The 57,671-nt window shown below is 69.6% G+C and carries 44 protein-coding genes and 1 tRNA gene (1 of these 45 running past the window's edge); 32 read left to right on the top strand and 13 right to left on the bottom strand.

Features of this window, described 5'->3' with window-relative positions; translation table 11 throughout:
* The 5 genes from HUW62_RS05025 to HUW62_RS05005 form a co-directional block, all read left to right on the top strand.
* On the top strand, positions 1-1,007 hold the end of the coding sequence (locus HUW62_RS05025) for a hypothetical protein (RefSeq protein WP_176433720.1). Its footprint begins 1,132 nt before the window's first position; only the last 1,007 of its 2,139 coding nucleotides appear in the window; its start codon lies beyond the left edge, outside the window; its stop codon occupies positions 1,005-1,007.
* A gap of 58 nt (positions 1,008-1,065) precedes the next feature.
* The gene (locus HUW62_RS05020) at positions 1,066-1,452 is read left to right on the top strand and encodes a hypothetical protein (protein WP_176433719.1); all 387 of its coding nucleotides are present in this window, start codon (positions 1,066-1,068) and stop codon (positions 1,450-1,452) included.
* 218 nt (positions 1,453-1,670) lie between these two features.
* Entirely contained in the window at positions 1,671-2,315 is a 645-nt protein-coding gene (locus HUW62_RS05015; RefSeq protein WP_176433718.1) for a hypothetical protein, read from the top strand.
* A 232-nt stretch (positions 2,316-2,547) separates the two neighbouring features.
* Positions 2,548-2,754, top strand: coding sequence for a hypothetical protein (locus HUW62_RS05010; protein WP_163865066.1), 207 nt, complete (start codon positions 2,548-2,550; stop codon positions 2,752-2,754).
* A 107-nt stretch (positions 2,755-2,861) separates the two neighbouring features.
* A complete protein-coding gene (locus HUW62_RS05005) occupies positions 2,862-4,223 on the top strand; it encodes a hypothetical protein (protein WP_176433717.1) in 1,362 nt (453 codons plus the stop codon).
* 380 nt (positions 4,224-4,603) lie between these two features.
* Here HUW62_RS05005 and HUW62_RS05000 read toward each other — a convergent pair.
* Both HUW62_RS05000 and HUW62_RS04995 read right to left on the bottom strand, forming a co-directional pair.
* Positions 4,604-4,702: transfer RNA gene (locus tag HUW62_RS05000), tRNA-Sec, on the bottom strand.
* 40 nt (positions 4,703-4,742) lie between these two features.
* Positions 4,743-5,363 (bottom strand): TetR/AcrR family transcriptional regulator, encoded by a 621-nt coding sequence (locus HUW62_RS04995; RefSeq protein WP_176433716.1) that lies wholly within the window; start codon positions 5,361-5,363, stop codon positions 4,743-4,745.
* Between the two features lie 103 nt (positions 5,364-5,466).
* Here HUW62_RS04995 and HUW62_RS04990 point away from each other — a divergent pair, with 103 nt between their 5' ends.
* Positions 5,467-6,474: an NAD-dependent epimerase/dehydratase family protein gene (locus HUW62_RS04990; protein WP_176433715.1), complete on the top strand. Its 1,008-nt coding sequence runs from the start codon at positions 5,467-5,469 to the stop codon at positions 6,472-6,474.
* Here the strand turns inward: HUW62_RS04990 and HUW62_RS04985 are convergent.
* Positions 6,428-7,501 (bottom strand): metallopeptidase family protein, encoded by a 1,074-nt coding sequence (locus HUW62_RS04985; protein WP_163865075.1) that lies wholly within the window; start codon positions 7,499-7,501, stop codon positions 6,428-6,430. The genes HUW62_RS04990 and HUW62_RS04985 overlap by 47 nt on opposite strands.
* A gap of 91 nt (positions 7,502-7,592) precedes the next feature.
* Here HUW62_RS04985 and HUW62_RS04980 point away from each other — a divergent pair, with 91 nt between their 5' ends.
* Together HUW62_RS04980 and groL are read left to right on the top strand one after the other, a co-directional pair.
* Positions 7,593-7,949, top strand: coding sequence for a response regulator (locus HUW62_RS04980; protein WP_176433714.1), 357 nt, complete (start codon positions 7,593-7,595; stop codon positions 7,947-7,949).
* Positions 7,950-8,117: 168 nt separating this feature from the next.
* The gene (groL, locus tag HUW62_RS04975) at positions 8,118-9,770 is read left to right on the top strand and encodes a chaperonin GroEL (RefSeq protein ID WP_163865076.1); all 1,653 of its coding nucleotides are present in this window, start codon (positions 8,118-8,120) and stop codon (positions 9,768-9,770) included.
* Positions 9,771-9,899: 129 nt separating this feature from the next.
* Here groL and sinM read toward each other — a convergent pair whose 3' ends face one another.
* Together sinM and sinK are read right to left on the bottom strand one after the other, a co-directional pair.
* On the bottom strand, positions 9,900-11,000 hold the full coding sequence (gene sinM, locus HUW62_RS04970; protein WP_163865077.1) for a signal integration modulator SinM: 1,101 nt from the start codon (positions 10,998-11,000) through the stop codon (positions 9,900-9,902).
* Complete coding sequence (sinK, locus tag HUW62_RS04965) at positions 10,997-12,508, bottom strand: hybrid histidine protein kinase/response regulator SinK (RefSeq protein WP_163865154.1); 1,512 nt, start codon at positions 12,506-12,508, stop codon at positions 10,997-10,999. Before sinK ends, sinM begins: the two co-directional genes overlap by 4 nt.
* A gap of 149 nt (positions 12,509-12,657) precedes the next feature.
* On the opposite strand from sinK, the gene HUW62_RS04960 reads away from it, so the two are divergent.
* Positions 12,658-13,050, top strand: a complete 393-nt coding sequence (locus tag HUW62_RS04960; RefSeq protein ID WP_163865078.1) for a demethoxyubiquinone hydroxylase family protein — start codon at positions 12,658-12,660, stop codon at positions 13,048-13,050.
* 5 nt (positions 13,051-13,055) lie between these two features.
* On the opposite strand, the gene HUW62_RS04955 is transcribed toward HUW62_RS04960, so the two are convergent.
* Positions 13,056-14,435: a diguanylate cyclase gene (locus HUW62_RS04955; RefSeq protein ID WP_176433732.1), complete on the bottom strand. Its 1,380-nt coding sequence runs from the start codon at positions 14,433-14,435 to the stop codon at positions 13,056-13,058.
* Between the two features lie 50 nt (positions 14,436-14,485).
* On the opposite strand from HUW62_RS04955, the gene HUW62_RS04950 reads away from it, so the two are divergent.
* The 4 genes from HUW62_RS04950 to nadC all read left to right on the top strand — a co-directional run bounded on the left by HUW62_RS04950 (position 14,486) and on the right by nadC (position 21,387).
* Positions 14,486-15,301 carry a chemotaxis protein CheW gene (locus HUW62_RS04950; RefSeq protein ID WP_163865079.1) on the top strand — a complete coding sequence of 272 codons (816 nt, stop codon included), beginning with the start codon at positions 14,486-14,488 and terminating at the stop codon, positions 15,299-15,301.
* Positions 15,302-15,418: 117 nt separating this feature from the next.
* Entirely contained in the window at positions 15,419-16,720 is a 1,302-nt protein-coding gene (locus HUW62_RS04945) for a PleD family two-component system response regulator (RefSeq protein ID WP_176433713.1), read from the top strand.
* Between the two features lie 69 nt (positions 16,721-16,789).
* Positions 16,790-20,491: a valine--tRNA ligase gene (locus HUW62_RS04940; protein WP_176433712.1), complete on the top strand. Its 3,702-nt coding sequence runs from the start codon at positions 16,790-16,792 to the stop codon at positions 20,489-20,491.
* An 11-nt stretch (positions 20,492-20,502) separates the two neighbouring features.
* Positions 20,503-21,387 (top strand): carboxylating nicotinate-nucleotide diphosphorylase, encoded by an 885-nt coding sequence (gene nadC / locus HUW62_RS04935; RefSeq protein ID WP_176433711.1) that lies wholly within the window; start codon positions 20,503-20,505, stop codon positions 21,385-21,387.
* 7 nt (positions 21,388-21,394) lie between these two features.
* On the opposite strand, the gene HUW62_RS04930 is transcribed toward nadC, so the two are convergent.
* Positions 21,395-22,096, bottom strand: coding sequence for a YafY family protein (locus HUW62_RS04930; RefSeq protein ID WP_240356304.1), 702 nt, complete (start codon positions 22,094-22,096; stop codon positions 21,395-21,397).
* Positions 22,097-22,200: 104 nt separating this feature from the next.
* Here HUW62_RS04930 and HUW62_RS04925 point away from each other — a divergent pair, with 104 nt between their 5' ends.
* Positions 22,201-22,962: an alpha/beta fold hydrolase gene (locus HUW62_RS04925; RefSeq protein ID WP_176433710.1), complete on the top strand. Its 762-nt coding sequence runs from the start codon at positions 22,201-22,203 to the stop codon at positions 22,960-22,962.
* Between the two features lie 57 nt (positions 22,963-23,019).
* On the opposite strand, the gene HUW62_RS04920 is transcribed toward HUW62_RS04925, so the two are convergent.
* Positions 23,020-24,636 carry an alkaline phosphatase family protein gene (locus HUW62_RS04920; RefSeq protein ID WP_163865084.1) on the bottom strand — a complete coding sequence of 539 codons (1,617 nt, stop codon included), beginning with the start codon at positions 24,634-24,636 and terminating at the stop codon, positions 23,020-23,022.
* Between the two features lie 100 nt (positions 24,637-24,736).
* Between HUW62_RS04920 and HUW62_RS04915 the strand changes: the two genes are divergently transcribed.
* The 4 genes from HUW62_RS04915 (at position 24,737) to HUW62_RS04900 (ending at position 27,150) form a co-directional block, all read left to right on the top strand.
* Complete coding sequence (locus tag HUW62_RS04915; RefSeq protein WP_163865085.1) at positions 24,737-25,147, top strand: thioesterase family protein; 411 nt, start codon at positions 24,737-24,739, stop codon at positions 25,145-25,147.
* 13 nt (positions 25,148-25,160) lie between these two features.
* Positions 25,161-26,129: a class II fructose-bisphosphatase gene (gene glpX, locus HUW62_RS04910; protein WP_163865086.1), complete on the top strand. Its 969-nt coding sequence runs from the start codon at positions 25,161-25,163 to the stop codon at positions 26,127-26,129.
* A gap of 33 nt (positions 26,130-26,162) precedes the next feature.
* Positions 26,163-26,588, top strand: a complete 426-nt coding sequence (locus HUW62_RS04905) for a type II toxin-antitoxin system RatA family toxin (protein WP_176433709.1) — start codon at positions 26,163-26,165, stop codon at positions 26,586-26,588.
* 385 nt (positions 26,589-26,973) lie between these two features.
* The gene (locus HUW62_RS04900; RefSeq protein WP_176433708.1) at positions 26,974-27,150 is read left to right on the top strand and encodes a hypothetical protein; all 177 of its coding nucleotides are present in this window, start codon (positions 26,974-26,976) and stop codon (positions 27,148-27,150) included.
* 126 nt (positions 27,151-27,276) lie between these two features.
* Here HUW62_RS04900 and HUW62_RS04895 read toward each other — a convergent pair whose 3' ends face one another.
* Positions 27,277-28,350 (bottom strand): ADP-ribosylglycohydrolase family protein, encoded by a 1,074-nt coding sequence (locus HUW62_RS04895; RefSeq protein ID WP_176433731.1) that lies wholly within the window; start codon positions 28,348-28,350, stop codon positions 27,277-27,279.
* Between the two features lie 79 nt (positions 28,351-28,429).
* On the opposite strand from HUW62_RS04895, the gene surE reads away from it, so the two are divergent.
* The 4 genes from surE to HUW62_RS04875 all read left to right on the top strand — a co-directional run bounded on the left by surE (position 28,430) and on the right by HUW62_RS04875 (position 32,561).
* Positions 28,430-29,212 (top strand): 5'/3'-nucleotidase SurE, encoded by a 783-nt coding sequence (gene surE / locus HUW62_RS04890; protein WP_163865158.1) that lies wholly within the window; start codon positions 28,430-28,432, stop codon positions 29,210-29,212.
* Between the two features lie 2 nt (positions 29,213-29,214).
* Entirely contained in the window at positions 29,215-30,177 is a 963-nt protein-coding gene (locus tag HUW62_RS04885) for a peptidoglycan DD-metalloendopeptidase family protein (RefSeq protein WP_163865088.1), read from the top strand.
* A 145-nt stretch (positions 30,178-30,322) separates the two neighbouring features.
* The gene (locus HUW62_RS04880; RefSeq protein WP_176433707.1) at positions 30,323-31,408 is read left to right on the top strand and encodes a hypothetical protein; all 1,086 of its coding nucleotides are present in this window, start codon (positions 30,323-30,325) and stop codon (positions 31,406-31,408) included.
* Between the two features lie 16 nt (positions 31,409-31,424).
* Positions 31,425-32,561 (top strand): lipopolysaccharide assembly protein LapB, encoded by a 1,137-nt coding sequence (locus tag HUW62_RS04875; protein WP_163865090.1) that lies wholly within the window; start codon positions 31,425-31,427, stop codon positions 32,559-32,561.
* 34 nt (positions 32,562-32,595) lie between these two features.
* On the opposite strand, the gene lexA is transcribed toward HUW62_RS04875, so the two are convergent.
* Positions 32,596-33,261, bottom strand: a complete 666-nt coding sequence (gene lexA, locus HUW62_RS04870) for a transcriptional repressor LexA (RefSeq protein ID WP_141648756.1) — start codon at positions 33,259-33,261, stop codon at positions 32,596-32,598.
* Positions 33,262-33,459: 198 nt separating this feature from the next.
* On the opposite strand from lexA, the gene HUW62_RS04865 reads away from it, so the two are divergent.
* The 7 genes from HUW62_RS04865 (at position 33,460) to HUW62_RS04835 (ending at position 50,246) form a co-directional block, all read left to right on the top strand.
* The gene (locus tag HUW62_RS04865; RefSeq protein ID WP_176433706.1) at positions 33,460-36,786 is read left to right on the top strand and encodes a response regulator; all 3,327 of its coding nucleotides are present in this window, start codon (positions 33,460-33,462) and stop codon (positions 36,784-36,786) included.
* Complete coding sequence (locus HUW62_RS04860; RefSeq protein ID WP_176433705.1) at positions 36,783-38,630, top strand: sensor histidine kinase; 1,848 nt, start codon at positions 36,783-36,785, stop codon at positions 38,628-38,630. The genes HUW62_RS04865 and HUW62_RS04860 overlap by 4 nt, the downstream gene beginning before the upstream one ends.
* Before the next feature lie 36 nt (positions 38,631-38,666).
* On the top strand, positions 38,667-39,635 hold the full coding sequence (locus HUW62_RS04855) for a FecR domain-containing protein (RefSeq protein WP_176433704.1): 969 nt from the start codon (positions 38,667-38,669) through the stop codon (positions 39,633-39,635).
* 249 nt (positions 39,636-39,884) lie between these two features.
* On the top strand, positions 39,885-41,546 hold the full coding sequence (locus HUW62_RS04850) for an MYXO-CTERM sorting domain-containing protein (RefSeq protein WP_163865094.1): 1,662 nt from the start codon (positions 39,885-39,887) through the stop codon (positions 41,544-41,546).
* A 43-nt stretch (positions 41,547-41,589) separates the two neighbouring features.
* Positions 41,590-43,494, top strand: coding sequence for a hypothetical protein (locus HUW62_RS04845; protein WP_176433703.1), 1,905 nt, complete (start codon positions 41,590-41,592; stop codon positions 43,492-43,494).
* A gap of 65 nt (positions 43,495-43,559) precedes the next feature.
* The gene (locus tag HUW62_RS04840; protein ID WP_176433702.1) at positions 43,560-47,165 is read left to right on the top strand and encodes a flagellar motor protein; all 3,606 of its coding nucleotides are present in this window, start codon (positions 43,560-43,562) and stop codon (positions 47,163-47,165) included.
* Positions 47,166-47,174: 9 nt separating this feature from the next.
* Positions 47,175-50,246: a hypothetical protein gene (locus HUW62_RS04835; RefSeq protein ID WP_176433701.1), complete on the top strand. Its 3,072-nt coding sequence runs from the start codon at positions 47,175-47,177 to the stop codon at positions 50,244-50,246.
* Between the two features lie 63 nt (positions 50,247-50,309).
* Here the strand turns inward: HUW62_RS04835 and HUW62_RS04830 are convergent, their stop codons facing one another.
* Positions 50,310-51,701 carry a response regulator gene (locus HUW62_RS04830; RefSeq protein WP_176433700.1) on the bottom strand — a complete coding sequence of 464 codons (1,392 nt, stop codon included), beginning with the start codon at positions 51,699-51,701 and terminating at the stop codon, positions 50,310-50,312.
* Between the two features lie 13 nt (positions 51,702-51,714).
* Here HUW62_RS04830 and HUW62_RS04825 point away from each other — a divergent pair, with 13 nt between their 5' ends.
* From HUW62_RS04825 to HUW62_RS49850, 3 genes are all read left to right on the top strand, one after another.
* Positions 51,715-52,101, top strand: a complete 387-nt coding sequence (locus HUW62_RS04825; RefSeq protein WP_176433699.1) for a VOC family protein — start codon at positions 51,715-51,717, stop codon at positions 52,099-52,101.
* 55 nt (positions 52,102-52,156) lie between these two features.
* Positions 52,157-53,500 (top strand): general secretion pathway protein GspE, encoded by a 1,344-nt coding sequence (locus tag HUW62_RS04820; protein ID WP_176433730.1) that lies wholly within the window; start codon positions 52,157-52,159, stop codon positions 53,498-53,500.
* 118 nt (positions 53,501-53,618) lie between these two features.
* Positions 53,619-55,169, top strand: a complete 1,551-nt coding sequence (locus HUW62_RS49850; RefSeq protein WP_176433698.1) for an ATP-binding protein — start codon at positions 53,619-53,621, stop codon at positions 55,167-55,169.
* A gap of 92 nt (positions 55,170-55,261) precedes the next feature.
* On the opposite strand, the gene HUW62_RS04810 is transcribed toward HUW62_RS49850, so the two are convergent.
* Entirely contained in the window at positions 55,262-57,406 is a 2,145-nt protein-coding gene (locus HUW62_RS04810) for a protein kinase (protein WP_163865101.1), read from the bottom strand.
* Between the two features lie 78 nt (positions 57,407-57,484).
* Positions 57,485-57,671: PDZ domain-containing protein (locus HUW62_RS04805; RefSeq protein ID WP_176433697.1), on the bottom strand; the 187-nt coding region annotated here is incomplete at its 5' end.

The raw sequence follows: 57,671 nt of genomic DNA, 5'->3' as shown, positions 1-57,671 counted from the left end.
AGGCCGCAGGGAGCCGAGGGGACACAAGGACGCGGCGAAGGCGCTGGTCCTGGCGCAGTTCATGGCGACAGGGGGGCATCATCGCGCTGGGCATCAAGGGCTCGCTGCCGAAGCCAGGACAGGGCCAGCGCCTCTACCTGCACTTCCCGGCGGAAGGTCCCCCTGTCGCCACGCTGTTGCAGCACCTGGACGAGACGACGACGGGACTGCGAGGCGTGCGTCCCCACCTGACGGACACCGATTTCACGTCGCGGGCCGCGCGCGGCAACAACCAGCAGGTGAGCCTGACCAACAGCAAGAAGGTTCCGGCGACGCAGGTGGTCTTCCTGGAGCCGATGCCGGGCTCCAGCGCGGTGCAGTTGGTCGAGGTGCTCGACGACACGGGCGCGGTGTTGGGCAAGCTCAAGCCCACGGTGGATGGGTTCCAGATTCCGCTCCAGCCCACGGCGCGGGTGCGCGTCACGCTGGCGAGTGGCACCCAGTTCGAGTGGACCGGCGCGCAGGCCCCGCCCACCGGCTATCGGCTGTCCATCAAGCCATCGAAGCCCTTCCAGGAAGCGGGCTTCGCGGGAGGGCATACGCGGGATGCCTGGGATGAGACCCTGCGGATGTATGGGGACAAGATTCAAGTCACGAACCAGCAGAAGCTGGGCTTCCGACTGCCGGGTGACACCGTCGATACCGAGCTGCGCGTCATCCGCTACACCTACGACAGCAAGGCCGTCAATGTGCCGAAGACCATATTCGAGGGGCGCGGCACCGGCTCGCTCAGCAACTTCGAGAAGCACCTGTATGCCCATGCGTCGTACGCGCTGGAGAGCGCCGCGCCCACGGACCGGTTGGTCGCGGTGAAGGTGCCGGTGGTGGATGGGGCGGGCAAGCCCGCGGTGGTGAAGGTGATTGTCGCGAGGGACTCGCCGGCCGCGGGAGAGCGCATCGGCACGATTCGAAGCTGGTGGATCTCCGAGGAGAACCTCACCAACGCGCAGCTCGTTCGTCCGCCGTGAAAGTCCGTGGACTCAATCCGTCGTGAAGCGGGGGAAGCCCTGCTAGCCTGGCGGAGACATGCGCACTGTTCGCCTGGAAGGCCCGAGCCTCGATGTCTCCGACGACCCGAACGGCGTCATCGGCGAGTTCCTGGCCTATGCGCTCTCGCTGAAGAACCTCTCCGGGCGTGAGCCCGCGGAGGAGTTCGCCGAGCGTTTCTCCCCGGAGGGGCAGGGGATGAGCCTGCCCGACGTCTTCATGGCCTACCGCGCCGAGGGACAGGACGACCTCCCCCCGGAGCTGGGTGAAGCGGCCTGGGCGGAGCTGGGCGAGAAGGAGCCCTGGGTGCTCTCGCGGCTCCAATACGGTTGGGCTCCGGAATCGGCTGTCCTCGAAGGGGCGGAGCTGCGGCACCTGCTTCAAGAGTCATTGTTGCTGCGCGGTGGCGTACCGCTGCGGGGGTGACGCGTGACTCGCGTGGAGCCCCGCCTCTGGCGCCGTGCCAAGGCCTGACGCTGGACAAATGATTACGCGCACGTTGGGAGGACTTGTGCAGAGAGCTGCACACGAGCTCCACCTCCACGTGGCCGCGTGCAGCGCATCCTCTGGAAACTCCTTGGAGCAGGGGACAGGTCTCTTGGTTGCACTGTCGCGTGCACATGAAAAACTCCACGACTCGCAACTTGCTGACTCAGCCTCTGGTGCTCGCGTTGCTGTTCCTCTCCCCGGGCCTCGCGCTCGCGGCCACGGATGACCCGCTGCCAGGGGAAACGGCCCTTCCGGCCACGGAGCCGAGCAAGTTGCTCCCGGTGAAGGACCCGCGGTCCGAGTCACCGGTACGAGAGGTCCTGCATACGAGTGCGCGCATCGCGGCGGAAGTCGGAGCCATGTCGGTGACGGGCCTCGCCATGGGACTCCCCGGGGCTTTCATCGGCGACGCGCTATGTAGGAACTCCCCGGGAAGCGGGGACTGCCTCGGCGGGGCGGGCATTGGCTATGTCCTGGGCGCTTCGGTGGGCGTGCCCATTGGCATCATGTGGGGCGCGAGCCTCCTGGGCGGAAAGGGGACGTGGACTGGAACGCTCATTGGAGCGGGGTCGGCAGCTGGGGCTGGCGCCCTGACGGGGCTGCTTGTGGCGAATGACGGAGATCGTTTCGCAGCCGCCTCCATCTCCGCCCTGGCGGGCTCCATCCTGGGCTCCTTCATTGGGTATGAGCTGTCTCATGCCGCCAATAGCGCGCCACCAGCCCCGACGGAGGTCAGCGTGCTTCCGTCGGTGGCGGTGTCTCAGGGTGGAATGATGTTGGGGCTGGGCGGGAGCTTTTGAGCGCATGACGTGACGACTCGCCGCGCGTGATTCAACACGGCACCGAGTTCTCTTCGGGGCTCGGGCCGTGGTGCGGTGCGTTGGTCTGGTGTGTGTGGATGTCGCCATGAGCGGGATGAGGGAGACCTCACCCGAGAGGTGGCGTGGAAGATTCGGACGACCTGCTATCCTTTGAGTCGTTGTCGCCGTGAGCGAGTTGGAAGTCCCTGTCACACCCACCTGGGAGGGTACGATGCTCGGTTCCGCGAAGAAGGTCGTTCAGGTGTTGCTTGCCGTTGTCACGGGGGCGGCTGTGTCGTTCGGTGCCACGCTGGCGGTCGCCGCGCCCGCGGAGCCGCTTTCCTATTGCGCCGGCAACTGCGTCAATGAGTGCATCGAGGCGGGTTTCGCCTATGGCCGATGCTCTGGCGATGTCTGTGTGTGCTTCCCGTTCTCCTGAACCGCAGTAGCGGGCTCTGCTGGCGCAGGTGACTGACCTGCGCCGCAGTGGTGGAGATGTCAACAGTCAGTCCTGGACCCGGCCTTGAAATGGACTACAAGGTCGCCATGAAAAGTCTTTCGACGCGTTTCCCCCGCCGCTCGTTCGACGTTCCTCCCGTGCCCCGGTCCTTCCGGGTGCTCGCCTTTGGCCTCTCCTTCGTGGCCATGAGCTGCAGTCCCGAAGTCGTGGCCCCCGAGGCCTCGAATCCCGACACGGTGAAGGAGGCCCCCTCCACGACTGCGACCACCGAGCAGCCCCTGGAGCTGGGCTTGACGGTCAACATCCTCGCCGGACCGGACGCGCAGTCGTCGCGCGTCACCGCCTCGGGCACGCTCATGCACCTCGTCACCGACCTGGAGCGGCAGACGTTTGGCGTCACTGACGCGCCGCTCAAGAACGCCATCGGTTCCTTCATGGGGCGCAACCCGGAGGATGCGTATGTGCGTGGCCCCACGCCGTGGGATGACCTGTACACCGTCTATGGGCTGGAGCAGACGAAGGCGGTCCTCACCGTCAAGAGTGCGCAGATTCTGGAGATCACCTCACAGCCCACCGTGCTGAACCGGGTCGAGTTCATCAACGAGAGCACCCGGTTTCCGGCCACCTATCACGCCGATGTCACGCAGGATGTCTCCAACACGGTGGAGACCAACTGGAACTCCACGCACGGCGTCGAGTTCACCCAGACGGTCAGCTACAAGGTGGAGTTCCTGGGGTCCGGAGGCGGCGGAGAGACCTCGTTTGGCTATTCCTACCAGTGGGGCCAGGGGGGCTCCGAGAGCAAGACCTACACCGTTGGCTCGTCCCAGGGTGTTTCCCTGGAGCTGCCGCCGCTGGCCGCAGTGGAGGCCGTGCTTAGCGCGAGCCGGGGGACCATGCGCGTCCGCATCAAGTACAACGTCTCTCTTCAGGGCATGACGGCCGTCAATTACAATCCAAGGCATCGGGATCACCACTTCTGGTGGTTCAACCTCGCGGAGGTCATGGCCTACACCGGGAAGAGCAACGCCCGCGAGTACACCGAGGACCTCGAGATTGGCTACTTCGCCAATGCCAAGGTGGTCATCCGGGACATCGAGGACGTCGACGCCATCTACTTTTCGTATGGGCAGAGCGTTCCAGGAGGGCATTGCATCTCGTTGAACGAGCCGGCGGACCCTTACACCTGGTGGGACAACTCCCTGTGCACGCCCACGGACTACGGTTTCCGCTTCAGCTACGCGGGGCCCATCGCCGGGATGCGCTGCACGCTGATGAACGAGCCGACGGACCCGCATGGCTGGGGTGACAACTACTTCTGCGTGCCGCAGGAGAGTCGGATCATGCCTGTGTGGTCTCACACGGGGCCTGTCGCCAACAAGCGCTGTGTCTCCGTCGATGAGGGCTCGGACCCGCATGGCTGGGGCGACAACTACCTGTGTTTTTGACCTGGAGCTGAACCCGGGGCGAGACTTTCCCTCCGTCTCCGCCCGCTTCGCCCGGGTGGAGACGGCGCGCCGCACGAAGGGGGCCTCATCGGCGAACCAAGCTCGCCCCTCGGACTCTCGACGCGCTGGACTGGGCAGTGCGGCGGCTGCGAGCAGCCACCCCGCTCGCAAAGCTCGCCGCCTGGTTTCGCCACTGCCTATCCTTGCCTCAACTCAACTCAACTGAGCTCGGCGTTAGCATCAGGAAAGCGACGCCCACGCTATCAGTGGCTGGTTTGGCGCATTTGATTACGATCAATTCGCCATCAAGTTGGGCCTCGTTCGAGTTGCTACCGAGCGGAGTGGCCCCCAGCTTTTCGGCGAGCTTGCGGCCAATGAAGTGGCGGTAGGGCACGGGAATCGAACTCGCCAGAGACGTCTCTCAACGCCTCTCACTGGTTTTGAAGACCAGGCCGGCCACCAGGTCCGGAGGCCCTACCACCGCTGATTAGTGCCGGCCCCTCCCAGCCCCGTCAACGCTCACCGTGCCGGCTTCAACCCCGGCAGCCCGTGCACCAGCGTCTGCGTCAACGTCTCCCGCAGCTCCTCCGCGGATGTCTGGAACGCCGCGCACGTCAGCTTCAAGCTCACGATGCCGTGCAACCCGGCCCACACGGTCTCCGCCAATCGTCCCGGGTCCGCCGTGTCCGCAATCCTGCCCGCTGACCTCAGGTCCTCGAACACACGGGCCAACAGGCCGAAAGAACGCGGCCCCGCTCCATCCGAGCCGCCCTGGAAGAGCTCGGTCGACAGCCTGGGGTCTTCCATGAAGATGAGTCGGTAGGTTTCCGGGTGCTCCAGCCCGAACTTCACATAGGCCGCGCCCATCACCGACAGCCGCTCCAACGGCTCTGTCACCTTCGCCCCCGGCTCCAGCGCCGCCAACAGCTCCCCGAAGCCCCGCACGCACAGCTCCCGGGCAATCGCCTCCCGGTTCTCGAAGTGCAGGTACAGCGTCGCGGGCGCGTACTCCACCGCCTCCGCCAGCTTGCGCATCGACAGCGCGCTGAATCCCTCCTTCACCACCATGTCCCGAGCCACCCGGAGGATCTGCTCCCGCAGCTCCGCCCGCTGCCGCTCCTTGCGCTCCGAAATCCCCATGCCCTCAACCCTAGGACTTGACGATTCGAACGGCCACCAGTAAATGAACGGTGTTCACAGAACGGCGTTCATAAATATCTCGATGTTCGCAAAGGAGCGCATCATGGCCGGCAAGGTGGCGTTGTTCGGAGCGTCGGGAGTCATCGGCCAGAGCGTGGCCAACGCGTTGAAGGCCGAGGGACGGGCCTACCGGGTGGTGGGCCGCTCGAAGGCTTCCCTGCAGTCCGAGTTCGGCTCGGACCCGCTCGCGGAAGTCGTGACGTGGAACCCGGATGACCCGGCGTCGGTCCGCGCGGCCGCCCACGGCGTCGACACCCTGGTCTACATGGTCGGCGTCAACTACGCGCAGTTCCACCTGCACCCGCAGTTGATGCGCAAGACGCTCGACGGCGCCATCGCCGAGGGCGTCAAGCAGGTGGTCCTCATCGGCACCGTGTACCCCTACGGCCTGCCGCGCACGACGCCCGTCAAAGACGACCATCCGCGCGAGCCCCATACCTTCAAGGGCCGCATGCGCAAGGAGCAGGAGGACCTCCTCCTGGCCGAGCACGCCGCCGGGAGGATTCAGGGCACCATCCTCCGCCTCCCCGACTTCTACGGCCCGGGCGTCGAGCTCAGCTTCCTGTACCGCGCCTTCGTCGCCGCCGTGGATGGCAAGCGCGCGCAGCTCATCGGCCCCATCGACTCGCCGCACGAGTTCGTCTTCGTGCCCGACGTGGGCCCCGTGGTGACGAAGCTGATGGACGAGCCTCGCGCCTACGGCCGCTCCTGGAACCTCGCCGGCGCCGGCGTAACGAGCCAGCGCAAGCTCGTCGAGGAGGTCTACCGACAGGTCGGCCGCCCCGCGAAGCTCATGTCGATGGGGAAGGGGATGATCCGCCTCGTCGGCCTCTTCGACCCGTTCATGCGCGAGCTGGCGGAGATGCACTACCTGCACACGCAGCCCGTGCTGATGGATGACTCGGGGCTGCGCCACCTGCTCGGTGACGTGCCCAAGACGCCCTACGCGGAGGGCATCCGCCAGACGCTCGCCGCCCTGAAGCAGCAGCGCTCGGCCGCCGCCGTCAGTCGAGCCCCCGCAGCCACAAGTCGTCCTCGTCCAGCCCCATGAGGTGACCGACCTCGTGCATCACGGTGATTCCAATCTGCTCGATGAGCTCCTCGCGCGTCTTCGCGAAGCGCTCCAGGTTCTTCTGGTACAGCACGATGGACGCGGGGAAGTGGTCATACGCGTTCGTCACGCTGCGCTCGCCCACGGGCGTGCCCCGGAAGACACCGAGGATGCTCGGTGACAGGGGAGGGGACTGCCCCAAGAGGTCCTCCTCCGACGGCAGGTCCTCCACCGCGATGGTGACGTTGTCCAGGTACTGCTTGGCGTGCTGGGGCAGCGCCTTCACCGCGTCCTCCACCGCGCGGTCGAACTCCGCCTCGGCCAGCTCCACCGGCGGTGGGAACTCCTCGGCCGCCAGTGACTGCGCCTTCGCGAAGCGCTTCTTCGCCTCCCGCTCGTCCCCCCGCCGCTCCGCCATCAGCCCCAGGTAGTGGTGCGCCCACGCCTCGTCGGACGTGTCCTTCAGCACCGCCTCGAACGAGGCGCGCGCATCCTCGAAGCGGCACAGCTCGAACAGGGCGATGCCCCGCTCCAGCCGCGCATCCACCGAGCGAGGCACGTGCCCGAGCGCCGCATCCAGGCTCACCAGCGCCTGCTCGGACTCACCCATCTGGTTGAGCCCCATGCCCTCCAGGAGGAGGAACTCGTAGAGCATCTCCACGTCGTCCTCGCGCTGGGCCAGGCGCTTGCCTCGGGCGCAAAGGCCCAGGCCTTCCTCCACCGCCTCCCGGTCCTCTCCGGCCCGGCAGACCAGGCAGTCCGCGGCGCCCAGGAGGATTTCCAGGTCCTCCGGGGCGACCTTGAGGGCCTGTCCATAGGCCCGTCCGGCCTCCTCCAGCCGCCCCAGCTCCGCGAGCGCCGCCGCCCGGTAGTGCAGGGCCTCCGGTAGCTCTGGCGCGTCCGAAAGCAGACCTTCCACCTGAGCCAGCGCCGCTTCGATGTCGCCCGCCTCGAAGGCGTCCGACACCGCCTCCAGCCGCGCCTTCGGGTCCCCCGACCCCGATCGCTTCCCACTCCGCTTCTCCATGGCCCGGCTCATAAGAAGCCCCGCTGTGCGTTGTCAACGACAGGGGCGGCTGTTACGTTCCGCCGCCCGTGCTGGTGCGGCGTTCCGTCCCGTGAACATCCTTGTCGTCGACGATGACCTCGAGTTGTGTACCTTGCTCTCTCGCTTCCTGGAGATGCATGGGTACACGGTGTACTCGGCGTCGGACGCGCTCCAGGCGCTCGACATCCTCGAGCGCAACCAGGTGGGCATGGTCATCACCGACTACATCATGCCCCACATGGACGGCATCGCCTTCACCGAGCAGCTGAAGGGCGACCCGCGCTTCCAGGCCATTCCCGTGCTCCTGATGACGGCCAGCGCGGACGGAAGCGTCACCGAGCGCGGCCTGCGCAAGGGCGTGGCCCTCACGCTGAACAAGCCCCTGGACATGGGCCAGCTGCTCACCTTGATGCGCTTCGCCGAGTAGCCCTCGAAAGGCTCCTCCCCGGCACGCGTCGGGCCGTCCGCTCGGCCACACGTCCGCCCTTCCTGGTTGACATCGTTGGGCTGACCCTTATGTTGGCGCTCGCCAGGGTCGAGTGCTAACGACCTGCGTAGTATCCACGAAAATTCCAAGTAACATCAGGAGGTTGCGATGGCAGCGAAGGAGATTTTCTTCCACCAGTCCGCGCGTGAGGCCATCCTGCGAGGCGTCCGGACGTTGTCGGACGCGGTCGCGGTGACGCTTGGCCCCAAGGGCCGCAACGTGGTCATCGAGAAGAGCTTTGGTTCGCCCACGGTCACCAAGGACGGCGTCACCGTCGCCAAGGAGATCGACCTCGAGAACCGGTTCGAGAACATGGGCGCGCAGATGGTGAAGGAGGTCGCGTCCAAGACCTCCGACAAGGCGGGCGACGGCACCACGACGGCGACCGTGCTGGCTCGGGCCATCTACGAGGAGGGCCTGAAGCTGGTGGCCGCGGGCCACAGCCCGATGGACCTCAAGCGCGGCATCGACAAGGCGGTCGAGGTGGTGGTGGCGGAGCTGAAGAAGATCTCCAAGCCCACCTCCGACAAGAAGGAGATTGCCCAGGTCGGTACCATCTCCGCCAACGGGGATGAGACCATCGGCACCATCATCGCGGACGCGATGGAGAAGGTGGGCAAGGAGGGCGTCATCACCGTCGAGGAGGCCAAGGGCCTGGAGACGACGCTCGAAGTCGTGGAGGGCATGCAGTTCGACCGCGGCTACATCTCTCCGTACTTCGTGACGAACCGCGACCGGATGGAAGTCGTCGCGGAGGACCCGTACATCCTCATCAGCGAGAAGAAGATCGCCTCGATGCAGGACATGGTCCCCATCCTGGAGCAGGTGGCTCGCTCGGGTAAGCCGCTGCTGCTCATCGCGGAGGACATCGAGGGCGAGGCGCTGGCCACGCTCGTGGTGAACAAGATTCGCGGCGTGCTGAACGTCTCCGCGGTGAAGGCGCCGGGCTTCGGCGACCGTCGCAAGGAGATGCTCAAGGACATCGCCACGCTGACCGGCGGCATGGTGGTCAGCGAGGAGCTGGGTCACAAGTACGAGAACCTGACCCTGAGCGATCTGGGCCGCGCCAAGCGCATCACGGTGGACAAGGACAACACCACCATCGTCGACGGCGCCGGCAAGAAGGAAGAGATTGAAGGCCGCATCAAGCTCATCCGCGGCCAGATTGAAACCGTCACCAGCGACTACGACCGCGAGAAGCTCCAGGAGCGTCTGGCGAAGCTGGTGGGCGGCGTGGCCGTCATCAACGTCGGCGCGGCCACCGAGACGGAGATGAAGGAGAAGAAGGCCCGCGTGGAGGACGCGCTGCACGCGACTCGCGCGGCCGTCGAGGAGGGCATCGTCCCGGGCGGTGGCGTGGCGTACCTGCGCACGCTGCCGGCGCTCGAGCAGCTCAAGCCGGGTGGCGAGCAGAACTTCGGCGTGGACATCATCCGCCGCGCGCTCCAGGAGCCGCTGCGGAAGATCGCCAGCAACGCCGGTGTCGAGGGCGCCGTGGTCATCAACAAGGTTCGCGAGGGCAAGGGCGCGTTCGGCTACAACGCGCGCACGGATGTCTACGAGGACCTGGAGAAGGCCGGCGTCATCGACCCGACCAAGGTGGAGCGCACCGCGCTGCAGAACGCGGCCTCCGTCGCCTCGCTGCTCTTGACGACCGAGGCCATGGTCGCCGAGCGCCAGAAGGGCAAGTCCAAGGGCGGCAGCGGCGGTGGTGGCGGCGGCAGCATGCCGGACTACGGCGGCGACGACATGGAGTACTGAGCCACGCTCCGCGTCCCGGGCCTCGCGGCTCGGGACATGGTGGGTGAGCTGGCCTCGGCCCCGGATGCCTCTTTTCGAGGCGCCGGGGCCGTTGTCTTTCTGGGCGCTGGGAGAAGAGGGCAGGGGACTTCAGGGCACCCGGCCGACGGCGCCCCCGGTGCCGCTCTCCTGGGACGTGAAGAGCAGCGTGTTGCCGTCCACGAGGAGACCGCCGGGGCCGGTGCCCTCGGGGCCCACCGCGTCGGAGGTGCCGGGCGGGCAGCCTCGGGTGCGGCGCAGGAAGGCCGACGACCTGGCCACCGCGTCCTTGAAGTAGACGGCGCCGTTGAGCTCCACCGGGAACAGCGGGCCCTGCAGGCCCTCGGCGAGCACGCGGGCTTCGCCTCCGGTGCGCGGCAGCTTGAGCAGCCGGCCCGTGCCTCCGCCTCCCTCGGTGATGAGGAAGTGCGTGGGCGTGAGCTCCAATGAGGTGCCCGTGGTGATGCTCGCGTCCACGCGCTGCGCGGGCGTTTCGAGGTCCAGGGGGACGCGGTAGAGACCCGGCTCGGTGCCTCCCGTGACGAGGAACCACACGTCGGTGCCGTCGATGCGCGCGCCGCGGACCTGGGTGTCGACGGTGCCTTCGAAGAGGACCAGGGACGAAGGCGAGGCTCCTGTCGTGTCGACGCGGACGAGCCTCCGCGCTCCGGTCGCCACGACGAGGACGTCCTTGCCGGACAGGCGCCCCATGCGCACGTCGGTGCCTCCCGTGATGACGCCGTTCAGCGAGGCCTCGATGGGCACCGTGCCGCGCTCACCCGTGGCCTTGTCCACGCGCCACAGCCCGCCCTGGTCCAGCACGTAGACGTTCCTGGCGTCCACCGCGATGGCGTCCGGCGAGCGGAAGCCCTTTGCGAGCGAGCTCACCGTTCCATCCGCGCGAGACAGCCGCAGCACCTGGCCATCGCCGTCATCGGCCTGGGGCCGCAGCGAGTGCGACTCGGAGATGTAGATGTCCGTCGCGTCCACGGCGAGGCGGCGGGGGTTGTTCAGCCCGGGCACGAGCACGGACTCGCGCACGGACGGAGGTGGCTCGCAGCTCCCCGCGTCCTCCTCCTCGGGGCCCGCGTCCGTCCCCGCGTCCGAGCCCGAGTCCACCGGGCCGCTCGCGTCCGGTTCGCCCTGCACCGGGGGCTTGTCCGAGGAACACGCCACACCCAGCAGCAGGACGGACAGGAGCGCGAGCCTCATGGGACGCCTTTCTTGAATGCGCGGCTCAGCTCACGGCTCAGCGCCGTGGTGTCGGACAGCAACTTGGGCAGGCAGGCCGTGGCCCCCGCGCGCAGCGACTCCAGCGCGGTCTCCATGGTGAGGTGCTCGGCCAGCACCACGAAGGGCGCGCCCTGGGCCAGGGCCTTGCCCAGCTCCAGCGCCTTTCTCCCGTAGGCCGGCGCGAAGTCCCAGCTCACGACGACGCCCGCGGGCGGCTCCAGCGCGATGAGCTCCGAGGTGGGCAGCACCCGGGCCTCCAGGCCAATCAGCTCCAACGCCTCGGCGATCTGCGCGGCCGTGGCGGGGTTGTCCTCCAGCACGTCGACGCGCGTCACCTGGGCCACCGCGCCGGGCTGCGTGGGCGGCGCCGCCAGCGTGGAGCGCAGCAGGGTGCGCACCTCGCGGATGTCGTCGAAGGGCTTGAGCAGGTAGTCCACCACGCCCAGCTCCAGCGCCTGCTGCGTCGTCACCAGTGAGGGGTAGCCCGTCATCAGGATGACCCGCGACGTGGCGGACAGCCGGCGCGCCTGCTGCGCCAGCTCCAGCCCGGACAGGCCCGGCAGGTTCTTGTCCGTGACGATGAGGTCCACGGGCGACTCACGCAGCAGGTCCAGGGCCTCCTCGCCGCTGGCCGCCTCGATGACCTCGCACTCCTTGCCCATGAGGTCCCGGAACACCATCCGGATGATGGTCTCGTCGTCCACCACCAGCAGTCGCTTGCGCCGTCCGGGCGCCGAGTCCGAGGCGGGGAAGCGCACCCGGAACACCGTGGCGGGCGGCGGCACGTCCCGCAGCGCGCCCAGCGGAGCGAGGTCGATGCGCGCGTGGTGCTCCTGGGCGATGCGCCGACACACGGCGAGCCCCAGGCCCGTGCCGCGTTTGCTGGCGGTGACGTACGGCTCGAAGATGCGCTCGCGCAGCTCCTCGGGGATGCCGGGCCCCCAGTCCGCCACGTACAGCACGGGCTCCGAGCCCTCGCGCGTGAGCACCACCTTCACCCGGCCGCGTCCCGACATGGCGTCGCGCGCGTTGTTGAGCAGGTTCAGGGTGAGCTGCTCGATGAGGCGCGCGTTGCCCTGCACGGAGATGTCCTCCGGGGCCTCCACCTCCAGGGAGATGCGCGCGGAGTCCGGGTTGACGCTGAAGAGCTTCGCCGCGGCCCAGATGGGCGCCGCCAGGGACAGGCGCTGCTGGGGCGCGTGGCGCTCGCTGGCGAGCCGGATGAAGTCGGAGACGATCTGCTCCATCCGCTCCACCTGGGACATCAGCAGGCGCAAGGGGCCGGTGGGGCCGCCATCCTCGGCGAGAATCTGGGCGTAGGCCTTCACCCCGAGCAGGGGTTGGCGCAGCTCGTGGAGCACCTCCGCCGCGAGCTGGGTGGCGTGGAGGCCGGAGCGTTGGAGCGCCGCCGCGGCCGTGCGCGCGGCTGGCAGGTCCCCCGCGTCCAGGGCCTGGAGCAGTTGGGCGAGCGGCGCGGGAATCTCCATGTCGGGAAGCATGACGGACGGGGCCCATCCCACGCAACGCGCCTGGAGGGAATCCGTTGACCGGCCCGCCGGGGACGCGGATGCTCCACGCGTTCTTCCCGCGCCGCCCCATCCCCTGGACGTCGCCTCCCGGCCTCGGAGGGCCTCACATGCCGCAGACCGACCCGTTCCACTCGCTGGTGCCTCGGAAGATGACCGACTCGGAGCTTGCCCGCTCCATCCGGCTCAACATCGAGGCGGAGCTGGACGCCATCAACCTCTACGCCGCCCACATCGACGCCACGGACAACGAGGAGGCCAAGGCCGTCCTCCGCCACGTCATGGACGAGGAGCGTGAGCACGCCGCCCTCTTCTGGCAGCTCATCGCCCGCTTGGACCCCGAGCAGGCCCAGCACGCGCAAGAGGCCGTGGAGAAGTTCAAGCTCATCATCTCCGGCGCTCCGCACGAGTCGGTGGAGGCCGTGGGCAAGGAGGGCGCCAGCAGCGAGGCGACGGAGCCAAGCATCATCAAGCGCCTCACTGTCGGAAGCATGAGGCGCTGAGCGGGCTAGGAGCCGGTACTCCCCTGGCGGCGCTCCGCTGGGGGGGCCTCCAGGTCCTGCGCCGCCATGTAGACGACGTTCCGGGTGCCGCGCTTGCCGCGGTACATGGCCCGGTCCGACAAATCCAGGAGCGTCGCCTTGTCCCTCGCGTGCTCCGGGAAGCTCGCCACGCCGATGCAGGTGGAGAGCTTGAGTGACAGCCCCTCGCGCGCCAGGAACTGGTGGGTCTCCATGGTGCGACGGATTCGCTCGGCGACCTTGAGCGCGCCGCCCGAGTCGGTGTTGCGCAGCATCACCACGTACTCGTCGCCGCCGTAGCGCGCCACGACGTCGTGGTCTCTCACGCAGCCCTTCACCACGCGCGCCGTCTCCACCAGCAGCTTGGAGCCGACGAGGTGGCCGTGGTTGTCGTTGATGGACTTGAAGTGGTCCAGGTCCAGGAACAGCAGGCTGAAGGGCCGCTGCGTCTGGGGCGCGTCCTGGAACTCCCGGTCCAGCATCAAGTGCAGATAGCGGGTGTTGAACAGGCGCGTGAGGTCGTCGATGTACGCCAGGTCCTCCACCGCCGCGAACCGGCCCAGGTTGCGCAGTGCGAGCGCCCAGTTGCGTACCAGGTAGCTGGCGGCCTCGGAGGCGCTGGCCTCGGTGCCCCGCTCGTCCGTGTAGAAGAGCACCGCGTGCCCCAGCACCGCGTCGCCCTCGACGGCGGGGAAGGAGAGGACGCGCACGAAGGGGACGTCCGGCACCTCCAACTCGCGAGGCGCCCGTGCCTCCCGCAACTGCCCTCGCAACCAGGCGACGAGCGTCTCCTCGGTGCCGGTGGGAAGGCCTCGCGTTCCCTGGGCGCGCAGGCCCAGCGAGGAGTCGCGCTCCAGGAGGACGATGGCGCTGGCGGAGGCCATGGACTCGAGCGCGCTGGTGGTGGTGGCAGCCAGCTTCTCCCGGTCCAGTGTCGTGGCCAGGCGCTGGCCAGCCTCCAACAGCGCCACATGTCGGCGCAGGGAGGCGTTCTCCTGCATCAAGTCCCGCGTGGTGAGCGCGCGGCGCACGGCGTGCTGGAGCGCTTCGGGCGCCACCGGTTTGACGAGGTACTCCGCGGCGCCGCTCTTGATGGCGCGCACGGCGGGGTCCACCTTGTCGAGGCCGGTGATGACGACGACTTCCACGCCCGGGTGGTATTCCCGCACGTGCCGGAGGACCTCCATGCCGTCGCCACCGGGGAGGATGAGGTCCGTCACCACCGCGTCGAAGCGGTCCACGGCGAGCGCCTGCCGGGCCTCGTGGAGCGTGGCCACCGCCGTGACGGTGTGCCCCACGGCCGTGAGGTAGTCGCCGTAGAGGGTGCGGGCGATCTTTTCGTCGTCGACGAGGAGGATGCGCGCCATCTCCCGCATGGCTTAGCACCATCCATCGGAACGCTGCTAGGGTCGCTCCCGTGTCGCCCTTCGAAAGCGGTCGCCGACTCTGCTTGCTCGTCGAAGCCGGGGAGACCCGTTATGCCGTGGAAGCCACCTCCGTCATGGAAGTGGCGATGCCGGGCTCTCATGGAAGCAACCTGCGGGGCGTGCTCGAGGTGAAGGACCTGGCGGCGCTGCTCGGCGGCGCGCCGGAGCCGGAAGTGGGCATGGTGGTGGTGCTCGACGTGAGCCCCACGCTCGCGGTGAGGGTCCGCTCGGTGGTGGAGGTCGCGGATGTCGCGCGCGCCCCGTTCTTCCTGTTGCCCCCGGGCCTGGCGGACTCGCTGGCCCCGCTGAGCCGGGGGGCGGTGCTGCATAAGGACAAGCTCTACCTGGAGCTCATCGCGGAGGCGCTGCCGCACCGGGTGGGGCCCCGGGCCGCGCCTGCTCCCCCGCGCCCCGTGCACTGGGCCGAGTCCGTGCCCGAACGGGCGCTCGTCTTCGAGTCACAGGGGCGCTTGTTCGGCGTCCCCCTGGCCTTCGTGTCCCAGGTGGTGGAGCGGGGCGAGGCCTTCAGCGTCCTGCCCGTGCAGAGCGGGCCGGTGGCCGGTATCTTTCCGCATGCCCAGGTCCTATGGCCCATCTGTTCGGTTCCAGCGCTGCTGGGGGCACTTCCCGCGCCGGAGCCATTCTTCCTGCTGGCGGAGCTGGCCGGACGTAACGTAGGGCTGACGGCCACGCGGGTGCTTGGAGTCCTGCAGCGCTTCGAGCCGGACGACACCGCGGGCACCTTCCGTGTCCCTGGATTGCCGGAGCCAGTGCTGTTCCTTGACCTGCAGCGCATGTTTTCTTGATCGTCCCGGAGCGCGAACCGTAAGCTGCCGGGCTTGATACCGTGCCGTGAAGCAGGTTTTCTCGGCCGGATTTCTCAACGAATTCAGGGGGGTCGACGCCCCCGAGGCCCGATACCGATGCCCAAGAATCTGCTGGTCGCCGATGACTCGCTCACCATCCGCAAGGTGATCGGCATGATTTTCGCGACCGAGGACTTTCAGGTGACCGTGGTCGACAACGGGATGGATGCCATCGCGCGCGCGCGCGAAACGCGTCCGGACGTCGTCCTCGTCGACGTGGTGATGCCGGGCAAGAGTGGCTACGAAGTCTGCGAGGCGCTGAAGAACGACCCCGCCACGCAGGCCATCCCGGTGATGCTGCTGGCAGGCACCTTCGAGGCCTTCGACGAGAACCGCGCCCGCGCCGCCCGCGCGGACGACCACATCACCAAGCCCTTCGAGAGCCAGATTCTGCTCGACAAGGTGAAGGCGCTGGTCGGCCAGAAGTCCAACACCCTGCCGGCCTCCATCGCCACGCAGGTGATTCGTTCTTCCCCTACGCCCGCCGCTCCGGTGGCGCCGCATCCCGCGCCCGTCGCCGCGCCCGTGGGTGCCCGTCCTGGCATGCCGCCGGGGCCGGGTGCGCGTCCTCCTGGGCCGGGAATGCCTCCGGGTCCTGGCATGGCGCCGCGTCCTCCGGGACCGGGGATGCCTCCGGGTCCTGGCATGGCGCCGCGTCCTCCGGGACCGGGGATGCCTCCGGGGCCCGCGGGCGCGCGTCCTCCGGGTCCTGGCATGCCGCCGGGGCCGGGTGCGCGTCCTCCTGGGCCGGGCATGCCTCCGGGCCCTGGCGCTCCGCGTCCTCCGGGGCCGGGGATGCCGCCGGGCGCCGTCGCGCGTCCGGGTGTACCGCCTCCGCCGGGAGCTCCCGCGCCGGGCATGCCGCCGCGTCAGGGCATGCCACCGGGCCCTGGGGCTCCGGGCATGGTGGCCCGTCCGGGCGTCCCTCCGGGGCCGGGGATGCCGCTGCCGCGTCCGCCGGGTGCCACGCCGCTTCCTCCCATCCAGGGTGGTGGCGCGCCTCAGCCGGCGGCCCGCGCGAGGGACCCGTTCGGGCTGGGGGCTCCTGCCGCGCAGCCCGCGCCGGTGGCCGCGCAGCCCGCCATCAGCATCGAGGACTCGCTGCCCGACACGAGCGGCGCCGAGGAAATCTCGCTCGACATCGGTGGACCCGTGGCGCCTCCCGCGCCCGCGCAGAGGGGTGCTCCGGTCGCGCGTCCCGCGGCGGATGGGGGCGAGGCCCTGCTGCGCGAGGCGCTGTCCAAGGCGTCCCGCGAGGTCATCGAGAAGATTGCCTGGGAGGTCGTACCGCAGCTCGCGGAGACGATCATCCGCGAGGAGCTCGAGCGGCTGATCAAGGACCGAGAGACGCAGCACTGAGGCGAACTTTCTCGCCCCAAACCTCCTGACCTCCCCGCCGGCCCCCCTCAGGGGGGCTGGCCGTCTTCAATGACCGATACGACCGAACTGTCCAAGGCCTACGAGCCCACCGAGGTCGAGGCTCGCCTCTATGCCCTCTGGCTCGAGCGCGGCTACTTCCGCGCCGCGGCGACTTCCGACAAGCCCGCCTTCTCCATCGTCCTGCCGCCGCCCAACGTCACGGGCAGCCTGCACATCGGTCACGCGCTGACCGCGACCATCCAGGACATCCTCACGCGTTGGAAGCGGATGAGCGGCTTCAACGCGCTCTGGCTCCCCGGCACGGACCACGCGGGCATCGCCACGCAGATGGTGGTGGAGAAGGAGCTGAAGAAGACCGAGGGCAAGAGCCGTCACGACCTCGGCCGCGAGGCGTTCCTCAAGCGCGTCTGGGAGTGGAAGGGCAAGTACGGCGCCCGCATCGGCGAGCAGCACCGCTTCCTGGGCGCGTCGCTCGACTGGAGCCGCGAGCGCTTCACCATGGACGACCAGTCGTCCGCCGCGGTCCGCGAGGTGTTCGTCCGGCTGTACGAAGAGGGCCTGATGTACCGGGCCCAGAAGCTCATCAACTGGTGTCCCTCGTGCCGCACGGCGCTGAGCGACCTGGAGGTCGAGCACGAGGAGAAGAACGGCTCCATCTGGCACATCCGCTATCCCATCAAGGACAGCGAGCGCACGCTCACCGTGGCCACGACGCGCCCGGAGACGATGCTGGGCGACACGGCGGTGGCCATCCACCCCGAGGACGAGCGCTACCTGGGGCTGGCGGGCCAGCTCGTCGTCCTCCCCCTGACGGGCCGCGAGATTCCCATCATCGCGGACGCGGAGCTGGTGGACCCGAAGTTCGGCACCGGCGTGGTGAAGGTGACGCCCGCGCACGACTTCAACGACTACCAGACGGGCCTGCGTCACAAGCTGCCGATGGTGTCCATCCTGGACGAAGCGGCGCGGATGACGAAGGACACCGGCAAGTACGCCGGGATGGATCGCTTCGAGGCGCGCAAGGCGGTGCTGGCGGACCTGCAGGAGCAGGGGCTGCTCGAGAAGGAAGAGCCGCACAAGCTGTCCATCGGCACCTGTCAGCGCTGCACCACGGTGGTGGAGCCGCGCCTGTCGCCGCAGTGGTTCATCAAGATTGAACCGCTGGCGCGTCCCGCGATTGAGGCGGTGGAGCAGGGCCGCACGAAGTTCGTCCCCGAGACCTGGACGAACACGTACTTCCACTGGATGCGCAACATCCACGACTGGTGCGTCAGCCGCCAGTTGTGGTGGGGCCACCAGATTCCCGCGTACTACTGCACGTCGTGCAGCCCCCGGCAGGGTGACGACACGGACCTGCCGCTGGATGCCCCGACGGTGAAGGTGGGCGGCGTGGACTTCGCTCGCGCGGAGCCCATCGTCTCGCGCACGACGCCGGAGTCCTGCCCCAAGTGCGGCGGCAAGAGCTTCATCCAGGACTCGGACGTGCTGGACACCTGGTTCTCGTCCGCGCTCTGGCCGTTCTCCACGCTGGGCTGGCCTCGCGACACCGCGGAGCTGAAGACGTTCTACCCGACGTCCGTCATGGAGACGGGCCACGACATCATCTTCTTCTGGGTCGCCCGGATGATGATGATGGGCCTGCACTTCATGGGCGACGTGCCCTTCCGCACCGTCTACCTGCACGCGATGGTGCGCGACGAGAAGGGCGAGAAGATGTCGAAGGTCAAGGGGAACGTCATCGACCCCTTGGACATCATCCTCGGCGCGAAGCCCGAGCAGCTCAACGCGACGCTGAAGAACAAGTTCCCGCAGGGCATGCCCGCGTTCGGCGCGGATGCGCTGCGCTTCACGCTCGCCTCGCTCACCCAGCAGGGCCGCGACATCAAGCTGTCGATGGACCGGCTCGCCGGCTACAAGGCGTTCTGCAACAAGCTGTGGAATGCCAGCCGCTTCGCCCTGATGAACATGGGCGAGTACCAGTACGACGGGCGCTCGCCGAAGGAGCTGCCACTCACGCTGGCGGACCGCTGGATTCTCTCGCGGCTGCAGCGCGCGACGACGGAGGCCAGCGCGTCGCTGGAGGTCTACGGCTTCGCGGAGGCAGCCTCCACGCTGTACCAGTTCCTCTGGGCGGAGCTCTGCGACTGGTACATCGAGCTGGCCAAGGGCTCGCTCTACGGTGAGGACCCGGCGGCGAAGGACACCACGCGCGCGGTGCTCGTCTACGCACTGGACCGCGTGCTGCGGTTGATCCACCCGTTCATGCCCTTCATCACCGAGGAGATCTGGCAGAAGCTGCCGATGACCCGGCCGACGGAGAGCATCATGATTGCCCCGTACCCGACGCCGGACACGGCGCTGGTGGACGAGGCGGCCGAGTCGGAGATGGCGCCGGTCATCGCGGCCATCGAAGGGCTGCGCACCATCCGTGGTGAGAGCAACCTGTCTCCGGCCACCAAGGTGAAGGCGGTGGTGCAGAGCCCGGACGCTCGGACGCGCGAGCTGCTGGAGCGCTGGCGCGGCTACCTGCTGCCCCTGGCGGGCCTGTCCGATGTGCAGGTGGGTCCTCCGGGTCCGAAGCCTCCCCAGGCGGCGGCCTTCATGGCGACGAATCTGGAGATCTACGTGCCGCTGGCGGGGCTCGTCGACCTGGACGCGGAGCGGGACAGGCTGCGCAAGGAGATGGCGCGCTCGGAGCAGGAGGCGGCCAGCATCCTGCGCAAGCTGGAGAATCCCAACTTCGTGGCCAAGGCGCCGCCCGACGTCGTGGAGAAGGACCGCGCTCGCGTGTTGGAGTTGAAGGAGCGCAAGGCCAAGCTCGAAGATCACCTGCAGCGGATCGCCCCGGAGCCGTCCATGCCCGAGATTCTGCCGACCGAGAGCAGCAGCACGTCCACCGAGGAGAGCGAGAGTGCCTCCCCCTCCGAGCCAGCCCAGGTGAAGGTCGCCCCGAAGGAAGACAAGGGCGGCGTGGACCTGGGCCGGGAGCTGAAGGGTGAGATGGGGGACGAGGGCCGCGTGCCCGAGGAGGACCCCCAGGTGCAGGACGCGCTGGCGAAGCTGCGTGAGGGGACGAAGGAAGGCCTGTCCCCCACGGACCACCACGACCTGGGCGTCGCGTACATGAGCATGGGCCTCGTGGACGACGCGATGCGTGAGTTCGGCAAGGCCAAGGAGGGCGGCGACGCCCGCGAGGCCCCGGCCGACGGCGCCGCGTCCAAGCCCGCGCGCACGGTTGCCAAGAAGGCGAAGGCTCAGGCCTCCGAGGCTCCCGCGAATCCGGCGGCTCCGAAAGCGCCCAAGGCCCCGAAGGCTTCCACCGAGAAGCCGACCGTGGCGACGGCTGCCCCGGTGAAGGCTCCCGCGAAGCCGGCGGCGAAGAAGGCTCCCTCAGCCAAGTCCGCGAGCACCCAGGCTCCCGCGAAGAAGGGGGCGGCCGCGAAGAAGGGCGCTCCCGCGAAGGCGGCGGGTGCTAAGTCTTCCGCGAAGAAGGGCGCCGCCGTGAAGAAGGCCGCTTCGGTGAAGAAGGCGGCGGGCGGCAAGGCTTCGGCGAAGAAGGGCGCGGCGAAGAAGTCCGCTGGCAAGGCTTCGGCGAAGAAGGGCGTGGCGAAGAAGGCTCCCGTGAAGAAGGCGGCGGCCAAGAAGGCGGGCGGAAGAGCTCCCGCGAAGAAGAAGGCCTCCGCGAAGAAGGCGGCGGCCAAGAAGGTCACCCGGGCGAAGCCCTCGGCACGGGCGAAGGCCCGGCGGTAGCAGGAGGAGACGTGCAGCAGGATTACCTCGATCGGCTCATCGACCTCGCCCTTGACGAAGACCTGGGGGCGGCGGGAGACGTCACCTCGCAGGCCCTCATTCCGCCTGACGCGGAGGGCAGTGCCGAGCTGGTCGCCAAGGAGCAGTTGGTGCTCGCGGGCCTCGAGGCCTTCACGCGCGTCTTCCACAAGGTCGACCCGGACGTCGAGGTGGAGTTGCTCCGCCAGGACAGCCAGGAGATCAAGCCCAAGGTCGTGGCCGCCCGGTGTCACGGGCGGCTGCGCTCCCTGCTCGCCGCCGAGCGCACCGCGCTCAACCTGGTTCAGCGCGCCGCCGGCATCGCCACCCTGGCTCAGCAGGCGATGACGTCGGTGCGCGGCTCGAAGATGCAGGTGCTGGACACGCGCAAGACGCCGCCCGGCATGCGCGTGCTGGCCAAGGATGCCGTCCGCATGGGCGGCGCCACCAACCACCGCTTCGGCCTCTTCGATGGCGTGCTCATCAAGGACAACCACATCGCGGCGGTGGGTGGGTCCATCTCGGAGGCGCTCCGGCTCGCCAAGGCGAACGGGCCTCGCCTCTGCAAGATCGAGATTGAGGTCACCAACCTCAAGCAGCTCGCCGAAGCGCTCGAACACGGCGCTGACGTGGTGATGCTCGACAACATGGACGACGCGCAGATTCGCGAGGCCGTGAAGCTGGCGGGTGGTCGCGTTCCGCTCGAGGTGTCCGGTGGCGTCACCCTGGACCGCCTGCCTCGCCTGGCGAAGATGGGCGTGGACTTCGTCTCCATGGGGGCGCTGACGCACTCGGCGCGGGCCATGGACCTGTCGCTGGAAATCGTCGCGGCGAAGAAGCCGCGGCGTCCGCGCGCGGCCGCCCCTTCCCAGGGCTGAGTCTCGCTCACTCCGGGCCCTTGCTCCGCTGAGCGAGGGCCTGGGCCTTGAGTCCCTCCATGTCGGGGATGAAGCGGCGCTCGGGCACCAGCCGGGGCCGGTGGACGCGGTCCATCCGGAACATGCGCGCCGCGGACTTCTCCACGTCGCGCGCCAGCACGTACCAGACAGGCGACTCGACGAGCAGTCCGTGCGGCTCCACGCAGCGACGGCTCTTCTTCCCGTGGCGGTCCTCGTAGTCGAAGGCGAGGCACACCTGCTCGCGGAAGGCCTGCTCGAAGATGGCGAGCAGCTCCTCGGGCGGCGCTCCCAGTGTCGAGAGCACGCGGGCCGTCGCGGGGCGCCCCACCACCACGCGCTGACACAGCTCGCGCATGCTGCGTGAGCGCTCCCTCGGCACGCTGGCGAAGAGCTTGTCGAGCCCCGAGCGTGCCGCGCTCCCCCAAGGCAACGCGCTTCCCGTCGAGGACAGGCTCGCGGCCAGCCACAGCGCGACGACCTCCTCGACGGAGAGGTGGACGGCGGTGACGCCCCTGTCGCGCTCCAGGCGGACGCCGCCTCCCGGGCCGGTGTCGCTGGCGATGGGCAGGCCCTGCTCCCGCAGGGTGGCGAGGTCTCTGTGGATGGTGCGCGGGCTCACCCCCAGCGCGGCGGAAATCTCCGCGACGGTGGTGGCCTCGCGGCCCCGGAGAAAGTCGACCAGACGCATGACTCGGCTGACGCGTGCCATTTGCTGACAGATTCTGACAGGGATGGGCCGTACTCAAGGATTCATGGCGCGGCTGGACGCGCCCCTGAATCGAGGAGGTCGTCATGAAGGGCCCTGCGGGCGCGCTGTACGTGAATGACGGTGGCGAGGGTGGGCTTCCGGTGGTGTTCGTCCACTCCAGCGCCGGGAGTACGAAGCACTGGGCGTCGCAGCTCTCACACCTGCGCCAGACGCATCGGGCGCTCGCGCTGGACTTGCGAGGACACGGCCAGTCCGAGGTCCCCACCGAGGGCGCGATTTCCGTCGAGGACTTCGCGGCGGACATCGCGGCGGTGGTGGACGGCTTGAAGCTGGAGCGGTTCGTGCTCGTGGGCCACAGCCTGGGCGGAGCGGTCTGCGCGGCGTACGCGGCGGCACATCCGTCGCGAGTGGCGGGGTTGCTGCTGCTCGACCCTGCTTCCGATGGACGGATGATTCCAGAGGAGCAGGCGCAGGGGTTGATGGCGGTGCTGGGCACCGAGGCGTGGCTTCAGGTCGTCGAGGAGTACTGGGCGCCGATGCTCGCGCCCTCTCGGCCCGAGGTTCGGGAGCAGGTGCTCGGGGGCTTGAGGGCCACCGCCCAGGTGGCGGTCCGGTCGGGACTGGGTTCGCTCCTGACGTTCGATCCGGTCTCCGCGCTGCGCCGCTACCCGGGGCCGAAGCTGTCCGTGGTGACGGCCTACAACGAGGGCCCGGATGCGTACCAGGTGCGGGTGCCCGAGCTGCCGTTCAAGAAGGTGGAGCCCATCACTGGCCACTGGGTACAGCTCGATGCGCCGGCATGGGTGAACGGCGTGCTCGACGGGTTCCTCGCGCCGCTGCGCTGAGTGGTTCGGGTTCGCGGCGGGGACCTCGAGTCCGAGGTCCCTGTCTTCAGTCCGGGCTCACTTGCCGGTGAGGATCTCCGCGCGGGGCTTTCCCTCCGTGGACGCGGGCATCCCCATCTCCAGCAGCGCCGCGAGCGTGGGTGCCACGTCCACCGGGTCGATCTCCGTCATGTACGTCCCCGGTTTGATTCCCTTGCCCGCGAACACCACGGGCACCTGCGAGTCGTACGAGTACGGAGAGCCGTGCGTGCTCCCCTCGGGGTCGAAGTAGACGACCTGGAAGGGCCGCAGCAGGAACAGCACGTCGCCGCTGCGCTCCGGGAAGTAGCCCTTGCGCAGGGGGGCCAGGTAGCCCGCCGGGTCCGGCGCGGTGAAGAGCTCTTCACGCGTCACCGCCGCCACGACATGGGGCTGCTTCAACAGCCAGTCCGCCACCGCGCGCCGCACCTGCGCGCCATCCACCTTGCCCGACGTCAGCGCCGGACCGCCCAGGTACACGTCCAGCTCCTCCATCGTCGCCGTGACGTCCGGGCCGAAGCGCTCCTTTACCATCGCGGAGATGCCCTCGCTGAGGGTCTTGGGGTTCAGCCGTTGCGCGGGCAACCCCGCCGCCGCCCACTGCTCGGGCGCCGTCGCTCCGCCATGGTCCGCCACCAGCGCGATGGTCAGGTTGGCGCGTCCACCGGCCGCGCGCTCGGCCGCGGAGATGAGATCCCCGAGCGCCTTGTCCAACCGCAGCATCGTGTCCTGCATCTCCCACGAGTACGGGCCGTACTCATGGAACACGTTGTCCGTCCCGCTGAAGCTCACCGCGAGCAGGTCCGGTACCGCGTCCTTCCCCAACTCCTCACCGACGATGGCCGCCTTCGCCGCCTCCACCAGCAGCGTGTGCGAGTCCGGCGAGACGCCGAACGCCTTGTAGAAGTTGAGCCCCGGCTCCTTCAGTCCGCCCGTGAGCGGATGCGGGAAGGTGCGGCCCAGCCCGTACGAGTCCGCCTCGTAGCTCCGGTCATCCTCGCCGATGTACTCCGCGCGCGGACGCATCAGCTCCCACGTCTTGCCGAAGTACGACTCCGGGAGCTTCCGCGCGTTGAGCTGCTTCACCCACTCGGGGAACTCCTTCGTGTACCAGGTGCCGGTCACGAACTTCCCCACGCCGTCGTCGAACCACCACGCCTGTCCCAGCCGGCCCGCCATCGGGATGGCCGAGCGCGACTTGAGCGACACCGCCACCGCCTTGCCTCGCTCCTGCGTGGCCATCCGCAGCCGGTCCGCGAGCGTCTCCGCCATGAGGTTCGCGGGGCTGGCGTCCTGCCCCGGCTTGAGCGTCGCCTCCAGCACCGGGTGCGCCGGGTCCACGAAGGAATAGACGAGCTTGCCGGTGGAGCGGTCCGCCCACCGGTTGTCGACGATGCCGTGACGCCACGGGTTGGTGCCCGTGGCCAGCGTGGTGTGGCCCGGCGCGGTGCGGCACTTCGCGTAGGCATAACGCGCGTACGGGAAGTAGGCGCCACTGTCGAGCAGTTGACCCAGCGCGCCCTGGAGCCGGGGACGGTTGCGCAAGAGGACGTCGCTGCCGAGCGCATCCACGGTGATGAGCAGGGTGAGTCGGGGAGGACGCGCGGCGGCGGGGAGCGAACCCAGCAGGGCGGTCAGGGCGAGGGCGCGAATCATACGTCCAAGAAGCTGACCTGCCCGACGGAGAAGATGCAACCGACAAGCGCCTCGGCGTCTTGGACGGCGGCGGTCAGCCCCTGCTACGGTCCGCGCCCTCATGGTCGAGGCCCGACTGCGCGTCATCTACGGCGACACCGATCAAATGGGTGTCGTCTACTACGCGAACTACTTCCGCTACTTCGAGTTCGCCCGAAGCGAGTACTTCCGCGCGCGCGGAGGCAGCTACCGGGAGTTCGAGGGCACTGGCTTCATGCTGCCGGTGGCGGAGGCGAGCTGCGCGTACAAGTCCCCCGCGCGCTACGACGACGTGCTCGTCATCCGCGCGACGGTGAGCGAGTTGCGCCGGGCCTCGGTCGTGTTCACCTACGAGCTTTTCCGCGAGGGCGAACCGCGCACGTTGCTGTGCACCGGTCGTACCCTGCACGCGTGCGTGGGGCGCGACGGCAAGCCCACGCGGTTGCCGGAGTCCTTGGCCCGGCTGCTGGAACATCCGAACGCAGGAACCTGAAGGAGCACCGATTATGGATCGCAACCTTGCAATGGAGGTCGTGCGCGTCACCGAGATGGCGGCCATCGCCTCCGCCCGACTGATGGGCCGCGGCGACAAGAACGAGTCGGACCAGGCCGCCGTGGACGCCATGCGCCGCGCCTTCGACGCGCTGCAGATCGACGGCACCATCGTCATCGGCGAGGGCGAGCGCGACGAGGCGCCCATGCTCTACATCGGCGAGAAGGTCGGCCGCCGTGGCGAGGGTGACCCCGCCGTGGACATCGCGTTGGACCCCCTGGAGGGCACCAACCTGTGCGCCTACGGCCGTCCGGGCTCCATCACCGTGGTGGCCATGGCCAGCAAGGGCGGGCTGCTCAACGCGCCCGACACGTACATGGAGAAGCTCGCCGTGGGTCCCCGCGCCCGGGGCGCCATCGACCTGCGCAAGAGCCCCACGGATAACCTGCGCGCCGTCGCGGAGAAGATGAAGGTCTACGTGGAGGACCTCACCGTCGTCGTCCTCGACCGCGAGCGCCACCAGGACCTCATCAAGGAGATCCGCGCCGCGGGCGCGCGCATCCGGCTCATCGAGGACGGTGACGTGGCGGGCGCCATCGCCACCTGTTTCGAGGGCACGGGCGTGGACGTGCTGATGGGCACCGGCGGAGCGCCCGAGGGCGTCATCGCCGCGGCGGCCATCCGCGCCACTGGCGGCGACATGCAGGGCCGGCTGGTGCCCCGCAACCCGGGCGAAATCGAGCGCGCCAAGAAGATGGGCATCACCGACATGTCGAAGATCTATGCCGCCGAGGAGCTGGCCCGGGGCGAGGTGATGTTCGCCGCCACGGGAGTCACCAGCGGCGACTTCCTCAAGGGCGTGCGCTTCTTCGGCGGCGGCTGTGAGACGCACTCCGTCGTCATGCGCAGCAAGACGAGCACCGTGCGCTTCATCCAGTCCCTGCACAAGTTTGACAAGAAGCCGGGCTACGCTGCGTTCTAGCCTGTCCCCTCGACGCTTTCGGAGACCGACACCATGCCTGGCGCCACGCGGACCATCGTCATCAACGCCCCCATCGAGAAGGTGTTCGACGTCATCACCCAGTACGAGCGCTACCCGGAGTTCCTCTCCGAGGTGAAGGAGATCCGCACCGAGAACCGGAAGGGCAACACCGTCGACGTCCACTACAAGGTCGACGTCATGAAGACGGTCAACTACTCCATCCGCGTGGTGGAGGAGCGCCCCCGCCGCATGGCCTGGTCCTTCATCAAGGGCGAGGTCATGAAGGACAACAAGGGCAGCTGGCTCCTGGAGCCCGAGGGCGAGGGCAAGACGCGAGCGACCTACAACGTGGAGATGGCCCTGGGCCTGCTCGTGCCCAAGGCCGTCGTCAACGCCCTGGTCGACACGTCGCTGCCGAAGATGCTGGAGGCGTTCAAGCGCCGCGCCGAGGCGCCTTGAAAGTGGCGGCCAGGGGTCCGTCTGGACTCCAGGTCCCTCGCTGACCCCACCCGCCTGGGAGTAGACAGGCGGGCAGGCCCTCCCGCCGGGCGGCTTGCCGCCCCGAGTGCCGGAGGTGTGTCGGGACGCGGTCCGCTTGCGGGCCGTCGCGAGGGCATTAGAATCAACAGCATCCCGACCGGAAGTTTCGGGTCTCCATGACATCTACGCCACGGTTCCCCTGGCTCGGCTGTCGGATGGTGGACGAGCAACCGTGCGAGATGGCGGCAACGTACCCAGTGCGGAACCGGGGTTCTTAATTTGCATCTGAGAGTGGTGGCAGTGATTTCTGGGCGGGACGGCGGGCGTACATCGGGGTACGTAGGCTGAGGGGAGACGGAAACCCATGCTCGACGCCTTCATCATCGAAGAAATCAAGCGCAGGGAGCGCCGCCGGGAGGAGCACGACAGGCCCGTGGTGGAGCTGCCGCTGCCCATGCCCGACGACCGCCCGCGTCGCAGGACTGAAACCGAGGAAGAGAAGCCCCAGCGGGGCGTGGTGGTCATCGACCTGCTGGCCTGAGTGACACACGCGGCCCCCAGGCCGCATTGACGTGGCAACGAGCCCGCGGCGGGCGTCCCCCTGAGGACCGTCCCCCGCGGGCTTCGTGTATCTGGCAGCCCTCCGCCACCCCGCACGGGCGACGCTTCAGTCGGCCACGAGGCTGAGCAGGTGCCGGGGGTGGTAGACGTCCCAGAGGGGGCCCTTCACCGTGCCCAGCGCCTCCAGCACCTGCTTGCGCCACTCCTCGGGCAGGGCCTCCTCGCCGTGGAAGGCGCCCACCAGCGCGCCCGTCACCGCGCCGTGGACCTCCGTGTCGCCGCCCCGGTGGACCACGTCGATGAGGGCCGCCTGGGCGGTGGGGGCGTGGAGCAGCTCCCAGAAGGCCAGCCGGAAGGCGACGTGGATGGCGTGCTGGGCGCGGTGCACGTGCAGGTCCGGGCCGTAGAGCCAGGGGTCGTCGTCGCGCGCGCGCGCCAGGTCCTCGCGCAGCAGGCCGGAGGCGAAGGCCACCTCCTGGACGTAGTCGGGGGCGGAGCGCCCCAACGCCGCGCCGGCCAGCAGGATGCCGGACTCCGCGGCCGTGACGAGGTCCTCGGGCTTCAACCCCTCGCCCGTCGTCACGGCCTTGGCGAGCGCGGCGGTGAGGGCGGCGCACGCGAGCTGGCAGCGCGGGTCGTAGTGGGTGAGCGCGGAGTCCTCCAGCGCGGCCTGGGTGCGAGCCTTCGCGTCACCCGCCAGGTACACGCCCAGCGGCGCGCAGCGCGCCAGGCTGCCCGCGCCCACGGCCTTGCGGTGGCTTCGCAGCCACACGCGCTTGCCCGCGCCCAGGGGGGGCAAGCCGGAGGACTGGCAGTCCTCCAGCACTTCCTTCATGGCCTCGCTGACGTCGAAGGCGTGGGGTTGCCAGGCCCGGTAGCGGCGCAGCGCGTCCGCGGCGTCATAGCGCTTGAAGTCGCGCAGGCTGTGCCCCAGGCAACAGGCGAGGTGGACCTCTTCCGTCACCTGTCCCTTGCGCAACTGCTGGGGGCCTCCGCCCGTCATCTTGTCGTACGGCCCGTCCGCCAGTGTGGGGAAGGAGGAGGCCTGCAGGTTGCGGTGCGCGGTGGGCACCGCGAGGGCGTTGCCCACGGCGAGGCCGAGCAGGGCGCCTCGGCGGCGCTGGGCGATGAGCGGGTCGGGCCCCTGGGGGGCATTGCGGCGACGGGGCGGCGGCGGCATTCGGCGGGTGGACACTGTAACAGCGCCGCTGGTGAGCGTGCTTGCCGATGCCCGGGGGCTCCTCTACAACCGCGCGGCTATGCGGAAACCGCGCATCCTCGTGTCCAACGACGACGGCTATTTCTCCGAAGGACTTCAGGCACTGGTGGAGGCGGTGAGTCCCCTGGGGGAGGTCTGGGTGGTGGCGCCGGACCGCGAGCAGAGCGCCGCGTCCCATGCCATCTCCCTGCACCGGCCCCTGCGAATCAAGGAGGTCCGGGAGCGGTGGTTCGCCGTCGACGGGACGCCCACCGACTGCGCTTATCTGGCCATCGTCCATCTCCTGAAGGATGATCGCCCCACGCTCATGGTGTCCGGCATCAACCACGGTTCGAATCTGGCCGACGACGTCACCTACTCGGGGACGGTGGCGGCGGCGATGGAGGGGGCCCTGCTCGGGATTCCCGCCATCGCCTTCAGCCTCGTGGCCAGGGGCTCATTCGATTTCGGTCCGGCCGCGCGGTTCGCCCGCTCGCTGGTGACGACGGCGCTGTCGCGTCCCTTGCCCAAGCGGATGCTGCTCAACGTGAACATCCCTGGCGGCGTGGAGCCGGAGGGCTACAGCGTCACGCGCCTGGGCCGGCACTCGTACGGCTACAGCGTGGTGGAGAAGGAAGACCCTCGCGGCCGGAAGTACTACTGGATTGGCGGCAGCGAGTATCAGCACGAGGACATTCCAGGCAGTGACTGCAACGCCGTGCACCTGTCCAAGCGGGTCTCGGTGACGCCTCTGCATCTGGACCTGACGGACCATGGTCAGCTCGAGGGACTGGAAGGCTGGAGCCTCCAGGACTTCGTCCGACACGAGCCGGATGGTGCCTAGCGTTGAGGCCGGGCACCTCCATCCGAGCGGGTAGGGCGCTCCTGGTCCTCCTCGTGCCCGTGCTCGTCGCGGGCTGCGCGGGCACCCGGGCCGCGGCTCCCGGGACGGAGCTGACGCTGGTGGACTCGGAGTCCCAGGCCTCGTCCGAGGTGCCGGGCGCGGCGCCGGCCCGTGCCTCCCGTCCTTCCGAAGACTCGACGCCTCCGCCTCGCAACGGAGCGTTGCCGTTCGCCCTGCGGTCCGCGCACCCGGAGCCGGAACTGGTGTCCGTGCGGCACCGCGTCGCCCCGGGCGAGACGATGTACCGCATCGCCAAGACGTATGGCCTCACGGTGGACGAGCTGACCACCGCCAACGGCATCAAGGACGTGCGCGCGCTGGCGGTGGGTCAGGAGCTGACGATTCCCGGCGTGGAGCGCAGCGTGCCGGTGGAGTCGTCCGACACGCTGGCCGCCGAAGCGGACCCGGAGCCCGTGCGCACGTCCACGGGAACGGCGCCCCGGCAGGTGGTGGCGCGTCGCGAGGAGCCTCCCCGCAGGCCCGCGTCGCGTCCGGGTTCACCCCGGCCCCGACTGGCCACGCAGGGGATGATCGACTGGCCCCTCCGGGGCGTCCTGTACGGGCGCTTCGGGAAGAAGGGACGCGAGCCGCACGACGGCATCGACCTGGCCGCGCCCTCGGGGACGCCGGTGAAGACGGCCCAGGAAGGCACCGTGCTCTACGCGGGCGAGCAGAAGGGCTACGGCAACATCGTCATCGTCGAGCACGCCAACCGGCTCATCACGCTCTACGCGCACAACCGCGACCTGCGCGTGCGCACCGGGCAGAAGGTGCGCCGGGAGCAGGTCATCGCCACCGTGGGCGAATCCGGCAAGACGTCCGGTCCGCACCTGCACTTCGAGCTGCGCGTGGATGGCAAGCCGGTGGATCCGCTCGACTACCTGGGGCCGATGCCGTCCACCTGAGCGCGGGCCCCAGGTTCGGGGACGGGGGCTCGCTCCCTCCCTCGCTGGTGGCCGCGGTCCTGGACGGTGGACCCGAATGAATTCAGGCGTCAGGACCCGCAGGGGCCCTCCGGGCTGGGGCCAGGGGAGGGTAGAGTGCCGCGCCGTGCCGCACACCTTCGCACCCCTCGTCGTCCTCCTCGTCCTGCTCTCCCCGTCCGCGTGGGCCCAGGTGTTCTCCCCGTCGAGCGAGCCCGACCCCCAGCCGGTGCCCGCCACGAGCGCTCCCTCGAAGGAGGAGGCGCCCCTCAGCGTCGCGGTGCTCGCGTTCGAAGCCAACCCCTCCGCCCGGGACTCCGCGACGGGCGTCACCTCGCTCATCACCGGGCGGCTGGCCGAGGCTCCGCGCCTGTGGGTCGTCTCGCAGCGTGACATCGACGCCTCGCTCAACGAGGCCCAGCGTCAGCAGCTCGTCGAGCTCAAGTCCTCGTGTGAGCGAGGCCTCTGCCTCAAGGACCTCGCCAAGCTCACCGGTGCGCGCTTCGTCATCATCGGCCGCGTGGACCGCTTCGGGGAGTCGTACCTGCTCACGGCCAATCTCCTCGACACCGAGCGCGAGGAGAGCCTGTCCAAGCCGCGCGCGGAGTCGCCGGAGGCGGACACCCTGTTCCCCACCGTCTACGCCATCGCCGACGCGCTCGTCGCCGAGCTGGTGGCTCCCGGCGTGAGCCAGGGCGCGCGGCCGCTCATCGGCGGGGCTCCGATGGTCGGTGGCGGTGGCCTCTCGCTGGGCCTGCGCATCAACAACAACTTCGTCGACAAGCTGGCCAACTTCAATCCAGGCGCCGACCTGGAGGTGGGCTACTGGTTCCACCCGGAGTGGCTCGGCTTCGTCCAGGTGGGCTTCTCCTACCTGCGCTCCGACACCGAGGGCGCCGAGGGTGGCCTCAACGTCCTGCCCAGCGTCGTCGGCGCGCGCCACTACCACAACGTGGAGAAGTCGCTGCGCCCGTACTGGGGCTTCGGCCTGGGCGTGCAGCTGTCCTTCGGCGACTTCGGCATCTTCCAGTCCACCGGGCCGCTGCCCACCGTCGTCGGCTTCCTCGGGCTGGAGTACCTCATCGCCGGACACGTCGGTGTCCAGCTCGAGGCAGGTACGAACGTGGCCCAGGCCGTGCTCGGACTCGCGGAGTCCAAGCTCGGAGATGGCCTCAATCTGGACCTCAACCTGGGCATCGCGTACCACTTCTAGGATTCGGAGCCCCCCCATGTTCTCGCGCCTGCGTTCCCTGTCCCTGATTGCCCTGCTCGCCACCTCCGCCTGTGACGACAGTCCCACGGTGACGCCCAAGGACCACGCGGAGGGCCTCTACATCAAGGGCACCGCCGAGTACCTCCAGGGCCAGTTCGAGGCCTCGCTCGCGTCCTTCGAGGAGATGCGCAAGCTGGCGCCCAATGACCCGCGGCTGCCCGCCGCGCGCGGCGAGGTCTTCCTCTCCATGGGCAAGATCGCGGAGGCCGCCACCGAGTTCGAGGCCGCCCTCAAGCTGGAGCCCAAGCGCTCCACCAACTGGAGCCGCCTGGGCTTCGTCCAGGCCCAGCTCGGCCGTCCCGACGAGGCCCTCAGCTCCCTGCGCAAGGCCGTGGCCCTGTACCCCAACGACTTCAACGCGCTGGAGCAGCTGGCCGAAATCCACCTCAAGAAGGGCGAGAACGACGAGGCCATCCGCCACTTCATCCTGGCCGCCAACGCCTCCTCGGGCGTGGTGAAGTCCGAGCTCATCCTCCGCACCACGGAGGTGCTCACCAAGGTGGGCCGTCAGCCGGAGATTCTCGCGCTGGTGCAGAAGGCCGCCGACGAAGGCCTCCGCACGCCCGGGGTGCTCACCGCGCTGGGCGACGCCCTGGTGCGCGCCGGCAAGCTGCCGGAGGCCGCCACCGCCTACAAGGAGGCCGCGAGCAAGTCCCCCAGGGACCCCACGCTGTGGGAGCTCGTCGGCACCATCCACCTGCAGCTGGACAAGCCGGGTGACGCCATCGACGCGTACAAGGAATCCCTGCGCGTGAAGGACCGCGCCATCGTCCACGTGGCGCTGGCCCGAATCCAGCTCGCCATGAAGAGCAAGGACGGCGCGGAGCAGGAGCTGGCCGCGGCGCTCGAGTCCGTGCAGGGCAACGACGTGCGCGAGCTGCGGGAGCTGGCGGACCTGCTCGTCACCATGGAGCGCAAGTCGGACGCGCTGCGCATCCTCGGCAACCTCAGCACCGAGCACGACATGGTGAAGGACGTGGACCTCCAGCTCACCACGGCGCGACTCGCCAAGGAGCTGAAGGACCCGGTGCTGGTGCAGGCCGCCTGCGCTCGCGCGTTGGCGGCGGACCCTCGCGTGAAGAAGTGCCCCTGAGCGTGAGCCCAGGAGCCCTGGGGCCGCGACGACGCTATGCGCGCCCGCCCTGCATCTTCCGGTACACGCCCACGACCAGGCCCAGAATCATCGTGGAGCGGAACTCCGTGCGGCTCACGTAGATGGGCTGCATGGTGGCGTTCGCCGGCTGGAAGCGGATGCGCTCGCCTTCCGGGTAGTAGCGCTTCACCGTGGCCTCGTCCTCGATGAGCGCCACGACGATGTCACCCGGATTGGCCGCCGGCGTCTTCTTCACGAAGAGGTAGTCGCCGTCGTGGATGCCGTCGTCGATCATCGACTGGCCCTTCACCCGCAGGGCGAAGACCTCCCGGCCATTCACGCCGCCCAGGAGGAAGCTGTCGATCTTGACCGAGTCCTCCATGTGCTCCTGCGCGAGCAGGGGCGCGCCGGCCGCCACCTTGCCCAGCAGGGGCACCTCCACCATGCCCGCGTCGCGCTTGGCGCCCAGGCCGAGGAGCAGCCGGGCCCGCTTGGTGGGAACGAGGGAGCGGCTCTGCTGCTCACCCCGGTTCAGGTAGCCCTTGCGCTCCAGGGCCTTCAGGTGGTCATTCACCCCGTTGGTGGAGCGGATGTCCATGTGCTCGCCAATCTCCCGGATGGTGGGCGGGAATCCGCGAGTCTCCGACTCCTTCACGATGAAGCTGAGAATCTCGCGCTGGCGGTCCGTCAGCTCTTCCATGCGCTCCCTCGCTCGGCCGGCCTGATTCCCTTGGAGCAGGTCTCCAGGCAACAGGCTTTCAGTGTCCACTTTCCCTGAACATACGTGTAGAGTCAATCCGTTCAGTATCCCCGTGCGCACCCTCAGTGTGTGTCGAACTTTTCGGCATTCTCAGTTCTTGAGGGGAGTCGATGATCTCGACGTACAATTCCGCCTGCTTTGTCCGAGCTCCGCCACACGCTGCTCTTCGTCGACGATGAGGCCGACGTCCTGGACATCCTTTCGCGGATGTTCCAGCGCCGGTATCGCGTCCTCACGGCCTTGAGCGGTCAGGCCGCGTTGGAAGTCCTACGTCGCGAGTCGGTGGACGTGCTCGTCACGGACCAGCGGATGCCGGAGATGACGGGCATCGAGCTGGCGGCGACAGCGCGCGCGGAGGGGTTCGACGTCACCACGCTGTTGTTGACGGGCTTCACCGACCCCGATGACCTGATCGCGGCCATCAACAAGGGGCAGGTGTACCGGTACATCACCAAGCCCTGGGACGTGAACGACCTGCTCATCACCGTGAAGAACGCGGTGGAGTACACGCAGCTGCGGCGGGACAAGGAGCGGCTCATCCGCCAGCTCCACCAGCGCGTGGAAGCGTTGTTCGTGCTCTACGAAGTGAGCCGGGCCAGCGCGAATGATCCGGCCAGCTACGACAACATCATCGACCGCGTGCTCATCGCCGTGGCGCGCGTGCTGCCGTACGACTGTGGCGCGGCGCTCATCGCCCCGGACGAGTCGCGCAGCGCGACGCTGCGGCTGCGCTGTCACGGCACCGTGGGCGAGCAGGCGCTGTTGGGCGTGAAGGAGTCGATGCTCGGCGCGTACCGCAAGAGCAGCGGCCTGTTGTTGCCGGAGGACCGGGTCATCACCCGCGTGGCGGGGACGACGACCCAGGACGCGGCGGCGCCTGCCGTGTACCCCAGCCAGCTCACGGTGAACCTGGTCGCGGGTGGACGTCCGGTGGGCATGCTGTCGCTGTTCAGCCAGCGCGCGGACGCCTTCACCGAGGACGATGGCGTGCTGTTGGACGTGCTCGCCAACCAGACCGCGGACGCCATCCAGTCCCTGCGCTCGGCGGAGGAAGAGGCCCGCCACCGCATGGAGCGGATGGTGGAGTCCATGGCCGACGGCGTGGTGCTCACCGACGAGAAGAACGACATCGTCGTGATGAACCCGGCGGCGCGGCGGCTCTTGCGCGTGGGGGATGACCCGACGGAGCACACCAGCCGGATGATGGAGGAGCGGCTGGGCTTCCAGCCCTTCCACCTGGTGCGCGGCTGGGAGTACAGCGGCACGCAGGTGCTGCGCGAGGAGGTGAAGCTCTTCGACCGCCACGTGCAGACGACGACGACGCCGGTGAGCGATGCGCGCGGCACGCTGCGTGGCGTGTGCGTGGTGCTGCGCGACATCACCGACCAGAAGCGGCTGGAGGAGCGCAAGGACGAGTTCGTCTCCATGGTGAGCCACGAGCTGCGCACGCCGCTCACGTCCATCTCCGGCGCGCTGGACCTGGTGCTCAACTTCATGGCCGGCGACATCAACGAGCGCCAGCGCCGCTACCTGTCGCTGGCCCGGGATTCGACCGAGAAGCTCAACACCATCGTCGACGACCTGTTGGACTTGTCGAAGTTCGCCAAGGGCCGCCTGCGGATGAACTTCGAGGTCGCCTACCTGGACGAGCTCGTCCAGCGGGTGGTGGAGAAGTACGGCCCGGCCTTCGGTGAGAAGCGCGTGCAGGTGACGCCGGGGCTGCCGCGCCATCCGCTGCGCGTCATCGCCGACCCGAACCGGCTCAATCAGGTCCTCAACAACCTGCTCAACAACGCGGTGAAGTTCACCCCGGAGGGCGGCGAGGTGCGCGTGGAGCTGCACGCCACGTCCAGCCTGCCCGGTTACGTGGTGCTCTCCTGCTGGAACAGCGGCGACCCCATCGCCGAGGACAGCCTGGAGCGCATCTTCGACCGCTTCGAGCAGGCGCGCACCAAGGCCAACCGCACCGTGCGCGGCACGGGCCTGGGCCTGGCCATCTGCCGCAACATCGTCGAGGCCCACGGTGGACGCATCTGGTGCGAGCCGTGCGCGGACGGCGTGCGCTTCATGGCGGTGCTTCCCACCGAGCCGCCGCCGGAGCTGCGCCAGTCCGACGAGGCGGGTGAAGTGCCGGGGCCCCGCCGCCGCGAGAGCCGGGGCCGCGTGCTGGTCATCGAGGGCGAGCCGGAGGTCGGCTACATCGCCAAGGCGCTGATGACCGCGCGCGGCTACGACGTGCGGCTGGCGTTCAACGCGGAAGAAGGCATGTCGAGCGCGCGGCAGTACCACCCGGACATGGTGCTGGTGTCCGTGCGGCTGCCGGACGTGGACGGGCTGCGGCTGGCGGAGATCCTCCGGCATGACCCGGAGACGCGGCGCGCGCCACTGCTGCTCTCGTCCGCCTTCGACGAGCGTCAGCGCGCCTTCCGCGCCGGGGCGGATGCCTTCCTGGTGCGCCCGCTGATGCCGGACAAGCTGCTGGCCACGGTGGACTCGCTGGTGCGCGGTCGCGCGGGCACGGCCCATGGCCGCGTGCTGGTGGTGGACGACGACGTGAAGATCGCCACCATCTGTCGCGAGGTGCTGGAGAACATCGGCTTCGACGTGGTGGTGGCGGGCTCGCTGGAAGAGGGGCGCCGCTCCCTGCGCGAGCGCCGGCCGGACGTCATCCTGCTGGACGTGACGCTGCCGGACGGCGACGGCTTCCTCTTCCTGGAGGAGATAAAGGCCGAGCGCGCCAGTGGCCACATCTCCGTCATCTTCATCTCCGCCCGCGCGGAGACGTCCTCGAAGGTGCGCGCCCTCAAGCTGGGCGGCGACGACTACCTCACCAAGCCCTTCGATGCGCTGGAGCTGGGCGCCCGGGTGGAGAGCGTGCTGCGCCGCAAGGAGCAGGAGCTGTCGGCTTCTCCGACGACGCAGCTTCCGGGCTCCACCGCGATTGAGCGCGAGGTGCAGCGGCGGCTCGTGGCGCGGCGGCCGTTCGCGTTCTGCTACCTGGACCTGGACAACCTCAAGGCCTACAACGACTACTACGGCTTCGCGAAGGCCGACGGTGTCGTGAGGCAGACGGGCGACCTGATGCGCGAAATCTTCGCGCAGGAAGGCGTGCCCGGAGACTTCCTGGGCCACGTGGCCGGAGACGACTTCGTCTTCATCGCCGCGCCGGAGTCGGTGGACCGCGTCTGTCAGACGGCCATCGAGACTTTCGACCGCATCATCCCGCTCTACTACGACAGGCAAGACAGGGAGCGGGGCCACATCGAGGCGGAGGACCGCTATGGTGAGCGGCGGCGCTTCCCCATCATGAGCGTGTCCATCGTCGCGGTGATGACGGACGGCACCCAGGACCACGCGGAGCTGGCTCGCCGCGCGGCCGACATGAAGAAGCGCGCCAAGGCCATCCTGGGCTCCGTCTATCTGCGCAGTGACCGGGAGCAGGTGGTACGCTCCGTCGCCGGGTGAGGCTCTACCAGCAGCTGGTCCTGTTCATGCTCGCCGCGACGGTGCTGCCGCTGGCCGCGGTCGGCTTCCTGTTGCTCTCACGCGCCGAGGCGGAGCTGGTCGCTCGCATCGACGCGGAGCAACGCACCCAGGCGTCCGCCGCCGCCGAGGCCGTGGGCGCCAGGTTGATGGAGGTGGTGGAGGCGCTCGCGCGCTCCGCCGAGCTCTTCGACTGGCAGTCCGCCACGGAGGCGGAGACGGTGGGTGGACTGCGGCTGCTCTACGGCCAGTCCCCGGCGGTGAGCGCGGTGCTGAAGCTCGACGCCCAGGGCCGTCCGCTGGGCGCCCCCGTGTTCCGGCAGGAAGATGTGGAGGGCCACCCCCGCTTCAAGGAGGGTGGGCAGACGCGGATGGCCCACTCGGTGCCCGTGCAGCAGCTCCGGGGCGGAGGAAAGGGCCAGGCGGCGCTCGGCGGCGCCTACGTCCATGAGGAGAGCGGACACGCGGCGGTGTCCGTGGCGGTGAAGCTGGCCGAAGGGGAGGACGCGCCCTTCGCGCTGGCGGAGATTGTCCTCGAGCCGCTGGAGGCCGCGCTGCTCCGCCGTCCCCAGGGCTCGCTGGGCCGGGTGGACCTGGTGGACGACGACCGGCGAATCCTCGCGAGCACGGAGCCCACGCGACGGATGACGACGCTGGCCCCCGAGCTGGCCGCCCATCTGCTGACGCCGACGGCCCCGGAGCCGGACCTGGTCAGGAGCTTCCGCCTGGAGGACCCGCCCCGGCGCGTGAGCGTGGCCCGCGTGTCCCGGGGCCTGCGCTTCGACGTGGTGGTGGAGGTGGACGAGGCCACGGCCCTGGCGCCGGTGCACGCCATGCGGCGCACGGTGCTGGCGTCGATTGGCGGAGCCTTCTTCGTCCTGCTGGGGCTGGGCGCGCTCTTCACGCGACGGCTCAACCGGAGGCTGGGCGAAGTCGTTCAAGGCGCGGAGGCCTACGGGCGCGGAGAGCTGAGCCGGCGCGTCAAGGTGGAGGGACAGGACGAGCTGAGCGAGCTGGCCACCACCTTCAACCGCATGGGCGAGGAGCTGGAGTCGGCCCGCGCGAGGATGCTGCGCTGGAATGACGAGCTGCGCATGCGCGTGGACGAGGCCACGAACGAGCTGCGCGGCGCCCAGGCCCAGTTGCTCGAGGCGCAGAAGCTGGCGGCCGTGGGACAGCTCGGCGCGGGCGTGGCGCACGAAATCAACAACCCGCTGGCCGGCATCCTCGGCAACGTGCAGTTGCTCATGTTGGACAGGGGCTCGGCGGACCCCGACTTGGAGACGCTGCGCAAAATCGAGCACAGCGCCAAGCGCTGCAAGGAAATCACCCAGAACCTCCTGCGCTTCTCCCAGCAGCGCGAGCGCCCCGACATGCGCCCGGTGGACCTCAACGCCGTGGTTCGCGACGCGCTCAGCCTCACCGAGCACCAGATTCTCAGTGACGGCGTGACACTTGCCACCCAGTTGTCGCCGGGCCTGAGCCGCGTTCGCGCCGACCCTGGGCACCTGTCCCAGGTCGTCCTCGCGCTCCTGTCCAACGCGCGCACGGCGATGATGAAGTCGCCCACGCGGCGGCTCACCCTGCGCACGGGGCAGCGCGACGGCCGCGCGTTCCTGGAGGTGGAGGACACCGGCAAGGGCATCTCCCCCGACATCCGCCCGCGCATCTTCGAGCCCTTCTTCACCACCAAGGACGTGTGGTCCAACGTGGGGTTGGGGTTGAGCGTGGCCTGGCGCGTCGTGACGGAGGCGGGCGGGACGCTCTCTGTCCGCTCGGAGGTGGGGCAGGGGGCCTGCTTCACAGTCGAGCTGCCGCGGGCCTGAGCATCCCACTCCGGCTGTGATAGCTAGAGGGACTCCATGGCTGAGCCTCGCCCCTCCCGGCGCCAGACGCCGTTCTTCATCGGCCTCGCGTTGATCCTCGCGGCCCTGCCGTTGGGGTGGTTCGTCTTCCTGCGCCAGCCACCACCTCCGCCTCCTCCGCCCGCCCCGCTCGTGGTGCCGGCGGCCGCGCCCGCGGTGACGCGGCCGTTGGAGCTGGAGCTGACCGAGGTGACGGGCACCGTGGAGGTGAAGGAGGGCGATGGCACCTGGCGCAAGGCCTCGGTGGGCATGGCCCTGCGGCGGCACGACAAGGTGCGCACGGATGATGGCTCGTACGCCGTGCTCATCGGCGGCGAGGCGGTGGAGTTCCGCATGGACCCGGGCACCGAGGTGTCCGTGGAGGAGCTGACCGCGTCGGTGTCCCGCATCCTGCTCGCCAACGGTATGGCGACCGCCGTCGTGCGTCCCGGCAAGCGCCACACCTTCGAGGTGAGGGCCGCGCAGAGCGACGCGGTGGCCACCCTGCACGAAGCCGGTGCCTTCACCATGAGCAACAACGGCCAGGGCACCGTGGCCGTCGGCACGCGCGAGGGCGAGGTGACACTGCTCGGGAAGGGCAAGGTCGTCATCGTCCGCGCGGGTCAGCAGTCCGTCATCCGTCCGGGCCAGGCCCCGTCAGAGCCCGCCGCAGTGCCCACCAGCCTCTTGCTCAAGGTGGACTGGCCCTCGGAGCGCACCCGTCGCGAGAAGGACCTCGTCGTGCGAGGCCAGACGACCCCCGGCAGCCGCGTGCAGGTGAATGACGTGCGCGTGCTCGCCGACGCGGAGGGCCGCTTCGAGCGCAAGGTGAAGCTGCGCGAGGGCTCCAACACCGTGGACGTGCGCGCCGTGGGCGTCGGCCGTGTCGAGCAGCGTGAGAAGGCCGAGCTCATCGTCGACACCCGGCCTCCTTCGCTGAAGACCGACTCCGACATCTGGAATCAGGCCAGCGACGCAACTCCCTGAAGCCACGAGCATGCGGGCAAGCGGTCGGCTTGACCCCTGGCAGGGGGTCTCCCTAGACTCCAACCCACAGTCGTTCCTGTTCAAGGGCAATCCTGGCCGAAAGGCCTGGTGCGCAAAGCCGCGGGGCCTGAAGTCCGGCCGGCCGTGACCGCCGTGGGAAGCACGCTCCGGGGAGCATTCCGGACCCACTGCGCCTTGTGCGGGCCATGGGTCTGTCGTTCCTGAGTCCCCCCGGGAAGGTGGTTTCAAATGCTGCGCGCTCTCGCCGTCGTGACGTGCTTGCTGCCTGCGCTGTCCCCCGCCTCCCCTCAAGTCGGCAGTCTCAGCGGGTCCGCCAAGGTGGTGAATGGCGGGCCCGGAGACCAGACGGACCCTCACGTGAGCGGGGCGCTGGTCGCCTACACGAGCGAGTCCGGTGGCACGAGCGAGATTCGCTATCAGGACATGGTGTCCGGAGTGGACCAGGCCATTCCGAACGACGGTGCGTTCGACTTCGTGTCGGACATCAGCGGAAGCACCGTGGTGTTCACCCGCGTCAACACCTCCAGCGCCATCTACACGTACGAGGTGGGCAAGGCACAGGCGCCGGTGGAGCTGGCGCCCCAGGCGGGCAGCAGCCGGCGCGCGGCGGTGATTGGGGGCCGCACCGTGGCGTGGCAGGACTTCGGCTACACCGGCAGCACGCTGGAGCCGGAGATCGCCCTCTACGATTTGGACCAGGGCACGCTCACCCGGCTCACGGATGATCGCATGCTGGACCGCACACCGTCGGTGTCCCCGGATGGGAAGACGGTGGTCTGGGCCAAGTGCGATGCCCAGGGCCAGCACTGCGACATCTGGCAGGCGCGCTGGGCGGGCAACGGCTTCAACTCGCAGGCGCTCACCGGCAGCGAGGGCGAGGAGTCCCAGCCCGACACCAACGGAGACATCGTCGTCTACGCGAGCACGCGCACCGTGGACGGTGTGTCGGACCGGGACATCTACTGGAAGCCCGTGAATGGCGGCACCGAGCAGCGACTCGCGCTGCCGGGGCTGGATGCGAACCCCAGCATCAGCGGCTCGTTGATCGCCTTCGAGCGCAGGGACCCGACGAAGGGCGACTTCGACATCGCGCTCTACGACTTGGACACGCAGACGCTCTACCTGCTCACCCAGTCGCCGGAGAACGAGAACCTCAATGACTTGAGCGTGTCCGACGACGGCACCGTGCGCGTGGTGTGGACGGTGGCGGAGAACGGGGACTTCAACGTGCGCTCGTTCACCTTCAAGCTCCCGAGAGAGCTCCCCTGTGACGCCTCGCCCGCGGAGCCGACGCGGACGGCCGAGGCGGTGTGCACTCAGCCCGGGTCGACGCCGCTCCTGGCCGCGCTGGAGGTGGCGCGGACGACGGGGCAGCCCAACGCGGTGTCACTCGGCTTCCATGGCCTGGGTGCGGGAGTCATGTGTGTCGACAACGGCTACAGCGGCGAGCGCGCCACCTCCGGCTGGGTCTGGTTGGACGGCGCGGAAATCGTTGACCCATCCCGCTTCAAGCCCACCGTGTCGTTGGTTGCGCGGGACGTCACGCTGGATGGCAACACGTGGCTGGCGGCGCTGATCTCAGGAAATCCCGGAAGCTCCTTCCGCATTCGCATCTACGGCACCGCGTCGCAGTGCGGTGTGACGCAGCCGGTGGCGGGGGAGGAGCTCATTCCGGGCCACTCCGTGGCACCCCTCACTCTTGAGGTAGGCGGGGTGTCACCCCTGACCTTCGTGCCGCTGAGTGACGAGCCTGGAGCAGGGTGTAGCGCGAGTGGCACGTCGGTGGCGGCGGCGGGACTGGTGCTGGTGGCGTTGTGGCTGGCGCGACCCCGGCGGGTCTCGGTGGTGGTTTCGCGGAAGGAGCTTCGGCGGAGAGGACGGGCCCTGTAGACTTCTACGCGTCCTGAAACATTTTCCGCTCCCCGCCATTCTATTGCTGTGCGTGTGTGCTTCGGCCAGAGCCGACACACTGGAGCTGCTTGGGCCGTCGTCCGCCGTGACGCCCGAGGGTTTCCCCGTGGCGGTGGTGCGCAAGGATGCGTCTGGAGTTCCCGTGCCGCTGGCGGGCACACCCACCGTCATCGTGGAGGGCGCGGAGCTGCGTGAGGGACTCGCGCAGCCACCGCTCCGCACCTTCATCGTCGTGCCCCACTCAGGGGCTCGTGACGTGGTGGTGCGCGCGCGCGTGGATGGATTGGAGGCGCAGGCGCGCTTCGTGCTCGGACCTCCCGCCACTGACGTGAAGCTGGGACTTGAGCCCGCCGCTCCGGTGAAGGGCCGCGACAAGGAGGCGGTGCTCACCGTGAGTCTGCTGCGCCCGGATGGCACGGCCGACGACAGCGGCGCGCCGCCCGTGGTGCGTGTCAGCACTGGCAGGGTGGAAGGGTTGGAGCGTGTCGCGCCTGGAATGTATCGGGCGCGCTACATCCTCCCGGACACGCGGCATCCCGAGGTGGCCATCCTGGTGGCGTTCTCCGCGTGGCCCAGTCCGCAGTCGGTGCATGGGGCCTATGGGCGAGTGCTGGTTCCGCTCGCCGCGTCGGTGAACCTGCCGGGCACGACGGAGCCGGATGCGCGCATCTCCATCGACATCGCGGGGGCGACGTTCGGTCCGGTGACGGCGGGCGCGGATGGTCGCTTCCGTCTCCCCATCGTCGTGCCGCCAGGACATCGCTTCGGCCAGGGCCGCGTGGTGGACCGGGCGGGCAATGCGAAGCGACAGAACATCGATTTGAACCTGCCGCCCACCGACGGGCTCGCGTGCGTGTTCCAGCCGCAGCGACTTCCGGCGGATGGTGTGTCGCGGGCGCGGTTGTTGTGCGCGACGAGCGACCCGCTGGGCAAGCCGGTGGAGGATGCGAAGGTGACGGCGCAGGCGCGTCGCGGTGTCCTCAAGGGGCCGTCGCGCGCGGCGGGCGGCATGCTGGAGTGGCTCTACTCGGCGCCCCGCACGTTGGGCGACGACGAGCGAATCGAAGCGGCCTGGCCTCAACGCGGCGCGGGCTCTCGCGAGGTGCTGGCGCTCCAGTTGGTGCAGGGACCGGTGACGGAGCTGGCCATGTCCGTGTCGGAGCCGCTGGTGCATCGCGGCGCCCAGGCACAGGTGGCAGTGCGCGCGCGGGATGCGCTCGGACGTCCTCGTCCTGGCGCGACGTTGTCTCTCACCGCGCCCGAAGGGGACTTCACTCCGCCGGTGGAGCCCGCGCCCGGTGACTTCGCGAGCGCCTGGCAGCCGCCGGCCTCCGGAGGCGAGGAGCAGGTGACGCTGAGCGCGCGGGCGTGGGGACCGGTGGGCAGCGAGCCGGCGCGCATCGCTGTATGGCCGCGCGGAGGTGTGCTGTACGCGGGCGTGTCGGACCTGGCGGGGCTGCCGGTGCCCTCGCAGCCGCTGCGTCTGGATGGGCACGAACTGACCACGGGCCTGGATGGCACGGTGTCCCTGGGGAAGCTGGCTCCGGGCGCGCATCTGGTGGCGCATGGGCTGTGGACGGGGTTGGTGCGCACCGTCCATGTCCTGGGGGGCGAGGGACTGGCGTATCCGTTGGACCCGCTGCTCGTGCCCGAGGCCGTCTCACAGCAGGTTCGCGTGGCGCCCCAGGTCCCCGTCAACGTGCGGCTTCGCGTGGAGGGCACGCGCGTGACGTACTGGGTGGAGGATTCGCGCGGCCGCATCCTGGAAGGGCGCGCGGTGCATGTCGCGCTGTCGGACGGAGCGCGCGAAGGCGACGAGGTCCGCGAGGGACGCACGTCGTTCACGGTGCGCGCCACGCGACCGGTGAGTGTCTCCGTGGCGGACGTCGCCACGGGTGTCACCGCGCTCGTCGAGGTGCGTCCATGAGGCGCTCGGGCCTGGGGACAGGGCGTGTCCATGGACGTGCCCGCGCTGCTCGCCGAGGTGCGTCCATGAAGCGCTCGGGCCTGCTGGTGCTGAGCGTGCTGCTGTGCGCCGGGGCGGCCTCGGGACAGGGCGTGTCCATGGACGTGCCCTCCTTGGCATCCACCATCGCCGGACGCGTATGTCTCGACGTGGATGGGGATGGACTCTGCGGCGCTGACGAGCCGGGTGTCGCGGGTGTGCGGCTGGTGCTGACGACGGGTCGCGAGGTGCGCACGGATTCGCGAGGACGCTTCCACCTCACGGGAGTGGACTCGCGCACGCCGGACGCCACGCGTGGGCTTCACCTGCGTCCGGGTCGGCATCGCCTCAAGGTGGACCCTCGCTCACTGCCGGCCGCGAGTCAGGTGACGCCAGAGGCCGCCACGGTGGAGGTGCCCTGGGGCGCCGTCGCCCTCCAGGACTTCGCCGTGCGCAGCCTGGCTTCGGATGCGCTGCCTTTGGAGCTGTCCTATTCGCGGATGCCTCCCGTGGCCGACGTGGTCTCCGGCGAGGGCGCCGTGCGTTTCCGTGTCGCGGGACAGGCCGCCGTGGGAGACCGCGTGCGCATCGGCGGCGCCGACGCGGAGGTGGATGAGCGCGGTGGATGGAGCGCCTCGGTTCCCCTCATCGCTGGAGACAACACGCTGGTCATCCAGGCCACCGCGCCGGATGGCAAGGTGCGCGTCTCGCTTCAGCACGTCGATGTCGTGCGCCGCGCCGAAGGCTGGCTGGTGGTGCCGAGGCCCTTGGTGCTCGTGGGCGCGTTTCAGCTTCCCGCCGCGCGTGACGAAACCGCGGCCAGCGGAGTCACCCGGCTGAAGGTGGAGGCTCCCTCGGGGACCTCGGTGCGCGGCCCGTTGGGTGAGAGCTCCGTGGTCGATGCCGACGGCCGTGTGGAAGTTCCCGTGACGCTGGCTTCGGGGAACAACCACGTGACGCTGGCGCTGACTCCGCCCGGTGGCTCCGCTCACGAGGTGGTGGTGGACATCCTCGCGAAGCCGATGCCATTCGCGGTGGGGTTGCTGGACATCGAGGCGAGCTTCGCGCCGGCGGACAGCGACTTCCAGCTTCGCGGCAGAGGCTCAGCACACGCGGAGCTGCGCCTGGGCCCGGTGGACGTGGTGGGCGAGGTGGACCTTCGCGACACGGACGGCCGCACGCTGCGAGGCGCGGAACTCCCCGACTGGCTGCGTCCTCGCGTCCCCGAGCGCTTCGAGCGTGTGGCGGACCCTGACTTCTCGCCGGAGGAGTGGGCCGACGACTCGGTGTCGCTGACGCCGAACGCCTCCGAGGCCCGGCTCCGCGCGGAAGCACGTCATCCCGACTACGGCCGCGTGGGCCTGGGCACCTACCGCGCGCTGGTGCAGGACCGTGAGGTGGGCCGCTACCACCGCCCCCTCTTCGGCCCCTATGCGGAGCTGACCACCTCCAGCGCGAAGGGCCCGGAGCTCCGCGCTGGCGTGGACGCATTCGGTGGCAGCCTCACGGACCCGACACGCGGACTCTCGGCCGTCCCCGCGCACGAAGAGCTTCGCGCCACGGGCGGCAGCCTCTTCTACCTGGGCGCGGTGTCGGTGGCGGAGGGCTCGGAGCTGGTGCGAGTGGAAGTGCGTGACGGTGTCACCGGACTGCCGCTGGCCGAGCGACACCTGGTGCGCGGGCGCGACTACGACATCGACTACTTCGCGGGGCGCATCTTGCTGTCCCGGCCGCTGTCGTTCATGGCGGGTGACACCTTTCTGCGCACCGACATGCTGACGGAGGCACCGGAGCCGGTGCTCGTCGTCGATTACGCGGCGCTGCGCACGACGGGCACCGAGGACTCTGGAGGCGGCGAGGTGTGGGCCGAGTGGCGTGGCGCGCGCGTGGGACTGGCCGCGGTGCGTGAAGGCCACGAGGGTCGTCCGTACACGCTCTACTCGGGCCGGGGCTCCGCGCGACTGGGCGCGTACTCGCTGGAGGCGGAGGCGGCATCCAGTCGCGGCATGGCGGTGGACTCGGGCGTGTTCGGTGTCTCCGACGACGGTGGCCTGAGCTTCCTGCGCCCTGGCGCGGGGCTGGCGACAGGTGGCGAGGCGCTGGGGCTGCGCATGCGCGGACCGGGACTGTGGAGCGAGGGCTCCGTGGATGCGTCCTATCGCTGGCGCGGACGAGGCTTCTCGGACGGCGCGCACCTGGACGCGGCGCGATTCCAGCAACTCGCGCTGCGGCTGCGTCAGCCCGTGGGGCGGCTGCGGTTGTCGCTGCTCGCGGATGGGCGGAACTCGGCGGACCCTCGTGAGCCCTTCGTGGACAACCCCTTCTCCGCGAGCACCGTGGGCGCGAGCGTGGGTTGGGAGGAGTCCACCTGGGGCGTGAGCGTGGAGGCTCGGGATGCTCGGCTCAAGGCGGCCGAAGTCGTGGGGCAGGGTGACGCCCTGACGGGAGGCCGCACCTCCGTGGGTGTCGCGGGTCGCTACCGTCTGCTCGATGGCCTCTGGCTCCAGGCGTCGCATCGCCAGAAGCTGGCCCTGCATGGCGCGGGGCCGGGCCGGGTGGATGACTCGTTCAGCGCGGCGGGCGTGGACGTGGAGCTGGGACGCGACACGCGCGTGGGTGCGCGCGGCGGCTGGGGACCGGAGCTGGGTCCTCGCGCCTGGGCGAACGTGGAGTCACGCAGTGGCTCGGACGTGTACTACGGCGGCTACTCCGTCGATGTGGATGGGCCGGACTTCGGCGCGGGCAGGACGCTCACGGGGGCTCGCACCGAGCTGCCCGACAGCGGCACCGCGCTGTTCGTCGAGGAGGTGGGCCTTCATGACGCGACGTCCGTGCGGCTGTCGCGGGCGGTGGGGCTCCAGAAGACGGTGCTGGATGGCTTCAGCGTGGGGGCCCGCTACGAGCGCGGCGTGCGCAGCCTGCTGGACGTGAATCCTCCGCTGCGGCGCGATGCGGGCGGCGTCTTCGGCCAACTGCTCCTGGAGCGGCTGCGGCTGGAGGGCCGCTTCGAGGTGCGGCGAGAGAAGGGCACGCCGGAGCGCGGAGCGAGCGAGGCGGTGGACCGACTCCAGACAGTGGTGGCGCTGGCCGCCGAGGCGGAGTTGCTGCGCGACGTGACGGCTTCTGGCCGCGTGGACTTCGCGCGGACCGTCAACGACGACGCGCTGGAGGCTCGGCTGCTGGAGGGCTACGCGGCGGTGGCGTGGCGACCCGGCCCGTGGCTCGTGGTGGCGCGCTATGGTGTGACGCGGGAGCTCTTGCCGGGTACTCGGGCCGCGTTTGGCGACAGGGCCTTGCAGATTCTCTCCCTGCTTCCCGCGGTGCGCCTGGGCGACAGGTTCTCGGTGGCCGCGGGCCTTCACGCGGGGCACAGCAGCCTGGAGGGCTCCTCGCGGTGGGTGTGGACAGGCACGGTGCGTCCGGCGGTCCGAATCGTGGGTGGGCTGGAGGTGGCGGCGGAGCTGGCCCGTCGGACGGCTTCACCCGAAGGCGACCGGCTGACAGCGGTGCGCGCGGAAGTGGCATATCGGATGGATGAGAAGCTCCGAATGGCTGTCGGGTACACACTGCTGGGCTTCAGCGGTTTGGGTTTGGGCTCCGAGTCGTCCGAAGATCAGGACCGGCTCTACCTCCGGGCGGAGCTCGCCTACTAGGAGTAACTCGTGCGCGCCGGCATCCTCATCTGCCTCTGTCTGGGACTGTCCGCGGTGGCGTCCGCGGAGTGGAAGGAAGGCCTCACGGTCCCGGGAGAGCCGCGTGACGTGAGGGCGTGGGAACCCTTCACCGTCGCCATCGCTCACTCCACGGGCGCGGAGCTGCACATCAACGAGGAGCAGGTGGCCAACCGCAACCTGTCGCCCGCCGTGGGCACGTTGTTGTTGACCTCGGGTTGTTTCGCGGGCGTGCGCAGCGACGGCGAAATCTTCGCCTACAACAACTGTCTGCCCAACGGCAGCATCATCCCCAACCTGCCCACCGCGACGACGATGGAGGTCCGCCGGGTGATGCAGACCGCGTCGGGCACCGGCTACGCCGCCATCGCCGTCGACACGAACGACCTCCTGCTGTTGCACGCGACGCCATCCGAGACGGCCACCTTCCCCTGGCCCACCCGAGTCCTGGAGACGACCCAGTTCCGGGCCACGTCGGTGATGGGAGTGACGGAGTCCGCGGGGGGAGTGACGCATGCGCTCGTCCCTGTCACCGGCACGCCGAACCTCATCTACCTTCGCGGCGACAAGGTGGAAGCCTCGTTCAGCATGAATCCGGCGCTGACGCCGCTGCCGCTCCAGACGGTGGACCTCATCCCCACGAGCGGGCTGTTTCCCATCCTCCTGGCGGGCAACGCGGACGGCCTCTTCCGGGCGCCCATCTCGGCATCTCCGGCGCCTGGGGATTTCAGTCGAGTCACGCTGGTCGACTCGGGGCCGGTGAGCATCGTCTCCGTCGATGTGAATACCGAGCTGAGCACCGGCCGGGGAACGGGCTTTGGCCTCGCGGTGGGCACGCGCAATGGCGGAGAGCATGTCGTGCTCGGCGCCGTGCCGACAGGAAGCGCCAGCGACTCCGGCACCACGTGGCGAGTGCATCCCGCGTTCGCGAACGCGTCGCTGCCGGTGTCGGACCCGTTCGACCAGGTGTCCTGCGTGGACTCCAGCTTCTGCGTCATCACCCTGCGCAACCAGGGGCAGAACGTCATCTATTACGTCAACGCCGTGGCCCCGCTGTTCGGCGCGATTCCGGACCCCGTCCTCATCGACGAGGGAACGACGCGGATACTGGATGTCATGGCGAGCGACGAGGACGGCGACGCGGTGCGGGTCTCCGCCGACGTGGGGGCGACGCCGCTGACCGTCAACGCCACGCCTGGGGTGGATGCGCTGTCGCTGTCCCTCACCGCCCCGGAGGTCTGCGAGCCGACCACGACCCAGTTCACCGTGTTCGCCTCGGACGGCCTGGGCGCGCATGACCGGCAGACCACGGTGACGCTGCGAATCGAGAACACGGAAGGGCCCGGAGCGCCCGGGGTGCTGCCGCTCCAGGGGAACACCACCACGGCGGGAGGCTCCTCGCTCGTGTTCACCGCATCCCCGAGCGCCGGAATCTGCGAGTCGGTGGACTACGTGTGGAACGCCCCCCCGGGCCAGCCGATGTTGCAGACAGAGGAGGATGGCCGCGTCGCGACGTTCGTGCCCCCGGAGTTCCTCTGCTCCGCGACGGGCGCGCGCTACACCTACGAAGTCCGTGCACGGGACAAGGGGCGGACTCCGTCCGAGCCCACGTCTATCTCCGTCGACGTGCGGCCCTGGGGCAAGCCGGCAGCGCCCTTCGCGCCGAACACGGTTCGACAGGTGAGGTCGGGGAGCACCGTGGAACTGCGTCCCGAGGCACTGCACGCCTGCGAGGCCACGGCGGGTCTCCCCCAGGTGGAGACGGTGTGGCGGCTCCAGGATGGAAGCTCCGTGCCTCCAGGGCTCACGGTGAAGGACGGTGCTGGCAATCCCGTCGACCTCACGTCGCCCGTCACGGCGCCGGTGCTCCAGGTGTCGGCGGAGGGCTGCGAGCTGGCGGCGCTGACGCTGGTGGCGCGCAACCGGATGACCGTCCCTGGAGTCGGCGTGGTGGAGGGGCCCGAGGCCCCGGTACGAGTGGACGCCCAGCCAGAAGCGGAGGACGTGTCCGCCGCGAGCCTAGACCTGTCGCTGCGCGTCACCTTGGGCGGACAGGACGTCGAGGCGACCTTGGGCACGTCGCTGCGCTGCCCCGGGACGTACGCGCTCAAGGCGCGCATGTTCCTGGAGTCCGTCGACGGCGTGCAGCTTGCCTCCCAGGTGGTGCCCGTGCCGGGCGCCTGGCGCTTTCAGTTGCCCTCGGTCTGCTCGGCCACCACGTACACCGTGCGCGGAGAGCTCTTCTCCGATGTCTCCACGCCCGTCGAAGCGGGCCGCGCGCGACAGTCGCTGACGGCGGAGGCACGGGCCGTGGCCCTGGGGGGGGTGGAGGGTGATGCGCTGGTGGCGCGTTGTGGCGAAGGCGCGAAGACGACCCTGACACAGCGGATTCCTCCCGATGCGTGCGCGGACGTGGAGGTCTCCTGGTCCAGGGACAGCGGCCCCGCGCTCGCGCAGGACGAATTGTCGGGGACGAGCGTCACCGTGGCCACGCTCGAGACGGGCCTGCAGGAACTGGTGGGGACGTCCATCACCCTGCGCGTCACCGCCGACGCGGGTGGGGGCAATGCGGCCACGCGGGTGCACACGGTGCCGATTGTCGCGGACCCCTTCGTCGACGTGGCGCACTCCACGGAGTCCACCTCCGGCCAGCAGACGGGGCTGGTGGGCGTGGTGGTGCAGTTGAGCAACACCACGGACTGCGGCGTCACCGGCCTGCGTCATGTGGAGCGCATCGAGGGCATGGAGCTGGTGCCCGGCAGCGTGAAGGTGGCGGGCGCGACGCTGGCGGAGCAGTCAGTCGAAGGCGGCTTCCAGGTGGAGGGCGTGGCGCTGGCCGCTCACGAGACGCGCACGCTGACGTACGTGGTCCGTCCCCGCCTGCTGTCGTCGCCGCGCTTCGCCGGTGAGGTGTTCCTCAACGGCGTGCCCGTGTCCGGGGCGTCGTTGAGCGAACAACCGTCGTCCTGTGGCTGCTCGCAGGGAGGCTCGGGCGCGGCGCTGTTCGGACTGCTTGCGATGGCACAGTGGCTGCGCCGCCGACGAGATGGCACGCGGCGCTGACTCAGCGGCCGATCGCGGTGGCGCAGTGGCTGTGCCGGCGTCGAGACGGCACGCTGCGCTGACTTAGAGGCCGAAGGAGATCCGGTGGCGGCGGCTCGGCGTCTCCGGCCGCTCCTCCAGCACGCCGAGCAGCTCCAGGCCCCGCAGCGTCGCCAGCGCCTGTCGCTCCGACAGGTCCGTCAGCGCGAGCAGGTCCTCCACCGTCTTGCTGCCGTCCGCGTAGGCCAGCAGCAACGCCTGCGGCCCCTGCAGCTTCAGCTCGTGCAGGCCGTACGGCGGATCGGCGGTGGGGAAGAGGCGGCGCCCTTGCCCCATGCGCTGCCGCAGGGCCACCAGCGTCTCCGTCTTCTCCACGCCCTCCAACACCAGGTCGCCCGGGAACACGGACAGCTTCACCAGGTCCGCGCGCTGCGGCCTCATGGCGCTGAAGCCGTAGGCACCCTCCGTCCAGGTGAAGGTGGACCAGAGCAGCTCGCGGACCTGCTCCTCCAGGAGCTGTCGCCGCCGAGGCGCATCCAGCAGGCCCTGGCGAATCATCGCCTCACCGGTGCGCAGGCCCTCCTGCCGGGCGAAGGCGGCCACCTCCGCGAGCTTCTGCTCCGTGAGCACGCCCTTGCGGACACAGAAGCGACCGAAGCGCTCGTGGGCCAGATTGGAGGCCGCGTACACGATGCGGCCGGACTCGAAGTAGACGACCTTGAGGATGGAGCCCTGCTGGAGCTTCAGCTCTCCATGGTGCCGCGCCTCGTAGTAGGCGTTGAGCAGCCGCGCCACCGAGGTGTCCTTCAGGTCTCCCGCGAGGGACCACTCGGGCAGCGCGCGCCGCGTCTTGGTCGTCGTGGGCTGCGCGCCCGTCCACACCTTCTCCCGGTGCGCGAAGGGCAGCGGCAGGGCGGGCTCCTCGCTCTCCAGTCCAGGCAGCGGGGCGGAGTCGGGGATGGTCTGCATGGGAGCGCTGGCCTCGCCGCCGTCCTCGGCTTCGGGAACCAGCTCCTCCAGGACGATGAGGTCCGCGTCGTCGAGCAGCTCGTCCTGGGCCGCGCCATCCTCCACGGGCGGTGGCGCGCGGGGCGCGGGCACCACGCCGCTCGCCTGCTCCAGGGCTTCCATCACCTGGATGAGCTCGAAGGGCTTCTCGAAGAAGGCCCTGGCGCCATGGACCTGCACGGCCTCCTGCGCGAAGCGGTCACCCTTGTACACACCGCTCACGGCGATGGCGGGGATGCCGTGGGCCCGCAGGGCGGCGAGCACCTCGCTGCCACGGATGTCCGGCAGGAGCAGGTCCACCAGCGCCGCGTCCCACTTGGAGCCGGGGCTGAGCGCCTCCAACGCGGCCTCGCCGGTGTGCACGGCGCGCGCGTCGTGGCCCCGGCTCTGGGCCGTGGAGACGATGAGGGAGGCCAGCTCGTGGTTGTCCTCGACGATGAGCAGTCGCGCCATGGGCGGCGGGACCATACCATCCGCCCTCATGAACGTTCAGGGCTTCCACCATGTCGCAATCCAGGCGGAGGACATCGAGCGGGTGACGGCCTTCTACAGGGACTTGCTGGGCTTCCCCGAGCTCACCCGCCACCTGCGCTCGGACGGCTCCTTGCGGAGCATCTGGGTGGGCGTGCCCGGGGGCGGCTTCCTGGCCATCGAGGCGGCGGGCATGGCGCCAGAGCCGCTCCCGTTCCGCCACGAGCGCCCGGGCCTGCTGATGCTCGCGTTCCGAATCGCCAGGACGGAGCGGGACGCGGTGGTGTCCGAGCTTACTCAGGCGGGCGTCCCGCTGGAGCACGAGACGCGGTGGACGGTGTACGTGCGGGACCCGGAGGGCAACCGGGTGGCGCTCAGCCACCACCCGGAGGACTAGGAGCCCTGGGTGTGCGTGCTTGCGGAGTGGGATGGGGCGCGGCTACAAGCCGGACATGCGCCTGGGCGAACAGCTCCTGAATGATGGCCTCGTCACCGCGGAGGGACTCGAGGAAGCACTCGAGGCCCAGGTGGTGCATGGCGGCCGGCTCGGGACGAACCTGGTGGAGCTGGGGCTGCTGTCCGAGGTGGACCTGGCCAAGACGCTGGGGACGCTGCACAACAGCGCGTTCGCCTCCGGGGAGATGGTGCCGGACCCCAAGGCGCTGGAGCTGGTGCCGCCCAACCAGGCGGATGACAAGGAGCTGCTCCCCATGCGGGTGGATGCGACGCGCCTGAGCGTCGCCGTCGTCAACCCGCACGACTTCACGACGTTGGACGCGATTGCCTTCAAGACGGGCAAGCGCGTGGTGCCGGTGGTCATCCCCGAGTTCCGGATGAACCAGCTGCTGCGCCGCTACACCAAGGCCTTCCGTCCGCTGCGCGCCATCGACATGAACGCGGTGCGGCCTCGCCCCAAGCCGGGCTCGCAGGCGGCGGCCGAGATTGCGAAGGCCGAGGAGAAGCCGCCCGACCTGATGAGCGAGGAGGAGTTCCAGTCCGTCTACGCGCAGGCGCTGCGCGGTGGCGCGGACTACGAAGGGGACATGGGCGAGGAGGAGGTCATCACCGGCGTCGAGGTGGTGGAAGCCCTCCCCGAGCTCCCGCCGATTCCGATGCCGACGGCGCCCGTGGCCCGTCCGGTGGTGGCTCCGCCTCCCGCGATGCAGCCTCCCGCGCCGCGCCCGGTGGCTCCGCCGACGCCTCCCGTGCAGGCGGGCATTCCCGTGGCCCCCCTGCCTCCGGTGGCGCCCGTCGCCCCGCCGCCCATGGCCGCCGCGCCCGTGCAGCGCGCGCCCGAGCCTCCTCCCACGCCGCTGACGTTCGCGGAGGCGCAGGCGGAGCTGGCGCGCAGCACGGACCGCGAGGACGTGGCGCGCACGGTGCTGCGCTTCGCATTGGGCAAGTGGCGGCGCAACCTGCTGCTGTCCGTGCAGGGCAGCCTCGTCACGGGCTGGCACGGCATGGGCCCGGGGGTGCGCGAGGCGGCGGTGCGTCGCATCGGCGTGGCGCTCCGGGAGCAGAGCACGTTCCGGTTGGTGCGAGACACGCGCTCGCACTACGTCGGGCCGGTGCGCCGGGACGCGGCGATGGGCGTGTTCTACAAGCTGCTGGGGGGCGGCTTCCCGACGACGGCGGTCATCCTGCCGCTGCTCGTCCGAGGCAAGGTGGTCCACTTGCTGTACGTGGACAACGGGCCGGATCAGCTCACGCCGCCTGACGTGGGCGAGCTGATGATCCTCTCGCAAAGCGTGGGTCGCTCGTACGAGGCGATGATGCGGCGCCGCAAGAGCGCGTAGTCGTCATCCGGGATTCTGGGAGACGGTTCGTCTGTTCGGTGTCGCCGCGATGTCGTGGCGTCACGGGGTCCGGGTGTGTTCCGGCCCTGTGACGGGTGCGGATTCACGGGAGCAACGCGTGGAAGACGATGGCAACCAGGGGGCCGCACGGCAGGACGCTTGGCTGGCAGAGCTCCTCGCCGCGATGGAGGCCTCCAACCGGGGCGACTTCTCGCGGCGAGTGCCCGTCCGAGGCACGAACACGCTCGAGGACCGACTGGCGGAGACCTTCAACGCGGGGGTGGAGCGCCTGTCGTCCCTTGCTCGGGACGTGACTCGAGTGGGCCGTGAGGTGGGAGTGGAGGGCCGGCTGGGTGCACGTGTCGACGTGTCGGGGACCGAGGGCGCGTGGCGGGAGCTGGGCGACGGGGTGAACGTGCTCGCCGGGCTCGCGAAGATGGTGTCGGAGGACTCGGACCATCGCCTGGGGCCGAAGGAGGCGGAGTATGCGCGGACCATCCATGCCTCGGGCGTGGACCTGCTCAGCCTCATCAATGACCTGTTGGACTTGTCCAAGGTGGAGGCGGGGAAGCTTCAGGTCGAACCGGAGGACGTGCCGCTCGCGGAGGTGAAGGCGCTCATCGAGCGCGACTTCCAGCACGTCGCCGAGCAGAAGGGGCTGGGCTTTGGTGTCGTGCTCTCCAGCTCGCTGCCCCGGACGATGCGCACCGACTCGCTGCGCTTGCGGCAGGTGCTCATGAACCTGCTTTCGAATGCCTTCAAGTTCACCGACTCGGGGCGGGTGGAGCTGCGCGTCGCGCTGATGGGGCGGGGGCTGCTCCATTTCGAGAGCCCCGTGCTGAATCGCGCCGAAGGGGTGCTGGCGTTCAGCGTGGTGGATACGGGCATTGGCATCGCGCAGGACAAGCTCCAGCGCATCTTCGAGGCGTTCCATCAGGCGGAGCCGGGCACGAGTCGCAAGTACGGAGGCACGGGTCTGGGGTTGTCCATCAGCCGCGAACTGGCGCACCTGCTGGGAGGAGAGCTGCACGTCGCCAGCGAGCTGGGGCGGGGCAGCACCTTCACGCTCTACGTGCCCGACGTCTACGTGGGTGAGGAGTCCCAGGCGGAAGGCGAAGCGGGCGGACAGCGGAACTTCGCGCGGGCCGGGGAGTCGATGGTGGAGGTCTCCGCGGTCGAACTCCCCACGTTCGCGCGCGGTGATGAGTCGACGCGGAGCGGTCCGCGTGCGCCGGGCGAGGTGATTCCTTACGAGCCCTTCGCGGGGTCTTCGTTCCTGGAAGGGGAGCGGGAACGGACCACCCGGCGTCGCGTGCTCGTGGCGGACGACAACATCCGTGAGGCGTTCTCGCTCATCAGCGTGTTGGAGTCGCGGGGCCTGGAGGTCCTCCATGCGGAGAGCCTGGGCGAGACGCTGCGTGTCCTGGGGGACTCGCCGGAGGTCGATGGCCTGCTGCTGCTGCTCCCGATGATGGAGGAGGGCCATGCCTTCCTGACGAAGCTCCGTGAGGATGCGCGCTTCGTGGACATGCCCATCGTCGTCGTCACGGCCCAGCCGAGCGACGACGAGCGGGCGAGATGCCTGGACGCGGGTGCCAGCGACTGTGTGGCGCGGCCCCTGGACACCGACCGGGTCCTGGAGCTTCTGCGCCTGGAGCGTCGCGAGTAGTCACGGCGCGCCAGGGAGCACGTGTCAGGTCGGGCGAGTCACGCTGGCAGGGCTCGGGGTGAGGAGCCGCTGCCAGCGGGGACCGAGGGGGCCTACTCCTCGGAGGGCGTCTCGAAGTCCACGTCGAACGAGACGCGCTGGCCGGGCTCCAGCTTGAACGTCTTCGCCCACCGCGCGCCGTTGGCGATGACGAGGAGCTGATGCGTGCCCTCGTAGGCGTCCTGCTCCTCCACGGGCGCGGCGCCGATGAGCCGGCCGTTGAGGGTGACGATGGCGTCCTTCGGCGCGCGGACGTTGATGAAGCCCTTGTTCAGGAAGAGCTGCTGCGCGTTGCGCCCGCCCGCGGTGATGGTGAACGTGCGAGCCACCTGGATGCCGAGCACGGCGTTGGTGAGCGTGAACACATGTCGGCCCGCGGGCAGCGCCACGCTGAGCGGCGTGCGACCCAGGAACCCACCCGGATAGGACACGTCCACGCGAGGATCCACGGTGAGGTCCAGGTAGCCGGTCGCAATCACCTCGGCGCCCGCGTCCACGCCACCGTCGGCGTTCGCTCCTGCGTCCTCCAGGCCGCCCATCGCGATGGACGGGGGCCCAGCGTCCTCCAGCTCCGCTTCAATCTGGGCCGGCAGGCGCTGGACGATGACGGCCGCGCCACCCAGCGCGAGCACCGTGCCCACGCCGACGACGGCGACCCACGCCCGAGAGGACTTCCGAGGCGCACCGGCCGCTGGCGGCACGGGGCTCGAAGCTGGCACCGCGCCCGCTGGAGTTGCCGGAGCTCCGGACGCACCGGCTCCGTTCGTGACGGGCGTGGGCGATGGCGTGGTGCTCGTGAGTGGCGTGGCACTCGGAGTCGAGGACGCGGTCGCGGCTCCGGCCGGAGTCGGCCCTGAACTCGCGGCGGTCGCCACAGCGGCGGCGGGAGCCACGGTGCTCGTGGCCGTGTCAGCGGTCCCCGTCGACGCCGTGGCGCTCTCGGAAGAAGCGACAGTGGCAGAGGTCCCCGTCGCCGGAATCGTCTCGACGGAAGGCAGGGTGGGGTTGGACGCCGTGGTGCTCGTGGCCTCGGTGGCGGGTGCGGCCGCCGGTGCCGGTGCCGGTGCAACCACGGCGGAGGAGCCCGTGGGCTCTCCCGCGGGTGCCGCGCTGGCCTCGGTGAGCTGCACACCGCTGGTGCCGCCGGACACGGCCGCGAGGATGGAGAGCTGGCCCTGCATCGCCGGCCACACCTTCGGAATGGCCGAGGGTGGCAGGGTGCCGGTGACGAGGAACTCCGCCACGACGGGAGGTGAGACACCGACCTTCTGGAGCACGTCCGCGATGCCCGCCTCGATGACCCGGCGCCGAGCCGCGCGAGCCTCGTTCTCCGGAGGGAAGAGCTTGGCGAGATAGTCCGCCATCGACGTGTGCGCGGGCAGCGTGCCCACCGCATCCACAATCGCTTCGCGGAAGGCGTGCGCGGACGGGTACCGGTCATACGCGCGCTTCGCCGTCGCCTTGCGCACCACCGCGTCCAGCTTCAGCGGCACGTCCTGGGACATCGTCGGCAGCGTGCGAGTGAGTGTCGCCTTGTCCGGGTCCGCGTTCTCCTTGAAGGGCATCTTCCCGGAGAGGCACTCGTGCAGCACCAGTCCGAGCAGGAACACGTCCGACTGGACATTCACGGCCTCGCGACCGCCCAGCAACTGCTCCGGGGCGCTGTATGCGCGGCGGTTCTTCACGCGCTTTCCATCGCGCTCGCGCGGCGCCACGCTGAGGGCGCCGTAGCCCGTCACCTTCGTCAGGCCGCTGAAGGAGAGCATCAGCGTCTCGGGCCGCACATCGCCGTGCACCAGCGGCGTGCCGTCGTCGTTGCCGGCCATGTGCGCGTAGTGCAGGCCCGTGGCGGCATCCGCGGCCACCAGCGCGGCGAGCGGCGGGGGAAGCCGAGGGCTCGCCTCCAGCACGCGCCGCAGGGGCTCACCGTCGGCGAACTCGGTGACGCGCGCCAGGCCACCGTCCTGGGCCGCGAGGCTGTGGACGCGGAGGATGTTCGGATGCTCGAAGACGAGCGCGCGGCCCGTCTCCCGCGTCAGCTTCGCGGTCAGCTCCGGGCTCTGGACGACCTCCTGCGGAGCCCAGATGAGGACCACGGGGCGAGGGGGCAGGCCATCCTCGAGGGCAAGCCCCAGGAAGGCTCGGGAGCCCGCCCCGGCGAGCAGGGGACCAAGTGACAGGTAGCGCACGGTGCTCATGGGGCACGCATGCTAGTGCGAGTTGCGCGCCCTCCGAAATCCGAGGAACCCGCTGCCATGCCTGCCAGGAGGCCTGCCCTACAGGCTCGGCCCCCGGTCCTGCTCGAAGGGCAGCGTGATGTGGTACCCGTAGCGGCCCCTCCGCACGAGCAACAACACGCTCCGTCCGCGCCGCGCCGTGATGAGGGCCTCCTTGAACCCGTCCGCCGACGTCACCGGCTGGTTGTTCACCCGGAGGATGATGTCCCCCGGCTCCAGCCCCACC

This window comes from Myxococcus sp. AM011 (assembly GCF_013372595.1).
GTDB lineage: Bacteria > Myxococcota > Myxococcia > Myxococcales > Myxococcaceae > Myxococcus > Myxococcus eversor.
Note: the sequence above shows the minus strand (reverse complement) of the source record. Positions and strands in the feature narration are given on the sequence as shown.

Coding starts and splice junctions, on each gene's coding strand:
- HUW62_RS04945 (WP_176433713.1), top strand. CDS start 15,419: ATGCCCAAGAATCTGCTGGTCGCCGATGACTCGCTCACCATCCGCAAG.
- HUW62_RS04830 (WP_176433700.1), bottom strand. CDS start 51,701: ATGGTCCCGCCGCCCATGGCGCGACTGCTCATCGTCGAGGACAACCAC.
- HUW62_RS04925 (WP_176433710.1), top strand. CDS start 22,201: ATGAAGGGCCCTGCGGGCGCGCTGTACGTGAATGACGGTGGCGAGGGT.
- glpX (WP_163865086.1), top strand. CDS start 25,161: ATGGATCGCAACCTTGCAATGGAGGTCGTGCGCGTCACCGAGATGGCG.
- HUW62_RS04895 (WP_176433731.1), bottom strand. CDS start 28,350: ATGCCGCCGCCGCCCCGTCGCCGCAATGCCCCCCAGGGGCCCGACCCG.
- HUW62_RS04850 (WP_163865094.1), top strand. CDS start 39,885: ATGCTGCGCGCTCTCGCCGTCGTGACGTGCTTGCTGCCTGCGCTGTCC.
- HUW62_RS04875 (WP_163865090.1), top strand. CDS start 31,425: ATGTTCTCGCGCCTGCGTTCCCTGTCCCTGATTGCCCTGCTCGCCACC.
- groL (WP_163865076.1), top strand. CDS start 8,118: ATGGCAGCGAAGGAGATTTTCTTCCACCAGTCCGCGCGTGAGGCCATC.
- HUW62_RS04915 (WP_163865085.1), top strand. CDS start 24,737: ATGGTCGAGGCCCGACTGCGCGTCATCTACGGCGACACCGATCAAATG.
- HUW62_RS04995 (WP_176433716.1), bottom strand. CDS start 5,363: ATGGGGATTTCGGAGCGCAAGGAGCGGCAGCGGGCGGAGCTGCGGGAG.
- sinM (WP_163865077.1), bottom strand. CDS start 11,000: ATGAGGCTCGCGCTCCTGTCCGTCCTGCTGCTGGGTGTGGCGTGTTCC.
- HUW62_RS04940 (WP_176433712.1), top strand. CDS start 16,790: ATGACCGATACGACCGAACTGTCCAAGGCCTACGAGCCCACCGAGGTC.
- HUW62_RS04840 (WP_176433702.1), top strand. CDS start 43,560: ATGAAGCGCTCGGGCCTGCTGGTGCTGAGCGTGCTGCTGTGCGCCGGG.
- HUW62_RS04985 (WP_163865075.1), bottom strand. CDS start 7,501: ATGGAGAAGCGGAGTGGGAAGCGATCGGGGTCGGGGGACCCGAAGGCG.
- HUW62_RS04855 (WP_176433704.1), top strand. CDS start 38,667: ATGGCTGAGCCTCGCCCCTCCCGGCGCCAGACGCCGTTCTTCATCGGC.
- sinK (WP_163865154.1), bottom strand. CDS start 12,508: ATGGAGATTCCCGCGCCGCTCGCCCAACTGCTCCAGGCCCTGGACGCG.
- HUW62_RS04900 (WP_176433708.1), top strand. CDS start 26,974: ATGCTCGACGCCTTCATCATCGAAGAAATCAAGCGCAGGGAGCGCCGC.
- HUW62_RS04905 (WP_176433709.1), top strand. CDS start 26,163: ATGCCTGGCGCCACGCGGACCATCGTCATCAACGCCCCCATCGAGAAG.
- HUW62_RS04820 (WP_176433730.1), top strand. CDS start 52,157: ATGCGCCTGGGCGAACAGCTCCTGAATGATGGCCTCGTCACCGCGGAG.
- HUW62_RS04990 (WP_176433715.1), top strand. CDS start 5,467: ATGGCCGGCAAGGTGGCGTTGTTCGGAGCGTCGGGAGTCATCGGCCAG.
- HUW62_RS04930 (WP_240356304.1), bottom strand. CDS start 22,096: ATGCGTCTGGTCGACTTTCTCCGGGGCCGCGAGGCCACCACCGTCGCG.
- HUW62_RS04825 (WP_176433699.1), top strand. CDS start 51,715: ATGAACGTTCAGGGCTTCCACCATGTCGCAATCCAGGCGGAGGACATC.
- HUW62_RS04920 (WP_163865084.1), bottom strand. CDS start 24,636: ATGATTCGCGCCCTCGCCCTGACCGCCCTGCTGGGTTCGCTCCCCGCC.
- surE (WP_163865158.1), top strand. CDS start 28,430: ATGCGGAAACCGCGCATCCTCGTGTCCAACGACGACGGCTATTTCTCC.
- HUW62_RS05020 (WP_176433719.1), top strand. CDS start 1,066: ATGCGCACTGTTCGCCTGGAAGGCCCGAGCCTCGATGTCTCCGACGAC.
- HUW62_RS04810 (WP_163865101.1), bottom strand. CDS start 57,406: ATGAGCACCGTGCGCTACCTGTCACTTGGTCCCCTGCTCGCCGGGGCG.
- lexA (WP_141648756.1), bottom strand. CDS start 33,261: ATGGAAGAGCTGACGGACCGCCAGCGCGAGATTCTCAGCTTCATCGTG.
- HUW62_RS04955 (WP_176433732.1), bottom strand. CDS start 14,435: ATGGCGCGCATCCTCCTCGTCGACGACGAAAAGATCGCCCGCACCCTC.
- HUW62_RS05005 (WP_176433717.1), top strand. CDS start 2,862: ATGAAAAGTCTTTCGACGCGTTTCCCCCGCCGCTCGTTCGACGTTCCT.
- HUW62_RS05010 (WP_163865066.1), top strand. CDS start 2,548: ATGCTCGGTTCCGCGAAGAAGGTCGTTCAGGTGTTGCTTGCCGTTGTC.
- HUW62_RS04960 (WP_163865078.1), top strand. CDS start 12,658: ATGCCGCAGACCGACCCGTTCCACTCGCTGGTGCCTCGGAAGATGACC.